Here is a 52561-nt window from a genome sequence, read left to right on the forward strand (position 1 = left end):
CCGCGGCCGCCGACGCCCCGCCGAGCAGTGCCACTACCCCGACGACCGCGACGAACGGTGTGCGGACACTCCGGCGCCGTGGCCGGACCGGCCGGGGCGCCTCGGCCGCGGCGAGCGATCCGGTCAGCCGCTGCCAGCCGGCGTCCACGTCCACGTCCGTCCCGAAGTCGAGGGCGGATCCGATCAGCAGAGCGTCGGCACCGGACGAGGCCATCCGGCTGCCGCATTCCGCACAGTCCTCGACGTGCAGACGGTCCACGTCGGCGACGCCGTCCGGCTCGTCGAGCAGCCGGCGCAGCACGCCGTCACCGGGATGACGCATGACGGTTCAACTCCTCACGAAGAGCGGATTCGGCGCGTCGCACGGTCGTGCCCACGCTGCCGGGGGAGAGATCGAGAGCGGCGGCCACCTCGGCGTAGCTCAGCCCGCTGTGCCGCAGCACCAGCGCCACAGCCTGTTTGCGGGGCAGGCGGGACAGCGCCGCGCGTACCCGCTGATGTTCTTCCTTGGCCACGACGGTGTCGGCGACGTCCGGCGCCACGGTGAGCCGGTCGGATGCCGCCTCCTCCCGGGAGACCCGCCGCCGCCCGGACCGCAGATGGTTCAGCGCGGTGTGCGCGGCCGCCACACACAGCCAGCCGAGCGCCTCACCGGCGGGGACATCGGTCCGCCCGAACGCCAGGAAGGCTTCCTGCGCCACGTCCTCGGCCTCGTCGCGGGAGCCGAGGACACGGGCCGCCACCCCGACCACCTTCGGGTAGGCCGCCCGGAATATGTGTTCCAGGTCGGATCGAACGGAGGCCGGCACGGCGTCCCCCCGTTCCTTCAACAGTTGCTTCACACCAGGTAAGCACCGCCGCTAAGCCGGATGTGACAACTTCCGGATCGCCTCGGTGACAGTGTCCGGATCGACGAGTTGATGCAGATGCCGGCCCGGGGTGTGTTCCACCGGCCAGCCGCAGTCGCGGGCGATCTGTTCATACGGCGGCCCGAACAGGAGGTACCCGCACGGCCGTTCGTCCCATCCGGGCGCCGCCGGGATCTCCTGCTGGTAGTACGACAGCGGCAGGCGCGGCTGCTCCGCCTCGACGATCCGCCGGGTCGCCGGATCGGGGAACATGGGGTCCACCTCGGCATCGCTGAACCAGCGCGTCCACTGCGGCAGGCGGCCGTCGGCCTCCACCAGGCCTTCAAGAAGACGCAGATTCTCGGGCGAGACCACCGCGGTCCTCCCACGGCGGGCCGGGACGGCGGCGTCGGCGAACACCAAGGCCTTGATCGTACGGTCCACGCGTTCCACCACGGCGGGGACGAACAGACCGGCATTGCTGTGTGCGACCAGAACCACCTCGGCGTCGTCCGGCAACCCGTTGATCGCCTCGGCGACGGTCTGCGCCACCGCCGGCCAGAACGGCGGGCCCGCGTCAGCCACGTGCAGCAGCGACGGCACGATCGAACCGGGCAGCCGGCGGGCGATCGGCGCCCAGGTCGCGGGGCCGACCGAGGGGCTGTGCATCAGAACGTGGGTCATCGCCATCGGCTCAGACTCGCTCAGGCGACCGGATCTCAGCGACCCCGTTCTGCTGACGGCCTACAGTGCGTGGGTGATCTTCGTGTCCCGGGACCGCTGCGCCAGCCCGTACAGCAGGATGGTCGTCCCCGTCCCGGGCGTCACGGTGCTCGAGTGGTTTCAGCGCGAGTGGCGCAACGTCGACGCCGAGGACACCATCGGCGGTGGCGCCTACGGCCTGTACACGCTCTTCGAAGCCGTGCAGGAGCACGACCTGCCCTGCCCGGCGACGCTCGAGGAACTGCATGCCACACTCGACGAGCACCTGTGGATCGAAGCCGACGACCCGCTCCGCCTCGACGAGCGCGGCCTGCGGGTACGCACCGACGACGACGAGGTCGACCTGGCCTACTACTTCCTCGAGGACTCGGCCGTCGCGCGGTGGCCGTCGCGTCTGGCGTACGTCGTCAACGAAACCTGGCCCCTGCCCGCCGACGCCGCCACGCACGGTCTCATCCCCGACGTGCCGGTCCGGGTCGCCGGGACGCCCGCGCCCGGCGACGATGCGGTCTTCCTGGTCCGCACCGGCTGGGAGCACACGGAGTCCGGCCACAACCTCGACCTGGAGGGCGCGATCGTCTTTCCCGGCGTGCTGCTTCCCGAACTGCCCGGCCACCTGCTGGCGGCCGGCGACGGCGTGGCCCGGACGTGGCCGGCGGACGCCCAGCTGCTGAGGTCCCTGGTCGTTCCCGGCGACGCCGATCCCGGCGCCGCGCTGCGCCGGTACATCTCACTGCGGGCCGGATACGGCCTGCGCGGCCCGGACGGCCGGTCGGCGCCGACCCGCGAGCAGGTCATCGCGTGGGCGGCGGAGGGCCCGGCTGACGCCTCCCGGGCCGACGTGAGCACGCACATCGGGCAGGCGGCCCGCTACCTCGACAGCTTCTTCGGCTACGACCAGATGCTCGTCTTCGACACCCGCTGGGCCGCCGCACACCCCGGCCTCGCCGAGTCCCTGCTGCGTTACGCCGCCCACTGGGACCCGTTCGAGTGAGGGCCCGCCGGCCGGATCAGTGCATGCCGCGGTAGGTGCCGGTCGCGTCGGTGGCGTCGGCGAACTCCTCGAGATCGAGGTTCCCGATGGTCAGGTTGGCGGAGACGTCGATGCGCAGCACCAGCGAGGTCAGGTCGTCGGGTTGCGGCAGCGGGAGCACACCGGATCCTAGGTCGCCGATGGCGTGTCCGCGAAGGCGAGCCCTCGCGCGGTGAGCGCGGCCTCCAGGATCCGGATCGCCCTCGGCCCGACACCGTGCATGGCGAGCAGCTCCCGACGGCTGCGAGCCGCCACCTGCGTGAGGGTGGTGATGCCGGCCTCGAGCATCGCGCTGTTGGCCGGCCGGCCGATCGGCGGAAGGTCACCGATCTGTGCGGGAACGTCACGGGTGCTCACCGGACCCACGATAGGCCCGTCCCGGCCGGAAACGGTCGACGGGCCCAAGGGCGCCGCACGACCAGCCGTCTGACCGGCGCGGGTCAGCGGGGCTGGACACCGCCGGTCAGATCGCTGATCCGGCCCAAGTGGTCGAAGGCGACCCGCATGTGCGAGCCGTCCGGGTGCCGGCCCAGCACGCCGCCGCCCTTGACGTCGTCCACGCGCCAGCCCTGCTGGCGCAGGAAGTTGACCACCACGGTGCGGTGGTCGACGGCGAAAGCCTGCAACACCTGGCCCAGCACGGTGAACGCCCTCTCCGGCGGCACCGCCCCCTGCACCTTCGACGGCAGGTTCTCCAGGTGGAAGAAGATCGCCCCGCCGTTGTAGGTGCCCCGGTAATAGGGACGCCCGGTGAGGCCGGAGGCGACCAGCGACAGCCGGTGCCCGTCGATGTGGTCCAGGCGCAGCGACGGCTCGTACAGCTCGCGGATGCCCTCGCCACGCCCGTGTTCGCGCAGCCAGCCGGCGAGCTGCAGCAGTGCCGGGTCGAGGTTGCTGGCACTGTTGGCCCACGCCCACAGCCATGTCCGGTCGGCGTGACTCTCCGTGCCCAGCAACTGGACGGGGTAGCGCAGGTCGTTGCCGAAGGTGACCAATCCGGCGTTCAGGTCGAGCTGCCAGGCACGGTCGCCGAGGAGGTCGGCGAGCGCCAGCTGGCGGGCCATGCCGGTGGCGACGTGCGTGGCGAACAGGTCTTCGAACGAGGACACGGACCGGGCCTTTCGATCAAGGTAGCCGGTGCAGTGTGACATGCCGTTGCGCCGGTGCCGGCCCCGCGGGTCGGCACCGGCGGCACCGGTTCCTAGGCGGTGGGGAACGGAGCGCGGTCCTGCGTGCAGCGCGTGCCCTTCGGCGGCACGTCGCCATCGATCAGGTAACGCGTGTACCAGCCGGTAACACACGCGCTGTAGTTGCTCGTGTGACCGAACCCGTCGAGGGTCAGCAACCGTGCGTTACCGAGCTGCCGGGTCATCCGGACCCCGAAGTCGTACCGCGTCGCCGGGTCGTACGTCGGGTTCACGACGAGCACGGTCTTGGCGGTACGGCGGTTCCACGGGCCGTCGTACGCCTCCTTGATGACCGGCCAGTTGGCGCAGCCGACCTCACTGAACGCCTCGGAGCGCCCGAACGTCGGGTGCGCCTTCTCGAACACCTTCGCGAAGGCCGGGTAGAGCGCCGGGTTGCGCGGCAGGGGAGCGTCCGCGCAGTTGACGGCGAAGAAGGCGTCATTGCTGGTGTACGAGTACGCGTCGCCGAGCCAGCCACGCGCCGGCGGCGCCTTCGGCAGTTCGACGGCAGCCGTCCGCAGCGCGGCCGGGTCGCCGAAGATCCCCTCGTGGAGAACCTCGAGGGTCTCCGCCGCGGCCGGGAAGTTCGCCACGTTGTAGAGGATCTGCCCGATGTAACCGGTCAGGTCGTCGATGGTGACCGTGCCCAGTCCGGGCACGTCGGCCGGGCCCTGCCGCAGCCGGTCCCGCAGCCGGTCGAACTTGCCGCGGGCGTCACCGGAGAACGCGCATGCCGCACCGGCCTTGTCGCACTCGGCCAGGAAGCCGGTGAGGGCGATCTCGAACCCGCCGGCCCGGTCGAACTTGTTGGCGAGCCGGTGGTTGGTGCGCTGATCCGGGTCGACGTTGCCGTCGATGATGACGGCCCGCACCTTGTTCGGGAACAGGTTCGCGTACGTCGCGCCGACCAGCGTCCCGTACGAATATCCGATGAAGTTGAGCTTCGCGTCGCCGGCGCCCTGTCGCAGCAGGTCGAGGTCCTTGACCACATTGAGCGTGCTCATGTGGGGCAGCAGCGGGCCCATGTTGCTCTTGCAGGCCTCGGTGTACTCCCAGTTGGCCCGCAGCGTCTCGGTGATCTCGGTCCTGCTGAGCGGCACGCCCTTCATCCGGGCGAACAGTGCCTCGGCCTCGGCGTCGGTGGCGAAGCACTGGACCGGGTCGCTGGCCCCGATGCCGCGGGGGTCGAAGCCGACCAGGTCGAAGCGGGCGAGCACCTCGGGTGACGCGATCCGGGCCGACGAGCGCACCATGCCCCGTCCGGCGCCGCCGGGGCCACCCGGGTTGACGAAGATGGTCCCGATCTTGGCGGCCGGGTTGTCGGCGGGTCGCCGGGACAGCGCGATGGTGGTGGTCGCGCCGCGTGGCTTGTCGTGGTCGAGCGGCACCTCGTAGGTCGCGCACTGGAAGCCCGCCAGGGCGGGCTCGGTGCAGGCGGACCAGGCGATTGCCGGTGCCGCCGCGACGGCTGCGGCCGGCACGGCGATCGCGGCGACGGTGAGGGTGAGAGCGGCGGCTGCCTGGGCGGCGAGTCGGCGCATGAGCGCTCCTTCCGGTGGGAAGCAGGGACTCGCGCATGCTCTCACGTATTCAGATGTATCGCTGCACCTCGGCCGGTGAGTTCAGGCCCGGCGCGGGCCGCGGGAGCCGGCGTCCCGATTCGTCCGAAGCGGACCGGCCGGAGGGATCGACGCTCGACACTCGAGGGCGACTCCGCACGTCGTGCGGAGACCACCGGATGGGGGAATCGTGACATGAACAGGATCAAGTCGGTGATCGTCGCCTTCGTGAGTGTGCTGGGACTGCTCGTCTCCGCCGCTCCCGCGGGGGCCGCAGCGAGCCCGGCGTCATCGGCCCCGGTGCCCGCCTGGGCGTGCACCTACGGCTACTCCTGCTACTACGACAGCGTCGACGGTGAGAACAAGTTGTTCACCGCCGGCCGGTGCGGTGAGCACGACCTGCGAGGCGGCAAATACCACAACCGCATCAACTCGGTCGCCAACTACGGCAACGGCACGGTCTGGTTGTACATCTGGCGCAACGCCGGCTACTGGGAGCTCTACGACTACGTCCTGGTCGGCGAGCTGTGGAACATCTACTCGAACGACATCGACCGCATCGTCATCGACTGCTGAACCTGCACCATGACGGGGGCCCGGCCGGACGGCGGGCCCCCGCAACCGTGACGGTGCGGGGATCGGGCTGTCCGTTGATCACCGAGGTCGAGTGTCATGGATATGCTCCGCCGATGACAATTCGGGGGACCGGTGCCGCTGTCGCGGCGCTGGTGAGTGGACTGGCGCTGGTCGCGGTGGCACCGTCGGCGGCGGCAGCGGTCACTGCGGACTATGCGATCCTGGCCGGCGATCAGAACAACGACAAGATCTACCGGTTGAATCCGGCGACATCGGCGTGGGACAGCTGGACCTGGGCGCCGACCGAGGCACTCGGCTTCACCAACCCCCTCCCCAAGGACCTCGAGTTCAACGGCGGCAACGACTTCCGGGTCCGCAACACCGCGGCCGGGCAGCGGCTCGTCGTGGCCGACGGGGGCGGGCTCGTGGCAGTAGTGACCTATCCGGGTGGTCAACGGGTGTGGTCGCACAAGGGGCCCCTCGCGGACAACCGGCACTCGGCCGAGTTGCTGCCGGACGGCAACGTCGCCGTGGCCGCGTCGACCGGCAACTACGTACGGATCTACTCCACCTCCACCGGGGCGACGGCGACCTTCGCCCTCGAACAGGCGCACGCGGTGCTCTGGGATCCGGGCATCCGGCGGTTGTGGGTGGCCGGCTCGCCGGGGCACCAGACCAGTGGCGCGTCTCAGGTGCTCAAGGCGCTCGAGGTGACCGGACCGGCCTCGGCACCGGGGCTGCGTGAGGACCCGGCCCGGACCCGGGTGATCAGCACCGGCAACGACGCGGTCCATGACGTGTCGGCCGACTACACCGACCCGGACAAGCTGTGGATCACCACCAACAACCGGGTGTACGCCTACAACAAGAGCACGAAGCAGCTCGCGAGCGCCGGCACCGGGGTCGACCGGAACGCGGTCAAGTCGATCAGCACGCAGCCGTCCGGCCAGATCGTCCAGACCCAGGCCGACTACTACAAGAATCCGGCCGGCCCCTGCCGCACGGTCAACAAGTGGTGCACCGAGACGGTGGACTTCTTCGGCCCGGCCAAGTCGGTCACGAAGTCCGGGGCACAGTTCTACAAGGCCCGGGTGGCCAGCCCGTACTACGGGGTCGAGGACACGCATCAGCGCGGCCGGGTGTTCGACACGTCTGCGGGGGCGGTCACCAGGGTCGACGCCAACGCCTCGATCGGGCGGATCGCTGCCGCGGCAGGCCCGGACAACCGGTTGCACGTGCTGACCCTCATTCCGGGCAGCGGGTTGTGGTCACGGACCCGTAGTGCCCCGCCGGGCGGGTGGGAGACGTCGGCGACCCCGATCGACGACAACGCGAAGATCACCGACATGGCGATCGCCGCCGATCCGGACGGTAAACTCCACGCCTTCACGCTGATCCCCGGCTCGGGTGTCTGGTACCGGACGCGACCTGCGGGCGGCAACTGGGCCGCGTCGTCGGTCCAGGTGGACGGCAGTGCCGACCTCGTGTCGCTTGCGGCGGCGGTCAACCCGGTGACCAGGCGGCTGCATCTGATGCTGGCCGGCACGAACGGCGTCCGCAGCCGTACCGCCACCACGACCGGGACGTGGAGCGGCACCGTCACACAGATCGACACGAACGCCAACATCACCGACGTGGCCGCCGCCGCCCTGCCGACCGGAGGTCTGCACCTGTTCACGGTCACCGCGTGGGGCACCGTCTATCACCGTTCCGGCACCGACAGCGGCTGGAACGGCTCGGCGTCGCCGGTCCCGGGCGGAGCCGAGAACCCGGCGATCGGGCAGGTGCGGGCGCTGGCCGTGGCCGGCTGGCCCGCGTCGCAGCTGGAACTGGTGACCCTGCGGTCCGGGCTCGGCCTGTGGCACCAGACGTGGACCGGCAGTTCGTGGCCGGCCCCGGTCCGCGGTGACGCGGATCCGGGGGTACTGCAGACGTATGCGGCCCGGCGCACCGACGGCACCCTGCACGTCGGCAAGATCGCCGAGATCTCCTGACGGTCCCCGCCGGGGCTCCGGCCTGCCCTCCTAGGACGCTTTAGGGGGTGTGCAGGCCGGAGCCCCGGCGGGAGAGGGTACGGCCGTCACGCGGTGGGCCAGATGACCGCCTCGGTGTACTCGGCCGGTACCGGGACGCCCGACAGCCGGCACAACTCGCGGATCGCCGCGGTGACACCGTCCGCGTCGCCTCGCACCTCGACGAACTCACCCCAGGTCAGGTCTACCACGAGGGTCACCCACCGCTCGCCGTCCGGAAGGTCGAGCACCTCGATGTGGACCTGGTAGATCTCGTCCCACGGGATCTCGTCCACATGGGTCGAGTGCGGTGACATCACCTTGCCGAACACCGACACGAACGGCTCGGTGACGCTGGTGATCGTGATTCCGGCCGCGGTGACCTCGATGCTCTGCACCGGCGCATCCTAACCGAGACAACCTATCTTCCTAGGATGCCGTACGCGTTGCGACTCAGCCGGACGAGAGCGTCGAGATCCGCCGGGGGACCGTCACGCCACCACGCCAGCCACACGTCGATCGGCGGAGCCTGGCGCAGCATCCGGTAGGCCACCCCGGGCCGCGGGTTCTGGTTGGCCGTGGCCTCGGACGTGATGCCCACGGCCTGCCCCGCCGCGATCAGCGTGAGCCACTCGTCGACGCTGTGGGTGGTCCGCACCGTGGCCGGGCCCGGTTCCGGATGCCACAGGTTCAGCGTCGTCGTCCCGGTCCGGGCGTCGATCGCCACCGGGTAGCGAACCAGGTCACGAAGGTGCAGGGTGCGGCGCCGGGCGAGCGGGTTGTCGGTGGCCACCGCCGCGCAACGGGCCTCGGTCCCGATCAGGGCCGTCTCGAAGCGCGGATCGTCCAGCGCGCGGCGCACCACCGCCACGTCGGCGGTGCCGTCGCTGAGGCCCGCCGTCGGTGTGTTGATGTGCATGAACACCAGGGGAGTGCCGGGATGCCCGGTCGCCCAGGCCCGCTGCACGCGGCGGGTGTGCTTGCCCAGCGCCGCCCACGCGTACCCGACCCGCAGCTCGCTGCGCTGCCGCTCAGCCTCGGCAACCCGCTGCAGGTGGGCGACCTCCTCGAGAACGCGGCGGGCCCCGGCCAGCACCTGCGTCCCGGTCGCGGTCAGCGTGCCGTGGCGGGTGGTCCGCTGGAGTACGCGCACGCCCAAGGCCTCCTCCAGCGCGGCCACCCCGCGTGACACCGCGGCCTGCGAGATGCCCAGCTCCCCGGCGGCGTCGGTGAACGTGCCGGTGTCGACGACGGCGACCAGGCACCGCAGGTGACGCAACTGCAGATCCATGCGCCCAGCGTATAAGTGCGCCGCCGCGCGTATTTCCCTGCGGCCACCGGGACGCCGAGACTCGTCACCATGACGGTGGAGGTCGAACAGCGCCCGGCGGCGGCACGACGCGGATCACGGATGGCCGGACTGGCGGTCATGATGGCCGGGGCGGCGAGCAACCAGACCGGCGCGGCCATCGGCGCGCACGCGTTCGACCTGATCGGGCCGTCCGGGGTGGTCGCGGTGCGCCAGTTCGTCGCCGCCTCGGTGCTGCTGCCCGCGGTACGTCCCGACCTGCGCCGCTTCACCCGGGCGCAGTGGTGGCCGACGATCCTGCTCGGCATCGTGTTCGTCGGCATGAACCTCAGCCTCTACACGGCGATCGACCGGATCGGTCTCGGCCTCGCGGTCACCCTGGAGTTCCTCGGCCCGCTCGCCGTCGCGCTGGCCGGCTCGCGCAGCCGGCTCGACGTGCTCTGTGCCGTCGCGGCCGCGTCCGGAGTGTACGTGCTGGTCCTGCCGTCGGGCAGCAGCGACTGGACCGGCATCGGCTGCGGGCTGCTCGCCGGCGGTTGCTGGGCCTCCTACATCCTGCTCAACCGGCTGCTCGGACAGCGGCTGCCCGGCCTGCAGGCGACCGCCGCGGCCACCACAATCGCCGCCGTTCTCACCCTGCCACTGCTCATCGCGCTCGTCGTGCAGGGCCGGTTGACGCCGCTCGCGTTGCTCTACGGCATCGCCGCCGGGCTGCTCGCCTCGGTCATCCCGTACGCCGGTGACCTGATCGCGCTGCGACGGGTGCCGGCCCACTTCTTCGGCGTCCTGATGAGTGTCCACCCCGTCTTCGCGGCCCTTGCCGGACTGGTCCTGCTCGAACAGGTGCTGGCCGTGCACGAATGGATCGGTATCGCCGTGGTGGTGGGCGCCAACATCCTGGCCGTCCGGCACAATGCGGGGCGTGGCTGAGCAACTGGTCCACTCGACGGCCAACGAGGTCACCGGCGGCGTGTGGCGGATCCCGTGGGGCGACGCGACGGCGATCCGCAAGGTGGTCGTGCCGCGCCGGGCCGGGGCGGCCGCGCACCTGGCCGCCAGCGACGAGCCGGGGCACTTCAACTACTGGCGGCGCGAGCCGCTCGCCTACGAGACCGGGTTCGCGGCATCGGCGTTCGCGGCCGGCGGCATCATGGTTCCGGAACCGTTGTCGATCGGGGCACTCGACGACGGCGGGATCGAGCTGGTGCTCGAGGACGTCGCCGGGACGGCCGGGATGTCCTTCAGCACGGATGAGCTCGGCGATTGCGCGTACAAAATCGGTCTTGGGCAGAGCGGATGGACCGGAGACCCGCCGCCGCTCGCCTGGCTGGCCCGGGATTTCCTGACCGATTACACACTGGCGCAGCCGGTTCCCGAAGACCTCCGCTGGGACCATCCGGCGGCCGAGGCCGCCTGGTCGCCGGCGTTGCGGGCCGGGCTGCGGCGGCTGTGGGACCGGCGGCACGAGCTTCTCGAGGCGTCGGCCGCGCTGCCGCGCACCCTCTGCCACCACGACGTCTGGCCGATGAATCTGATCGGTTCCGGTCGCGGGCCGGTTCTTCTCGATTGGGCGTACGCGGGCGCGGGCGCCGTGGGTGAGGACGCAGCGAATCTCGCGCTGGACACCTTCTGGGACGGTCACGCCGACGTGGCCCGCCTGCCGGCCGTCGTCGAAGCGGTGACCAGCGGATACGCGCGCGGGATGGCGCCGGTGCTGTCCCCTGACGAGGCCCGGCGCGCGATCATGGTGACCGGCGCCGCCAAATACTTCTGGCTGGCCCCGCGCATGCTGTCGATGGCGTGGGACGCCCCGCGCGGCCGGGGTTACGACACCCGCGACTGGCAGTCGATGTTCGGCGGCCGCGCCCCGATGTTCCAGCTGGTCCTGGACTGGTCCGAAGCCGTGTGAGCGCCCGGTAGGCGTCCCGCGGGTCAGTCGTCGAACGGCAGGACCATGTTGCCGCCGTCGAGGCCCGCGTACAGGCCGGGGTGGCGGGTCATCACGTCGACGCCGTACTCCAGGGCCAGCCACGCGGCGAGCGCGTGCGGGTAGCTGCCGGTGATCCGGTGCAGGCCGGCGACCATCCGCCAGTCCCGGGGATCGTCGACGACCACCTGTGCCGCCTCGTGGCCGAGCAGGATGTCGAGCCAGGGCAGCTCCTCCTCGGCGACCAGGGCGGCCGCTTCGACCAGGCAAGGCAGCGGGACGAGCGCGCAGCCGCCCTCGAGGTCGATCTCCGCCAGCAGTTCGCCGGGCGCCACGCTGCCGCGAGCGAAACCGGCGATGGCGGAGGTGTCGAGAACCAGGGCGGCGGGGCGCGGTTTGGGTTCGTCGGTCACGCGGCGCGGAGCCGGTCGAGCAGGGCGGCGCGGGCGGCCGGGTCGCGGCGGTCCCGGGCGTCGGCGAGCGACCGGCGGGCCCGGCCGAGGCCTTCGGCACTGACCGGCCGGCCGTGCTCGGCGAGGACGTCGGCGAACGCCTTGTCGTCGGTGTCGGGGCTGCTCATGGCCCCAGGGTACGACGCCGTGAGCCGGCCCGGCCAGCACGCACGCCCAACGGGTGGTCATTCCCGGTGATCAGAGCCAGTGATGTGATGATCGCTATGCGGCCCGAAGCGCTCCCGCCGGCGTCGCCGGGTCGGTCAGATACACGCGCCCGACGCCGCGCGATTGTCGAAGGCGCTGTTGAAGAGCGTGAAGAAGCCGACTCCGAACATGACGTGCCGGTCGCCCCGCCACCAGGTTCTGTCCCAGAGCGTGGTGACAGCCGCCGCGGTGATGTCCACCTGGGAGGTGCGGTCGTTACCGCCGGCGAACGTCGGCACCGGAATACCGTTCGGCAGGATGAATGTGACCGCACCCGCCGGCGAGTTGTCGAAGAGCACCGCGGAGTGGAGGATCGCGGGTTCCAACGGCAAACTCCGTTGTGCGCAAGGTCGAGAAGTTGCCTTGACGTGGGAGCGAGGCCGAGACGCTCGGAGAGCTCCATCAGGTCCTCGACGGCGCGCTGGTTGAGAACTTGCTGCCGGTCGATCACGCGTTGCGCATCGCGGGACTCCAGCTCCCGCGACCTGGTGACGATTTCTTCCGTCTCCGCGACCTTCGCGGCGAAGGGCCGGTCCCGGACCCACCCTTGGAAATCACTCTCCTTGCGGAAGCCGTGCACTTCCTGCAGCTTCTCGGCAACACTGATGGTGCAGGTGACCGGGCATGCGGCTAATTCTGCCCGCCGCTTGTCCTCGGATCCTTTCAATTCCTTGTCGCCGATGGAATACCTGATCTCCATCACGCTTTCCCCTCGCAGAAGTGCTACCGATGCGAGTTGACGGAATCTGCGATCTCACGGTGAATACCGGCTCGCTGCGCGTGCTGCGGCGCGCCGTACCGGACAGTGAGCGCTTTCCGCTTGCCCGGGTCAGTGTGCACCGCGGTCGATTTGATCCGTACCACAAATTCACGAACAGCAGGATTGTGCATCAAACTCCAAAGTGCCCGCCAATGTGACCGGACTCGATCAGTGCGGGCGATCTCTTTTCCGTCGCTCAGGCAAGCTCGCACAACGCCGACCGGTATTCCCGGTTGATGTTCAAGGGCAGTCGATGTCGTCGTAGGTCACGTATTTTCCGTACGTCCACCGCACCTCGAATCGCAGGCAGACGGTCGCGGACTCCTGGTCCTTGCCCATCAGCCCGCCCTGGGCGCCGGCGGTGAACCGGGCGTCCACCCAGCCCTGGAGTCTGTTCAACTCGACGCTGTAGAAGCCGTCGGAGCCGAGAACTGTTCCGCTGCTGCTCCTGATCGCCGACTGCAGCGCTGAGACGCCCGTCGTGCTGAACGCGCCGGGGCTCTCGTTCACCAGAGCGGCGTCGACGTCATGGGCGATGTCCGCCGCGGTCCGCTCGATGGCCTCCTCGGCGGCGTTTCCCGGTCCGATGTAGCCTCCGAGCAGCAACGTGAATGCGACCCAGACGGTGGCCACCACCGCCAGGACGGCGGTGACGGCGACTTTCACGATCTTCACGGTCGAAGTATGTCCACGCCCCGCAAACCCCCGGTGGCCGTACCGGCCCGGGATGCGGGAACGTGCCGGCCGGGCGATGATCGCGGGCGATGAAGAACCGTGTGGTGATCGTGACCGGCGCGGGCCGCCGCATCGCGATGGGAGCCGCCATAGCCCGCCGCCTCGTCGCCGACGGAGCCTCGATCCTGCTGCACTCGTGGTCGCCGGCCGACGCCGAACAACCATGGGGTGCCGACCCGGGCGGCCCGGAAGCGCTGGCCGGTGAACTGCGCGCCGCCGGTGGCCGGGTGGAGCAGGTCTCCGCCGATCTGGCTGATCCGTCCGCGCCCGCGGCGCTGTTCGATGCGGCGGTCGCGGCCTTCGGGCACGTCGACGCGCTGGTGGCCAATCACGCGCGCAGCAGTGCGTACACCTTGGAGGAGCTGACCGCGGCCGAGTTGGACCGGACGTGGGCCGTCAACACGCGTGCGACGCTGCTGCTGGCCAAGGAGTTCGCCGTCCGGCACGACGACACCCGGCCCGGGGGCCGGATCGTGGTGTTCACCTCCGGCCAGTACCACGACGCCATGCCGGGGGAGCTGCCGTACATCGCGTCCAAGGCCGCGCTGCACGAGCTGACCCGCTCCCTGGCCGTGCATCTGATCCACCGCGGGATCACCGTCAACTGCGTCAACCCGGGACCCAACGACACGGGGTACGCCGACCCGGTCACCCGTGAGGCGGTGGCCCGCCTGAATCCGGGCGGTCGGTGGAGCACGCCCGCCGACACGGCGAAGCTGGTGTCGTGGCTGCTCAGTGACGAGGCCGATGGGGTGACCGGGCAGACGATCGCCTCCGACGGCGGCTGGTCGTCCCGGTGATGTCCCGTCGAACCTCAGTCTTTGACCTATCTTCCTAGGATGTGATACGGGTGATGCGGTGCACCTCCGAAAACGGACTGGCGCCGACGCCAGATGAGCGATCCGCGTCACTCAGGCATTAGGACAGGAACTGTCCTGACTGCTCCCTAGCGTCTGCCGCATGACGAACAGCCCATCGGAGCTCCGCCCGTTCCGTATTGACATCCCGCAGTCGCAGCTCGACGACCTGAAGGCCCGCCTTGCCAACACCCGGTGGCCGGACGAGCTGCCCGGGGTCGGCTGGAGCCGCGGGGTTCCGGTCGGGTACCTGAAGGAAATCGCCGAATACTGGCGCACCGGCTACGACTGGCGCGCGCAGGAGGCGGCCCTCAACCGGTACTCGCAGCACCTGACCACCATCGACGGGCAGAACCTGCACCTGCTGCACGTGCGCTCGCCCGAACCGGATGCCACGCCGCTGCTCCTGCTGCACGGCTGGCCCGGGGGAGTGGTCGACTTCCTCGACGTCATCGGTCCACTGTCCGATCCGCGGAGCCACGGCGGTGACCCTGCCGACGCCTTCCATCTGGTGATTCCGTCGCTGCCGGGATTCGGGTTCTCCACCCCGCTGAACGGGCCGGGAATGAACTCGGCCCGGGTGGCCGGGATCCTCGCGGAGCTGATGGGCCGGCTCGGGTACGACCGGTACGGCGTACAGGGCTACGACTGGGGTGCGTGGATCGGCGCCGAAGTGGGCCGGCAGGACCCGGAGCGGGTCGTCGGTGTCCACCTCACCGCGCTTGTCACCTTCCCGGTCGGAGCCGAGGGCGAGATGGACGGCCTCAGCGATGCCGAACAGCGGCGCTGGCAGCGGATGCTGAACTTCAACGACGGCTATCTGCAGTGCAACAGCAAACGCCCGCAGACGGTGGGGTACGCCCTGACCGACTCCCCGGCCGGCCAGCTCGCGTGGATCGTCGAGAAGTTCAAGGAGCTCACCGATCCGGAGGAGGGGCTGCCGGAGGACAGCATCGACCGCGACCGCATCCTCACCGACGTGTCGATCTACTGGCTGACAGGCACCGCTGTCTCGTCCGCCCAGATCTACTACGAGGAGTTCTCCGCGACCGCCGCGGCCGGGGGTGACGGGGAGGACGCCGGGCAGGACCGGACAGCCGGTCGCCGGTCGGCGGTGCCCACCGGAGTCCTCGTGTCCGCTCACGACACCACGGTCCGGCGGTGGGCCGAGCGTGACCACCACATCGTGCACTGGACGGAACTCGGCAAGGGCGGGCACTTCCTGGCGATGGAAGCGCCCGAGCTGCTGGTCGGCGACGTCCGGACGTTCTTCCGGAAATCGTGGTGACGGGGATTCACCTCGGTCCGGCGGGACGGTAGCGGGCGAGGGCCCGGTCGATCCGGTCCGCGGCGTGCGAAATCGTCCGAACTTCGCCGCGGCCGGATATCGACGGCTGAGAATCGGTGCACACCCAGTCACGCGAACGGGGAGACACCATGCGAATCCGATCTCTGATCCGTCCGGCCGCGGCCGTGGGCCTCGCCTCGGCCACCGTGCTCGCCCTGATGCCGTCGCCGGCCTCGGCCGACCCGGCCACCCGGCAGCCGGGCTGCCGCAGCACTGCGAAGGCCCTCAACGGTGCCGATGACAACGGGCACTGGCCGAAGTTCAGTACCGCTGTCACCACGACGTCGTGTGCTGACATCAACGTCCGTCCCAACATCAACATCAGCGTGTCGACCTGCTTCCATCCGTCCAGCGGTGGCATCTCCTGCAACGCGTGGCGTGACATCCCGGCCGGTACCTGGGGCCTGGCCGCCACCGATGTCAGGGACTACACCCGGTTCCACCTCAACATCTATCCGCCGTACGCGACGGGCCTGGTCGCCTACTGACGTGATCGGTACGGGGGCGGTGGGTCCGGCAGTCGCCGGGCCCACCGGCTTTGTGTCAGTCCGGCCGGCGCTCGAACGTCATGATCCAGTTGGGTGGGTCCCAGGTGGTGCCGCCGTCGAAGGAGAAGTCCTGCTCCCAGCGCGCCGACACCGGGGTGATGCGCGACCACCGGTAGCGCACGAGTGCCGGCCGGCCGCCGATGGTGTCGGGGCCGACGAACACGCCCGTGCCGTCCTGGAAGCGGCCTTCGACGGGTGGGTCGAGCTTGCCGGGGCGGGTCGTCGAGGACCACCAGATGCGCCACAGGGCGGTCTCCGGTTCGTACAGGCGCAGGCTCATGCCCTCGAATTCGCGGCCGTCGGGCAGGTTCGCGGTGACGGTGTCGACGTTGCCGATGCCGCCGAGCACCGGGCGGGCCTCGCAGTCGCCGTGGAACTCGATCCAGTCGGTGCACGCCGGGTCCAGTGCGTCGACGAGTTTGCGGTGATGGACCGTCCAGCGCCCGAAGAGGAAGTCGAAGGCGGTCTGCCCGGTGGTCACGGTGGCGTTGTCGGTTGTCATGCGGGGACCGTACGGCGGGGGTGTGTCAGGACCTGTCAGGGTTGGCGGGCATGATCGGGGTCATGCCCGCCGGTCGTCTGCTGTCGATGCTTCTGCTGTTGCAGGCGCGTGGCCGCCTGTCCGCCCGGCAGCTTGCCGACGAGCTCGGAGTGTCGGTGCGGACGGCGTACCGTGATCTGGCCCGGTTGCAGGAGTCCGGGGTGCCGCTCTACGCCGAGGCCGGCCAGCACGGCGGGTATCAGCTGGTGGAGGGCTATCAGACGCGGCTGACCGGTCTGACCGGCGGCGAGGCGCGGGCGTTGTTCCTGGCGGGGCTGCCCGCTCCGGCGGCTGATCTGGGCCTGGCCGAGGAGGTCGCCGCGGCGCGTCTCAAGCTGCTGGCCACCCTGCCGGCTGGCCTGCGGGAGCAGGCGTCGCGTACCGCCGAGGTGTTTCATCTGGACGCACCCGGCTGGTACCGGGAGCCGGAGGCGCAGCCGCTGCTGACGCTGCTCATGGACGCGATCCTGACGCTGCGGGAGATCGAGGTGCGCTATGTGCGCTGGCGGGCGCCGCGGGAGATCGGACGGCGGCTTCGCCCGTACGGGCTGGTGCTCAAGTCAGGGACCTGGTATCTGGTGGCCGGCACCGCCGGTGGGCGGGTGGGCACCTATCGGGTCGCGCAGCTGCGGGAGGTCACCGTCACGGGGGAGCCGTTCGAGCGGCCGGCCGGGTTCGAGCTGGCGGCGCACTGGTCGGCCTACCTGGCCGGGTTCGAGGCGCGCCGGTTCACCGGTGAGGCGACGATCCGGATCTCGTCGCGGGGCCGGGACCGCCTGGTGGATCTGGCCGATCCGGCGGTGGTGCGTGCCGTCGAGCGCACCGCCGGCCGTGCGGGGCCGGACGGCTGGTGCGAGGCGACGATCCCGATCGAGAACGTCCGGCACGCCTGCCAGGAACTGCTGCGTTTCGGTGACGACGTGGAGGTGCTGGCTCCGGTCGCGTTGCGGGAGGCCGTGGCCGCGACGGTGCGGGCGCTGGCGGTCCGGTATCGCGACGGTGGCCCGCGGTGATCAGCTGACCGGGGCGGGGCCGTGCCGGTCGGCGAGTCCGGGCGGCAATGCGCGGGCCAGATCCACCATGGCCTGGACCCGGTTGAGGGCCTGGCCCGCGGTCGGTGTCGTGCGGCCGTCCCGCCACATGCCGATCAGGTCGTTGCCCTGTGTCCACCACGTCGTCAGCCGATGCCGGGCGACGACCGCACGCACCTGATCGCTGAGCAGGTCCCGGACGAACGGTGACTCCGGTGTGCCGTTCAGTGTGGCCGTGAGGATCCGGGCGTTCGGGTAGCGGGCCGGCAGGTGCACGACGGCGACGGTCTGGATGTCCTGGTTGATGTCCTCGGTGCTGAACACGGTGAAGGGGTGACCGTACCGGCCGGTGAGCACACCGAACGCTGTCATCGTGTACGCGGTGGTCCTGCCGAACGAGTCCTGCCAGCGGGTGGCGATGTCCCGGTCGCGGGGCCGGAACTGCCAGCCGCGGGCCTGCGCGAGTTGCGCCCGGTCGGCGACCGCTGCGATGAGGCGCGCGTGCCGGCGCCGGCCGCGGATCCACAGCACCACGGTGAGTGCGGCGATCGCGGCGCCCAGCACCATTGCCAGGCCGATCCAGAAGCCGGCGAAGCGGGAGCCGACCAGCAGGACCAGCAGCATGCCCACGGTTGCCTGGCCGTATCCGACGACGCTGAGTTCCACGCCGAAGGCGCTGTGCTCGTCGCTGCCGAGCACCCGGTCGAGCAGCCAGTGCAGCGGCGACAGGACGATGAACACCAGGCTGCCGGCGATGACGACGCCTGGGTTGCGGCCGTCGACCTCGGGCAGGATGTCTTTCAGCGGCATCGAGACCAGTGCGCCGGCGGCGAACGAAGCCACCACGACGAGGTAGCTGAGCCAGCCCTTTCCGGTCCACTGCAGAATCGCCATGCGCGCACGATACGTGGCCCCGGCGCCGACGGTGTGCCTTGATCGTGGCCTGCTGCGCTGGTTGGCTGGCTGCCATGAGGGAGCTCGCCGGCGTTCCGTGGCCGCCTCGGCCGATCCGTACCGCAAGACTCGTGCTGCGCGAGCCGGAGGCCAGGGACCGGCCGGTGTTCGTCGCGCTGCTGGCGTCGCCGGAGGTGCACTCCTACCTGGGCGGGCCACAGGATCGCGACGAACTCGAACAGGCGCTGCCGGAGGTGCCCGAACGGTGGCCCGGCAGTTTCGTCGTGGAACTCGACGGGGCGATGATCGGCCACGTTCTGCTTCGCCGGGTGACGGGGCATCGGTGTCCGGCCGCTCTGGGCAGTGCGGACCTGGGGTACCTGTTCCTGCCGCGGGCGTGGGGTCTCGGCTATGCCGCCGAGGCGTGCGTGGCGGCGCTCGACTGGTTCGACGGTGTCCTGACCGGCGAGCAGGTGGTGCTGACCACCCAGAGTGCCAATGCGGCGTCGATGCGGCTGGCGGGCAAGCTCGGCTTCTGCGAGGTGGAACGGGTCGAGGCGTGGGGCGCCGAACAGTGGCTGGGCATGCGGCACCCGCCGACCGCGATAACCCGACCGCACTATCATCCTAGGATGGCTTAGAGGTAGTGCGGCAAGCCGCACCAGATCACAACGGACGGCTTCGCCGACGGACACACAGGACTTGCGTGGACCGTTAAGGTGGGCGTCGTGACTGCCGGGTCGGCCTTGTGCCATTACCGAGTGGGGCACCCGGCTAGCGCGTGACCGCCGGGCGACCGCCACGGTCGCCTGCCGCCCGCGGCCCGCCAGTGTTCTGATCGCGCCACCGCACGCCGTCCCATCGGACGCCGCTGTGCGGGCCTTCTCGCGCATGCCGATCGCCCGTGCTGACGGGCGGGGCCGGCACATCCGGGCGCCTCGTCGTGCGTCCGTGGAGATCAGTCACTGGACTACCGAAAGTTGAGAATGCCGAACGATTTCAATGCTTCTGTCATCGCCGAGTTCCGTGCCGCCAACGGCCGGGTCGGCGGGATGTTCGAAGGGCAGCGGTTGTTGCTGCTCACCACGACCGGGGCCCGCAGCGGGCGCCCGCACACGGTGCCGCTGGGGTATCTGCCCGACGGTGAGCGGGTGCTGGTGATCGGTTCCGCCGGTGGGTCGCGGCGTCATCCGGCCTGGTATCACAATCTGCTGGCCGATCCGATGGTCACGGTCGAGGACGGGGTGTTCGTCTACCAGGCGGCCGCGGTCGTGTTGTCCGGCAGGGAACGTGACGACGCGTTCGCCCGTGCGGTGGAGCAGGATGCCGGATGGGCCGACTATGAGCGGCAGTCGGGGCGGTCGCTGCCGGTGGTGGCGCTGGAGGCCGTTCCGGTGCCGGGGCCGCCGCGGTCGGCCGCGGGGTCGCCGGGGGAGATGCTGCGGCTGGTGCATGACGCGTTCCGGCGGGAGCTGGCGCTGATCCGGGCCGAGGTGGCCGGGTCGGGGGCGGTGCTGGGGGCGCAGTTGCGGGTGAACTGCCTGAGTCTGTGTGCCGGGTTGCACGGTCATCACGTTCGTGAGGACCAGGGGATGTTCCCGGGTTTGGAGTATGCGTTTCCGCAGTTGGCTCCGGTGATCGAGCGGTTGCGTGCGGAGCATGTGGCGGTGGCGGTGCTGCTGGAGCGGTTGCGGTCGGTGGTGCAGGATCCGGCTGTGGAGCGGGAGGCGTTGATCGCGGAGGTCGACGCGTTGACCGGGGAGCTGGAGCGGCACCTGGATCACGAGGAGCAGGCGCTGATGCCGGCGCTGGACGGGACGTTGTAGGTGGTGCGGCGCCGTCTCTGTGGCCGGGGGCGGCGCCTCTGCACCGATCGCGGTCGGGTCAGCGGGTTGTTTCGGTGACGCGGCCGTAGACAGTGCTGCGGCCGGCGGGGCGGAAGCCGTGTGCTTGGTAGAAGTGGGCGGCGGGGCTGTCGCGGGCGGTGAGCAGGTACCAGTGGCGGATGTCGGGCAGCTGCTGGGCGAGGGCCTCGAGCAGCCGGGTGCCGATGCGCCGGCGTTGGTGGGTGGGGTCGACGCACATTTCCTGGAGGAAGAAGTGGTCGTCGGTTCCGTAGCGCTCGAGGTGTCCGAGGGCGAAGCCGGTGAGCTGGCCGTCGGGGGTGGTGGCGCGGACGCCGTGGGCGCGTGGGGTGTTGAGCATGTCGGTGAGGCGGCGGGCGGCGTCGGCTGGGTGCCAGGTTTCGTTCCAGGGTGGTTGGCTGAAGGTGCGGGCGAACAGGGTGGCGCAGGTGTCGAGGTCGCCGGCGGTGAGGGGGCTGATCATGTGAGGAGTTTAGTGAGGTGGGTGCTGTTGGGGTCGGTGCGGTAGTCGGCGAACGGTTCGCAGGGTTGGAAGCCGAATCGCTGGTAGAGGGTGCGGGCGGGGTGGAAGAAGTCGGCGGTGCCGGTTTCCAGGTAGAGGCGTTGGTAGCCGCGGTGGCGGGCCTGTTCGATGAGGTGGGTGAGCAGGGCGGCGGCGACGCCGCGGCGTTGGGCGCGGGTGGCCGTACGCATGGATTTGATTTCTGCGTGGTGAGGGTCGAGGTGTTTGAGGGCGGCGCAGCCGAGGAGATGGTCGCCGTCGTGGGCGGTCCACATGGTGATGTCGGGGTGGCGCAGGGCGTCGAGGTCGAGGGCGTGTTTGCTTTCGGGTGGGGTGATGGCGCGCATCTGGTCGACGTGTTCCTGGAGCAGGGCGATGATGTCGGGTCCGGTGAGGTCGTCGACGGTGATGCGGAGGGTCACGGTGATCACTGTACGGTCGTGGCATGAACGGCCGGGTGATCCTGCTCAATGGGGCGTCGAGTTCGGGTAAGAGCAGTGTGGGGCGGGCGTTGTTGCCGTTGCTGGCGGATCCGTGGTTCTTCTTCCCGGTGGACGGGTTGGGGGAGATGCGGTCGACGGTGCATACGCGGGTGCTCGACGATGTCGGGGTTTATGACATGTTGACGCGGACGCGGCGGGGTTATCACCGGGCGGTGGCGGGGCTGGCGTCGGCCGGCAATGACGTGATCATGGATTATCCGTTGAGTGAGCCGTGGCGGCTGGTGGATCTGCTGGAGACGTTGCGCGGGTTCGATGTGACGCTGGTCGAGGTGCGGTGTGCGCCGGAGGAGTTGGATCGGCGGGAGTTGGCGCGCGGGGATCGGCCGGTGGGTTTGGCGCGGTCGCAGGGGTTGGTGTATGCGGTCGGTGACCGTGATGTCGTGGTGGATACGACGCGGACGGGTCCGGTGGCGTGTGCGCGGGTGATTGTGGCGGCGCTGGGCTCGCTGGTGGGTCCGAAGGCGTTCGACCGGTTGCGGGTGTCAGGCGGTCGGCAGGTGAAGGGTCCAGCGGTGGTGGTGGGTGAGGTGGGCGACGGCCAGCGGTGAGACGGTGAGCTGGTGGGGGTGGCCGGCGGGTAGTTGCAGGGCGGTGGCGAGCAGGGCCCGGATGATGGCGGGGTGGGCGACGACGGTCTGGCTGTGGCCGGTCTGGCGTGGGGAGTGCAGCCATGCGGCGGTGCGGGCGGTGATTGTGGTGTGGGATTCGCCGTCGTGGGGGCGGGCGTGCGGGTCGGTGAGCCAGTGTTCGAGGGTGGCCTGGTCGATCTGGTCGAGGGTGAGGCCGGTCCAGGTGCCGTAGCCGGGGTCGCGGAGTGCGGGTTCCTCGGCGGTGTGGTGGGCGCCGAGGAGGGTGGCGGTCTGCCGGGCGGCGCGGGACGGTGCGACGGTCCACCGGGTGTGGGGGTATCGGTGGGGTTGCAGCAGGGGTGAGTCGCGCAGGTGTGCGGTGGCGTTGCGGGCGCCGTCGTCGAGGTCGTGGTCGCCGCCGAACACTGCCTTGCGCAGGGCTGGGGTGTGTCCGGCGGCGATCAGCCGCAGTCTGGTCACGCGGTGGTGACGGTTGCCGTCTGTGGTGTGCCGGTGCGGGTGGCGAGCCGGTTCAGCAGGGCGGCGAAGGTGATGCCGAGGACGGTCCAGAGGACGGTCTGGGTGCCGAGGGACGAGATGCGGAAGTCCCAGAGCAGGGTGGCCGGGAAGTCGTCGGGGACTTCGTGGAAGGCGGGTAGCAGGGTGTAGGCGATGGTGACGACGACGAGGAAGCCGGCGGTGCCGGCGGCGGCGCGGCGCCACTGGTGGGTCTGGGTGCGGGTGGCGAGGGTGCCGGCCCAGACGGCGACCAGGCCGAGGGCGACCGCGGCGAGGTAGCCGGCGGTGCGCTGGTTGATGGTGTCGGGGTCGCCGACGGCGGGTGGGTTGGGTGGGTATTTGAGGAAGGGGATGGCGACGATGCCGAGGTAGCCGGCGGCGGCGAGGCCGAGGGCGGCGTGGGTGTCGCTGCCGGTGCGCAGGTGGCGTCGCAGGAGGGTGTAGGCGGTGGCGAGGATGCCGCCGAGGGCCAGGCCGATGAGGGCGGTGGCCAGGGGCAGGCCGACGGCGCGCTGGATGTCGCGGTCGACGAGGGGTTCGCCGGCTGTCTGCGCTGCGGGGGTGGCGGCTTCTTCGATGGCGATGGCTGCCTCGACGTGGGGTTCACCGGCGAGGTAGGCGAAGCCGCCGGCGAGCAGGCCGGCGAAGAGGCCGGCCAGCAGGCCGCGGAGCAGGAGCTGGATGTAGCCGGGCGTGGCCTGGCTCAGTGGCACGGGACACCGAGCAGGTGGCGGCCGTCGTGCATGAGTTCGTGCAGGTACATGCCGGTCTGGGAGAGGGCGCCCTGGTCGAAGGCGACGAGGTAGGCCAGCAGCAGCATCATGCCGGTGAAGCCGGCGGCGGTGGCGAGGAGTTTCGCGGAGACCGCGGGCGTGGTGAGGGTCTGTGCCTTGGACATGGTGGAGTGAACCTCCTACGGGATGACGCGTCCCGATCGATGGGGCCTGCGGCGCGTGAGCGTCCTGACTCACCGGCCCTCTGGCTGAGGGCCCGTTCACAGTGGCGCGACCGCACCGGACTCTCACCGGTTTCCCTCACACACCGCAGAATTGGCTGGTTTCAACCTAACGGCCGGGGTGGGCGGGGCACAACTGGGCGGCGGTAGCATCCACGCCGGTCGTTGTGCTGCGGGGGGTGGCGTTTTCGTGCGGTTCGTGGCGGTTGTCGTGGCCGGTGTGCTGGGTGCGGTGGTGGTGCCGGCGGCACCGGTGCGGGCGGCGCCGTGTCTGGGTCCGGGCCGGGTGGCGGCGGGGGTGCCGGTGGAGTTGAAGGCGTACGCGCCGGCGCGGCTGGCGGGTCTGGCGACCGGGGCCGGGGTGCGGGTCGCGGTGATCGATTCCGGGGTGGACGCACGGAATCCGCAGTTGAAGGGCCGGGTGCTGGCGGGCCGGGATCTGTTGCACGGTGCGGCGGACGGGCGGCGGGACTGTGTGGGGCACGGTACGGCGGTGGCCGGGATCATCGCGGGGCTGGCGGATGCGCGGACCGGGGTGCAGGGGCTGGCGCCGGGGGCGACGATCATTCCGGTCCGGGTGAGTGAGGACACGGAGCTGGACGGCCGGACGCCGGGTGGTGGGCGGCAGTCGAGTGCGGCGGCGTTCGCGGAGGCGATCACGTGGGCGGCGGGTACGGCCCGCGCGGACGTGATCAACGTCTCGCTCGTGATGCCGTCGGCGGATCCGCAGGTGCGTGCCGCGATTGCCGGGGCGGTCGAGGACGGGGTGATCGTGGTGGCGGCGGCCGGTAACGGGGGTGCTGCCGGTGGTGTGGCGTACCCGGCCGGGTATCCGGGGGTGATCGGGGTGGGTGCGGTGCGGGCGGACGGTACCGTTGCCGACTATTCGCAGCCGGGACCGCATGTGGACATTGCGGCGTTCGGTGACGGGGTGACGGTGCTGGCGCCGTTGCGGGGGCACCGGGCGGTGCAGGGGACGAGTTTCGCGGCGCCGTTCGTGTCGGCGACGGTGGCGTTGCTGCGGGAGCGGTTTCCGCGGGACAGTGCGTCGCAGTTGACGCAGCGGTTGTTGCGGTCGGCTGATCCGGCGCCGGGTGGTGCGCGCAGCAGTCAGTACGGCGCGGGGGTGCTGAATCCGTATCGGGCGTTGTCGGAGGAGGCCGGGCCGGTGGTGGCCGGGGTGGCGCGGGTGCCGGCGGTGCCGGTGGCGGCCGGTGGTGGCGGTGACTGGGAGCGCGCCGGGGTGTTCGCGGCCGGTGGTGCGGGGCTGGCGCTGCTGGCGGGTCTGGTGGCGGCGGTGGTGGCGCGGGGCCGGCGGCGGGGATGGCAGGCCGCCCACGGTCATGATCAAATGCCGGGATGATGTGGGAGGTCATCACCGAGGCGATGGGCCGGCTGTACCCGCAGGCGCAGCCGTGGCACGTGTCGTATCCGGCGGAGGGGTTCGCGTTGCGGGCGGCGTCGGCGTACCCGGCGCACGGGCACTGGCATTTCGTGTCGTACGGGCTGGGTGAGCGCTGGGGTTTCGAGTTGACGTTCCGGGTGGCCCGCGGTGCGGAGCAGCAGCCTCCGCAGTGGCCGTTCCTGGTGCTCGACCGGGTGGCGGGAATGGCGGGGGCGGCGGCGGAGCCGTTCGAGGAGGGTCAGTGGGCGGATCTGGGTGCGCCGATCACCGGGTTCCCGGACACCGACGGCCCGCCGACGGGGCTGACGGTGCTGATTCTGGCCGCCGATCCGGAGCTGGGTGACCGGTTCCTGCAGCTGGTCGGGGTGACGGCGGCGGAGGCGGCGGCCGGTGACGTCGACAGTGACGATCCGTTGCTGGTCACCGACCCGGCCCGGGCTTGAGGGGCTTCGGTGCGCGTGCTGGTGTTCGGGGGCACCGGTGGTCTGGGCCGGGAGCTGGTGCGGCAGGTGCGGGCGGCGGGGCAGCCGGTGACGGCTGCCGGTAGCCGGGACGCCGACCTGCGTGATCGGGGTGCGGTGGCGGCGCTGGTGGAGCGGACCCGTCCCTCGGTGGTGATCAACGCCGGGTATCGGCAGGACGACTGGGCGGCGACCGCTGACGGTGCCGCTCATGTGGCGGTGGCCGCGGTTCGTGCGGGGGCGCGGCTGGTGCACGTGTCCAGCGACGCGGTGTTCTCCGGCGCGGACGGCAGTTTCGACGAGACGTGCCATCCGGTTCCGGCGACGATGTACGGGGCGGCGAAGGCGGCCGCCGAGACGGCGGTGCGGGCCGTCGATCCGGGGGCGGTCGTGGCGCGTACGTCGCTGATCGTCGGTGATGCGTCGACGGCGATCGTTGCTCGTGTGCATGCGCTGGCGGCGGGGACGGCCGACGGTGTGCTGTTCACCGATGACGTGCGGTGTCCGGTGGAGGTGCGGGATCTGGCGGCGGCGCTGCTGGAGCTGGCGGCGTCACGGTGTGCGGGGGTGTTTCACGTGGCGGGCGCCGACGCGGTCAGCCGGTACGAGCTGGGTCTGCTGATCGCGCGGCGCGACGGTCTGGATGCCGGCCGGCTGCGGGCCGGGTCGCGGGCGGCGGCCGGGATTGCCGGGGCGGGTGACGTCCGCCTGGACGGGGCGTTCACCCGGTCGCGGCTGGCGACCCGGCTGCGCGGTGCCCGCGAGTTCCTGCCGTCGGCCTGAGCCGTTGTCAGCCGGCGGGCGTGCTGCCGGTGCGCCATTGGGCCGGGGTGACGTGGTGTTCGGCGCGGAAGCGTTCGATGAAGTAGGAGGCGTCGGGGTAGCCGCAGCGGCGGGCGACCGCGGTGATCGGCAGGCCGGTCGCGGTGAGCAGGCGGCGGGCTTCCTGCAGGCGCCCACGGCCGTTCCACCGGTCTGAGCCCGGGTGCGTTCACCGGCGCCGGGTTCGTCACGGCCGCCGAGACGGGCCGTGGCCGGCGCCGGCGTCTCGGCACGTTCCTGTTCTTCCGCGCCACCACCTGAGACGGGGGCGCCCGGGGTCGTCAGCGCCGGTTACCGGTCCCGCGGTGCGATGCGGGCGAGGTGACCGTTCTCCAGTGCCACCCACACCGCGCCGTCCGGGCCGGCGGTCAGGCCGTGCGGCTCGCTGCCGGCCACCGGCAGGTCGTAGGTTTCGGCGTGCCCGGACACATCGATCGCGCCGACGCGGTTGCCGGCCCACTCGGTGAACCAGAGCCGGTCGTCGGGGCCGGAGACGATGGCGTGCGGGCGGCCGGCCCGGTCCGGCAACGGGAACTCGGTGATGTCGCCGTCCGCGGTGATCCGGCCGGCCTGTCCGGCGAGGATCTGCACGAACCACACCGCGCCGTCCGGGCCGGCGGTGATGCCGACCGGCCCGGCCTTCGGTGTCGGCAGCGCGAACACGGTGATCTTGTGGTCGGTGCGGATCCGGCCGATGGCGTTCGCCTGGTTCAGGGTGAACCACAGGCCGCCGTCGGTGCCCGCGGTGATCGCCGATGCGAACATGCCGGTGCCGGGCAGCGGGAACTCGGTGATCTCACCGGCGGGGGTGATCCGGCCGATCCGGTCGGCGGCCGACTCGGTGAACCACAGTGCCCCGTCCGGGCCGGCGGTGATGCCGAACGGGCCGGCCTGCGGTGTCGGCAGCGGGAACAGGGTGGCCTGCCCGGCCGTGGTGATCCGGCCGATCTGGTGCGAGCGGTAGCAGGTGAACCACAGTGCGCCGTCGGGGCCGGGCACGATGATCGTCGGTCCGGTACCGGCGCCCACGGCGAAGCCGGCCGGGGTGCCGCCGGGGGACAGCCGCCCGATGCGGCCACTGTGTACCAGCGTGTACCACAGCGCGCCGTCCGGGCCGGTCGTCACCGCGTACGGCCCGGAGCCGACCGGGTACTGCTCGATCGTGGCTGGCATGAAGTATTTTCCTCCCGTGTTGCCGGTACCGTTCACGACTGTAGAGGGATCACCGTGACCCGGTTCGACCGCCGCGACGGCGAGTATGTTCGCTGGCGTGGCCGTCTGCTGCGGGTGGCGTCGAACTCCGGTGACACCAGCGTGGTCACTCAACTCGGCCCGGGTGAGGCGGTTCCGGCCGGCTATCGCACGACCCGCAGCGCCGACTGGGTGGAGCCGGGCCTGATCGTCCCGGTCGCCGAGATCGAGGAACGGTTCGCGTTGAAGACGTGGTGCGAGTTCCGCGGCGAGCGGTGCGAGGTGACCGCCTGGTTCGGGCCGAACCTGCTGATGGTGACGGCGTTCGTCAGCGACGCGACGGCGGCGCGGCTGGGCATGTCGGCCACGTTCGAACGTGGTTACCACGCCCGTGAGGTCGACATCACCGAGGTGACGGGGTTGCGGCAGGAACGTACCGAGTTCACGCCGGCCGGCGACTGGCGGCGGTGATCCACGCCGCGTCGCGGTGGTAGAGGGCGACGTGGGCGTGCAGGTGTTCGTGGCCGTCGGCGGCGCGCGCGGCGGTGAACGCGGCCAGGTCGTGCAGCCGTTCGGCGGCCACGGTCAGGACGTCGTGGGGGCGGGGGCCGGGCCCGTAGGCGTGGCACAGCAGCCGCAGCCGGCGGGACCGTTCGGGTAGTCCGGTGTCGATGGTCTCGGTGTTGGCCGGGTCGGTCAGCGGCACCAGCCGGTAGGCGAGGTAGGCCAGGTCCCAGATCCGCGGGCCGGGGGAGGCAGTGTCCCAGTCGATCACCCCGGTCAGGTCGTGTCCGGTGAACACCATGTTGTACGGCGCGAAGTCGTTGTGGCAGATCACTTCGGCGGGTTCGTGCGCCGGTATCCGCCACACCGCGCCGGTGGTGTCGAAGCCGGCCGACGCGGCGTGCAGCCGGGCCAGCCGGCCGGCGGCCGCGACGAGGACGTCGTCGTGCCACACCCACGACGGCAGTTCGCCGTCCAGCACGGTGCCGGGCAGATAGGACACGTTGTCGCGGCCGGTGTCGTCGACGCCGAACGGCTCGGGCACGAAGTCGATGCCGTGTGCGCGCAGGTGGGCCAGCAGCCGCTGGATGGTGGGGGTCCACGGGCCGGCCGGGCGGCGCACCGTGTCGCCGGCGCGTACCGCTCCGCCCATGTTGCCCCCGGAAAGGATCTCCTCGGTCATTGATCCATTATGGCCGTCTCTGGCCGTTCGGCTGATTCGGCCGCGCCCGGAAGTGCCATCAATCAATATTGAAGGTCTCCTTAGTGAGCGTTATGGTGAGCACAGTGAACATTGACGGGGGCGGCACGAGATCAATCAACGGGGATAAAAGGGTCGCATTTATCAAGGGGTATTTGCTTCTGCAATGAAGGTCCCGGACTCGCTGTCGCAAGCAACGGATGCTTGAGACCGGTGAAGGGACAAATGCCATGCGTCTACGCCGCGCATTAGTCGCGTCATGCCTTTTATCCGCATCAATTCTGATCGTCACCGCCGGCCCCGGCGCGGCCGCCGGGCACACCCACGCCCACGAACACGGCGGCGCGCACTCGCACGAGGACGACGCCGAGCACCGCGCCCAGGACCTGGTCGGCGTCCCGCTGCACGAGATCGAGAAGACGACCGCCGCCAACGCCGCCCGCATCCAGCGCGAGACCGGCCGGCAGCCGGGAAAGGCACAGTTCAAGGTTCAGGCCGACGCCGACCCGGGCATCTCCGGGGCGTGGAGCGCGGTGCTGCCCACCGACGTCGTGCCGGTTTTCACCGCGGTTCTGCCCAACGGCAAGGTGCTCATCTGGGACTCGGTCGGCGACAAACCCACCGAAAGCTATCCCGACCACAGTTTCACCCGGGTGATGGTGTGGAATCCGGCCGGCAACACCTTCCGGCGCGTCGATCTGCAGGGCGCCAACCTGTTCTGCGCCGGATTCGCGCACCTGCCCAACGGCAACATCCTCATCGCCGGCGGAAACGCCAACGCCGCGATGGACGGCATCGTGCGCACCTATGTCTTCAACTGGCAGACCGAGACGTTCACCCGCGGCCAGGACATGGCCGGCGCCCGCTGGTATCCGTCGGTCGCCGAAACGGCCAACGGCGAGGAAGTGATCATCGGTGGCGGGCCGGCGACCGCCGAGGTGTATCAGGCCAACGGCACCATCCGCGCACTGACCGGATTCACCAGGTACGGCGCGCGGGTCTATCCGTTCCTGGTGTCCCGGCCGGACACCCAGCTCGCCCTGATCGGCCCGAACAACCCCGGCTACACGATCAACACCGCCGGCACCGCGGCGATCACCGGCACCGCCACCCGCGACGCCATCAACCGCGGCTACGGCAGCTTCGTCACCTACGACATCGGCAAGACGCTGGTCGTCGGCGGCGGCGCGCTCGCCGAGGACGGTGCCACCAACGTACCGACGAAGACCGCGGTCGTCGTCGACACCAACACCGGGCTCACCCCGGCTGTCGCGGCGACCGGTTCGATGTCGGCCGGGCGCCGCCAGCACAACGCCACCGTGCTGGCCGACGGGTCCGTACTGGTCACCGGCGGATACAACAGCGGTGCCGGCCTGGTCGACCTGAACAAGGCGGTCTACGCCGCCGAACGCTGGAACCCGGTCACCGGACAGTGGACCGCCCTGGCCGGCGCCGACCGGGCTCGCCAGTACCACTCCACGGCCGCGCTGCTACCCGACGGGCGGGTGCTCACCGGCGGCGGTGGCATCTGCAGCGACTGCCAGAAGGTCGGCTACCTGGAGAAGAACATCGAGTACTACAGCCCGCCGTACCTGTTCAAGAAAGACGGCAGCGGCCAGCTCGCCGACCGGCCGGTCATCGCCACGGCGCCTGCCACCGTCGGCGTCAACCTGCCGTTCACCATGACGAGCCCGCAGGCCGCGGACATCGTCAAGGTCGCCCTGATCTCCTACGCCGACGTCACCCACGGCGTCGACCAGGGCCAGCGTTACATCCCGCTGCGCTTCACCGTCTCCGGCACCACGCTCAACGTCACCGGGCCACCGACCGGCGGGGTCGCCCCGCCCGGCCACTACATGCTGGTGGTCACCGACGCCGCCGGGGTGCCGTCGATCGCCCGCAACGTGCAGGTCAACAAGGGCTGGATGCCGGTGATGAGCCCGATGAAGAACAGCACCGGCCGCTGCCTGGACCTGCCCGCCTCGAACCTGGCGCCACGCACCTACGTGCAGACCTACAACTGCAACAACTCCAAGGCCCAGGCCATCACCCGGCTGCTGTACGACTCCTCGATCCGGATCCTGGGCAACTGCCTGGACATCCCGAACCAGAGTTTCGTCAACGGCCAGCGGATCTGGATGTGGGGCTGCAACACCAGCGTGGCCCAGGACTGGGAGTACCGCGTCGACGGCACGATCCGCCCGATCCGCAACACCGCCCTGTGCCTGACCGCGGCGTCCAGCGCCAACAGCGCACAGGTCAGCATCGCCACCTGCGCGTCACCGCCGGCCGCGCTACAGAGGTGGACCTGGTAGCGGCGGCCGGGTGTGCCAGATCGCCATGGTCTGCACGGTGAAACCCAGTGACTCGTAGAGAGCCCGGCCGCCTCGGTCGCGACCAGTGTGAACTCGTGATCGGGGCGGGCCGCGATCGCCGCGGTCAGCACCGCCCGGCCCAGCCCTCGCAACCGGTGGCCGGGCAGGGTGGCCAGCCAGTACAGGCCGGTCGCGTGCCCGTCGTCGTAGGTGTAGGCCGCGGCGGCCGGCGCACCGCCGTGGTACGCCAGCCACACCCGCCAGCCGGGCAGGGCGAGAACCTCCGGGGGCAGGGCCTGACCGCGTACCCAGGGCTGAAGCTGGGGGAACGGGAACCCGTCGACCATGACGCGTTCCGCGTCGGCGAGCGTGTCCGGATCCTTCACCTCGATCACCGGCACCGCCGGCTGTTCCCGCGGCGCTCCCGGCGGCCGGTTCATCACCGGCATGCACATGCCGCGCGCCGACGGCCACAGCGGCGCGGCGTCCGGGCTGGTGAACACGTCCTCCACGACCACCGTGGCGTCCGGTGCCAGCGCCGCGATCGCGGCGATCGCCGGCTCGTCCGGCGGCTCGAGCAGGATCACCCGGGTCGACACCGGCCGGTCGACGCGCAGCAGGCGGGCGTCGAGGTGCGCCGCCGGGAACCGGGCGGTCCACATGGCCACCGCGTTACGCAGGTAGATCACGCCCGGCAGGCTAGCCGATCACCGGGCCGTCACGAGGGCGATGATCCGGTCGACATACCTGCCGCGCTCGGCGTCGGTGCCCGGCACCACCTGCGGGGCGGCGTGCGCCAGCTGCGCGTGCCCCAGATAGGCGCTGACGGCCAGCAACGCCCGGTGCTGGGCCTCCTCCGCCGGCAGGCCCAGACCGGCGAACAGTTCGGCGGTGTACGCCACGCGCCGTTGCGTCACCCGGGCCAGCACCGGCGCTACGTGCGGATGGTCGGCGGTGGCCAGCATCGCCAGCTCGATGGAGTCGGCGTCCGGGATGGTCGTTGACTCGATCACCACGGCGATCAGGGTCCGCAGTTTCGTCAGCGGGTCGGGCTGGGCCTCGACCATGGCGATCACCGCGTCGGTGTGTTCGGTCTCCCAGCGTTGCAGGGCCGCCTCGATGAGGGCGTCGCGGTTGGCGAAATGCCAGTAGAAGCTGCCCTTGGTGGCGCCGAGGCCGGCGGCCAGCGGTTCCACGGCCACCGCGGCGAGACCGCCCCGGCCGATCGCGGCGAGCGCCGCGGCGGTCCAGTCCTCGGCAGTGAGCCTGGTCGCTGTCTGCTTGCGGGTGCGGCGTTCAACCATCTCCATACGGTACGGTACGGAGAAACATACGCTACCGTATGGAGGGGTCATGGCCGTCATCGACAACATCCACGAACGGATCCTCGCCACCGGCATCGCCGAGGCCGGCGCACTGCTGGACCGGCTCGGCGCCCCCGGCGACCCGCTCTGGCCGTCACCCACCTGGATCCCGATGCGTTTCGACCGGCCCCTGGCCGTCGGCGCCGACGGCGGGCACGGACCGGTCCGCTACCACGTCACCGCCTACGAACCCGGCCGCCGCGTCGAGTTCACCTTCCACCCGCGCATCGGGCTGACCGGCACCCACACCGCCGAGATCCTGCCGCACGGCCCCGGCAGCTGCGTGCTGCGCCACCGGCTCGTCGCCACCTCCACCGGAAAGATGCGGCTGCTGTGGCCGGCCCTCGTGCGCGTCTGCCACGACACCGTCGTGGAACACCTGCTCGACAACGCCGAACACGCCGTCACCGGCACCGTCGCCCGCCCGGTGCGCTACCCGTGGCGCGCCCGGCTCGCCGTCGCGACCGAAAGCGTGCGGCTACGGGCCGTACCCGTACCGGAGAATGCCCGGCTGCTGAAGGCCGCACTGCCGCACCCCGACCTCGCCGACGCCTACGCCGTGCGCGTCCCCCCGGGAACCAGCCTCGACCCGCAGACCTGGGCCGACGCGATCTTCCGGAACCCGCCGCCCGCCGTGACCGCCCTGCTGCGGCTGCGCAACGCGCTCGTCGCGCCGTTCGGCATCGACCGCGGCGACGCCAGCGCCTTCGACACCGTCGCCCGCACCGACCGCGAACTGCTGCTCGGCACCGACGCCGGACACCTGGACTTCCGGGCCTCCATCCTGGTCGAACCCGACGACGACGGCACCACGATCACCCTGTCCACCCACGCCACCGCCCGCAACCGCAGCGGCCGCGGCTACCTGGCCGTCGTCGGGCTGTTCCACCCGCCGATCGTGCGGGCGATGGCGCGGCGCGCCGCACGGGCCGCCGTCGCCCCGCGCCCTCAGGCCTCCCGGAAGGTTTCCGCCACCCGCTGAAGCCGGTCCCGGTACCCGGACCACCAGGACGCGTCGCCCGGCGCCAGATTGTCGTTGTCGCGGCGCATCCCGGCGGCCCCGTCGATCAGTTCCCGCACGATGTCGGCGTGCCCGGCATGCCGGTGCGTCTCAGCGATCACATGCACCAAAATCTGATGCAACGACACCTCAGCCTCGGCCTCCGGCCACCACGGCACCCGGCCGGTCGCGTCCAGCTCCAGCGACTCGATCGTGGCGTCGGAGTGCCGCCACACCCGGCGGTAGAAGTCGACCACCCGGTCGCGTGACTCGTCGGCGGCCGCCCACAGATCGGCGTTGGGTTCGGCGTCGTCCTCCCAGCCCGGCAGCACATCAGCCGGCGGCCGCCCGAACGTGTCACCGAAATAGCCGGCCTCCACCAGCGCCAGATGCTTCACCAGACCCAGCAGGTTCGTGCCGGTCGGCGTCAGCGGGCGGCGCAGATCGTACTCACCGAGCCCGTCGAGTTTCCACAGCATCGCGTCCCGCGCGACCTGCAGATAGTGACGCAGGTCGGACTTCGGGTCGGTCACGGTCATACGGTCTTCCTCTCCGCCGAGGCCACCATCGGCCACGAGCGCCGCGTTCACCGGCGCGTGGCGATGGATCACCCTGCCATCCTCGCCGGTAACGGGAAAACCCGTTGCCGCGGGGGACCGGAATCGGACACGTTGTCCCGGTGAGCTCCGAACCGGACCCCGTACCGATGCCCGACCGGCGTCTCGTCGGCCCCGACGTGGTGCGGCGCCTGATCGCCACCCAGTTCCCGCAATGGGCCGCCCTGCCGGTACGGCCCGTACCCGTCAGCGGCTGGGACAACCAGACCTTCCGCCTCGGCGACACCATGTCCGTACGGCTGCCGACCGCCGCCGAATACGCCCTCGCCGTGGCCAAGGAACACCACTGGCTGCCGGTCATCGCCGAACAGGTGCCACTGCCCGTCCCCGTACCGCTCGCCCAGGGCGAACCCGCCGAAGGGTTCCGGTTCACCTGGTCGGTCTACGCATGGATCGACGGCACCCCGGCCCGCACCGCCGCCATCGGCGACCGCACCGCGTTCGCCGCCGACGTGGCCGGATTCCTCGTCGCGTTGCGGCAGGTCGACGCCACCGGCGGCCCCGCGCCGGGCCTGCACAACTGGTTCCGCGGCGGCCCCCTGAGCCGGTACGCCCCCGCCGCAAGGCAGGCCATCGGCACGCTCGGCGACCGGATCCCGCGCGAGCAGGTCACCGCGGTGCTGCAGGCCGCCCTCGAACCGACGTGGGACGGCCGGCCGGTCTGGTTCCACGGTGACATCGCCGACGGCAACCTGCTGGTCCGCGACGGCACCCTTGCCGCCGTCATCGACTTCGGCACCTGCGGCGTCGGCGACCCGGCCTGTGACCTGGCGATCGCCTGGACCATGCTGACCGGCGAGAGCCGCGCGGCGTTCCGCGACCGGCTCGGCGCCGACGCCGCAACGTGGGCCCGCGGCCGCGGCTGGGCACTGTGGAAGGCGCTGATCCTGCTCGCCGGCGCGGTCGGCGACGACGACCCGGCCGAGGCCGTCGAACAGAACCGGATCCTCGCGGAGATCCTCGGCGACCGGCAGGTGACAGGATCACCGTCGTGATCGGAAGAATCGAGTCCACCCGCAGCCGGTGACCGCGCCCGGAGCCCGGATCGACCGGGTCCTGGCCGCGCGGGAAGGCGCCGCCCTGGAATGCTGGACACCGGGATCCGGCACCCCGGCCTGGCAGATCCCCATCGACGGCACCGGTCACCAGATCGCCGTGGCGCCGCCGGGAAACATCGCACGCGTGCTGACGCAGCCACCGCGCAGCCACCACGGCCGGCGGCCGGCACCCGAACCGAGCGTCGTGCTGGAGGTCGACCTCGGCGACGGCACCGTCCGGTCGACCCGCCGGGCCGCGACTCCCGCGGTCATGACCTCCCGCACGGACGGGCAATGGGCACTGCGCGGCACCGAACACGGCCCGAATGCCTGGGCCGGTGAGGTCACCCTGATCCAGCCGGACCCGGCAACCGCCCGGGAACTGGGCCGCTACGACGCGATCGACCACTACTTCGACATCCGGTACGCCCCCGACCTGCTGTTCCTCAAAGGCCGGGGCGACAAGCCGTGGCTGCGCAAATGGGTCGTGGCCGTGGACACCCCGCACGGGCAGGTCCGCCCGCTGTTCCCGCTCGAGTGGGACACCGCCCGCGGCGGGCATCTGTCCGGCGGATGCGGCGCCTACCTGCACGACCGGGCCGGGCCGGCGCTCGTGCACACCGGCGCCGTCCACGACGGTCAGGGTCTGCTGCCCGGCAACGCGTACGTGATCCGCCGCACCTACCCGGCCGGGGAACCCCGGTGGGTGTTCACCGCCGGCCACCAGGCCACCGCCCTCGACGTGGACGCCGGTTTCGTTCACGTCGCGTTCGACTCCGGTGAACTGGTGACCCTGCGGGCCCTCGACGGCACCGTCCACTCCCGGCGGCAGCTCCGCGTCGGCGGGCACCCGGTCGTACCGTTGTCGCTGGCCCGCGCGGGTGTCGGCCGCCTTGCGATCGGCACCCTGGACGGGCGCGTCCTCGACTGCCGGCTCACCTGACCCGGCCGCTGCGGCACCCGGCAGCGCTTGCGGCAGCGCCGACTTCTCATCGGTCCTGCTGAAGGTTCGGCAGTCCGGAACCAGAAAAGGTCGAGTCGCGTTCGGCGGGGCGGGACGTTCAGCCTGACCGCTGAGTGGGCGAAGGCTCGCTGGGCTGGGCACCGAACAGTGCGTGCCGTGGTGCGGCGGCCTGACAGGCGGCTCAGCGGATGCCGACGGTTGCCGATCGGGAGTAGTGCGGCTGGCGGGGGCTGACCGTGCGAAGCGACGGCGACGAAGTGGCGGGGTTGCTTCTGTCGCGTGCGGAGGAGAAGCCATATGGGTACCTATGCCGGCGCCGTTCCGGTGGCGCCTGAGGTCCGGGGGCGGCGATCGTTGGCCGACCTCAGTGTCAGTGTCAAGATTTTGACGGCGGTGGGACTCGCGGCGCTGGTCGCGTTGCTGATCGGGGTGCTGGGACTGTCGGCGCTGGGTGAGGCCAGCGGGTCCGCGCAGTTGATCTACCGCAGCAACGTGGCCAGCATCCGGGCCATCGGAGTGGTGGACGGCGCGATGACCCAGGTGCGGGCGGACGCGGCGAATCAGGCTCTGTCGCAGGATGCCGCCGCCAGAACCCGGTTCACCGAAGCGGTCACCGCCGGTCTGCAGGAAGTCGAGGCGGGCCTGGCCGCCTACCGGCAGAGCAACCCGGCAGGTGACCCCGCCGTCATCGAAGATCTGGCGACGAAGTGGCAGGCCTACGCCGACCTGCTCGAGAACAAGCAGATACCGAACGGTAACAACAATGACCTCGCCGCGTGGGCCAATACCCGCGACACCGAGGTTCTGCCGCTCATCGAGGCCGTCAACAAGAACCTCGCCACCCTGACCGCGACCGAGGACGCCGACGCCGGCCGCAATGCCGCCGCAGCACAGTCGGCCTACGATTCCAGCCGGATCCAGTCGATCGTGCTGCTCGTGGTGGGGCTGCTGCTCGCGCTGGGGCTGGGCGTGCTCGTCGCCCGGTCGATCGTGCGGTCGTTGCAGAAGGTCAAGGCCGTGTGCGACGCGCTGGCCGGTAACGATCTGACCCGCAGCACCGGGCTGACCTCACGTGACGAGCCGGGGCAGATGGGCCGCGCCCTGGACACCGCGGTCACCGTGCTGCGCCAGGCGGTGACCACCATCGGCGGGTCCGCGGTGACGCTGGCCGGCGCCTCGGAGGAACTGTCCGCCGTCAGCACCCAGCTGCAGGCCGGCGCCGCGGACGCCGCGCAGCGGGCCACCACGGCGACGTCGGCGAGTGAAGAGGTCAACGCGGGCGTGCAGTCCATCGCCGCCGGCGCGGAGCAGATGAGCGCCTCGATCACCGAGATCGCCTCCAACGCCGGCAAGGCGGCCGAGGTGTCGCAGACCGGGATGGTGGTCGCCGAGCGCACCACCAGTCAGGTCGCCGCGCTCGGCGCGGCCAGCGTCGAGATCGGCGACGTGGTCCGGCTGATCACCACCATCGCGGAGCAGACCAACCTGCTGGCGCTGAACGCGACCATCGAGGCCGCCCGTGCGGGTGAACTGGGCAAGGGTTTCGCAGTGGTCGCCGGGGAGGTCAAGGATCTGGCGCAGCAGACCGCGAAGGCCACCGAGGAGATCACCGCCCGGATCGCCAACATCCAGACCTCCAGCGCGAGCGCGGCCACCGCCATCGGAGAGATCACCGACGTGATCCGGCAGATCGGCGATTACACCACCACCATCGCCTCCGCCGTGGAGGAACAGACGGCGACCACCGGGGAGATGAGTCGATCGGTGGCCGAGGCCGCGTCCAGCAGCGCCGATGTGGCCCGCACCGTGTCCGGGGTGGCCGAGGTCGCCAACGCCACCGCCGACGGTGCCAAGGCCACCCAGCAGGCCGCCGGCGACCTGACCCGCCTGGCCAGCGACCTGACAAGCCTGGTCGGCAGCTTCCGCCACTGACCGGCGCCGTCGCGCCGCCCGGCACGACGGATCAACCGCAGCGGACCTCGACGGACCGTGCGCACCCAGGAGGCGTCCATGCCCACCACCCCCGATGACAGCGCCAACGGAGCGTACGGGCTACGCCGGCCCACCATGGCCGACGCCCGCGAGGCCATGCAGCGGGTGCACCGCCACACCGCCCGTTCCGCCTGGGAACGACTGCTGCAGAGCGCGGGCCTGTCCGGCGACGAAACCAGCGACGAAGCCCTGCACCAGCTGCTCACCGCGATGGACGGGCTCGACCCGGTCAGCCGGCTCTGCGCCCAGGCCCTGCGGATCCGCCTGTCGTCGCACACCCATCTGTCCGCCGCGCACACCATCACCAGGAGCACCGCATGAACACCCTGACCCCCGACGAACTGTTCGACCGGCTCGGCGAACCCGCCCGCATCCACCAGATCGCCCGGTACGACGTCTTCGACACCACGCTGCAAGCCCGGCTGGACGCCGTCGCGGCCCGCACCGCCGGCCTGCTGCACGCACCGGTGTCCATGATCTCGGTGGTGCTCGACAGCTCCCAGTTCATCATCGGCCAGTACGGCGTACCCGGCTGGATCGGCGAGGTGCAGGGCACCCCGGCCGAATGGGCGCTGTGCACGCACACCGTGCTCGCCGGCGCGCCGTACTGCATCACCGACGGCACCGCCGACCCCGCGCACGCCGGCAACCCGGTGTTCGCCATCGCCCCGATCCGTAGTTACGCCGGGGTGCCGCTGAGCGACGACAGCGGCCACGTCCTGGGCGCCCACTGCGTCCTGGACGTCACGCCCCGCACCTTCACCGAAGCCGACATCGCCGTCCTGACCGCCGGCGCCGCCGAAACCATGCACATCCTGGCCGAGCACCGCATCGCACCCTGATCTGCCACTCACGGCTCAGCCGGAGCCGGCCTGCCCGGCACCCTGGCAGAAGGCGGCCGGTGCACCCTGGAGCCATCCTGCGGCGAGGGCGTACCGGTCACGCCCGGCCGTCCACCATGGCCGGGCGTGGCCGGGATCCGCTGACCGCCACAGCGGGAGGTACGCGTCGCCCGGTCCGGCCGGCCCGCGGTACGGTGCCACAGGTGACCGACCGCCCGCTGATCTTCCTGGATGTCGACGGGCCCTTGATCCCGTTCCGGGCCCGCCCCGGCACCCCGCCCGGACCGCCGCCGCCGGACCCGAGCGGGCATCCGCTGATCCACCGGCTCGACCCCGCCGACGGGCCGCGCCTGCAGGCTCTCGGCGGCGAACTGATCTGGGCCACCACCTGGATGGACACCGCCAACGAGTTGATCGCACCCCGGCTCGGGCTGCCCCGCCTGCCGGTCGTCGCGTTCCCCGACGACAACCGGACGAGCGGCAACGGCCCGCACTGGAAGACCCTCCCGATCATCGAACGGGCCGGTGGCCGCCCGTTCGTGTGGCTCGACGACGAACTGACCGACACCGACCGTGACTGGGTCGCCGACTACCACCCCGGGCCGGCCCTGCTGCACCGCGTCGACGCCCACCTCGGACTCACCGCGTCCGACTACCGTCAGGTCACCGCGTGGCTGCGGCTGTCAGCCCAGCCGTCAGTTCAGCCGTCAGCCGAGCTGACCGAGAACGACCGAACCCACCACGAATGACACCACCACCACGACGGTACGCACCGTCGCGCGCCGTGACGGACGGGTGGCGCCGCGCAGCAGTGCCGCACCCAGCGGCACGAACGCCACGACCAGGCCGGTGACCTGCACGGCCGACGCCCAGGTGCTGCCCTTGAGGACCCCGACCATCAGGCCCGACATCAGCGCCAGAGCGAACGCCGACGGCAGGCGCAGCGTGCCGGACAGGTGGCAGCCGGCCGCCAGCACGATCCAGCCCAGCAGCACCGCCACCGACAGGCTCGACACGACCCACTCCGGGTACCGGTAGTAGGCGCCGACAGCCTGTTCCGCCGTGCTCGTGCCGCCGCTGCCGGCCAGGGAGAAGGCGAACGTGTTGACGCCGTGGTGGAAGGTTCGGGCGAACAGTCCGAACATCACCAGGGAGCCGCCCCACACCGCCCAGACCGGCCGGGTGACCGCGACCCGTGCGGCGACCGCGACAACACCCGGCCACAGGACGATGGTGCCGGCCAGCAACAGCGCGTACGCCGTACCGATGAGTGCCGGTTGCCGCCGGTAGGCATCGAGCTGATCGGGAAAGAAGAACGGCACGCCGAGCCGCAGCAGGGCGCCGGCCAGCAGCAGCACCGGCCCGGCGATCAGGGAAGCGCCGCCCAGCCACGGGCCGGGAAAAGTGTGAGTACGTTCGGCAGTCGCTGTGGTCATGCCGGGGACTCTGCCGCCGCCGGCCGGTGCGCCGCATCAGGCCACGGAACGCTCCTGCAGCGCCCGTCCGATACCGGGGGATGACGGCCTCCGGTCTGATGGCGGCAGAGGCCCGGCTCGATATGCTCGGCCCGTGATCGCAACGCGGGAGTTCGCCGCCGACGCGGCCGCGGCCGTGGTCGTTCTCGCGGTCTGCGGCGTCGCGGCGCAGGAGACCGGCCGGCCGGCGTGGTGGCAGTGGGCCCTGGTGTGCGCCGTCGCCGGGAGTGTCGCGGTGCGCCGCCGGTGGGCGTTGCCCGCGGCGGTGGTGACCTTCGCCGCGTCCGGTGCCGTCCTGACGTTCAGTGTGATCCCGCCCTACGCCGCACCGGGGCTGTGCGCCGCCGTGGCCCTCACCCAGTTCCCGGTGGCGGTCGGCCTGCCGTTGTCCCGGTCGGTCCCGGAGCTCGCCGCCGCCGTCGCCGGTGCTGCGGCGCTCGGTCTGCTGTGGCCGGCGGCCCCGCTGGTGGCGGTGCCGGCCGTCGCCGTCCCCTGGCTGGCCGGACGGCTGGTCCGGCACCGCCGCGACCTCGCCGAGCAGGTGTTCCAGGAGCGGGCCGCCCGCGCCGTGGCCGAGGAACGGCTGCGCATCGCCCGCGACGTGCACGACACGGTCGCCCACAGCCTCAGCATGATCGCGATGAAGGCCAGCGTCGCCCGGCACGTCGCCGGCGTGCGGCCGGAGGAGAGCGGCACCGCGCTGGAGGTCATCGAGACGGCCAGCCGGGAGGCGCTCGTGGAGATGCGCCGCACGGTCGGCCTGCTCCGCGGCGGCGACGATCATGATTTGCGGGCCCTCACCGGCCGGGCCGAGCAGTCCGGTATCCGGGTGGAGTCCAGCATCCACGGCGAGGACAATCTGCCGTCCGGCGTACGTGCCATCGTGTTCCGCGTCGTTCAGGAGGCACTGACCAACGTGATCCGGCACGCGGCAGCGAGCCGCTGCACCGTCGCCGTCGACGCGTCGGCGGACTCGGTCACGGTCCGGGTCGCCGACGACGGCACCGGCACCGTGCCGCCGGAAGGTGCCGGGCACGGTCTGCGCGGGATGCGGGAACGCGTCACCGGCCACGGCGGCACCCTGCGCGCCGGCCCGTACGACGGCGGCGGGTTCGTGGTCACGGCGACGATCCCGTACCGGCCGTGACCGGCCCCGTCCGGGTCCTCGTCGCCGATGACCAGACGCTGCTGCGCGACAGTTTCCGGGTCCTGCTCGACGCCACCCCGGGCTTCGCCGTGGTCGGTGAGGCCGGCACCGGCCGGGAAACGGTCCGCCTGGCGCTGGACCGGCGGCCGCACGTGGTGCTGATGGACGTCAGCATGCCCGACATGACCGGTATCGAGGCCACCGCCGAGATCTGCCGGCAGACCAGCGACGTCCGGGTGCTGATCCTGACCACGTTCGACCTCGACGAGTACGTGTATGCGGCGCTGCGTGCCGGCGCCAGCGGCTTCCTGCTCAAGGACGCCACCGCCGCCGACCTGGTCGCCGCGATCCGGGTCGTCGCCGCCGGCGACGCGCTGCTCGCCCCGAGCGTCACCCGGCGGCTGATCGCCGCGTTCGGCGCCCAGCCCCGACCGTCGCACGTGTTCCACCGCACGCTCGCCGGAGTGACCGACCGGGAACGCGAAATTCTCACCCTGATCGCCCGTGGACTGTCGAACACCGACATCGCCGGGCACCTGACGCTCAGCCTCGCCACCGTCAAATCGCACGTGGGTCGGCTGCTCACCAAGCTCCACGCCCGCGACCGGGCCCAGCTCGTCGTCGTCGCCTACGAGACCGGCCTGGTCACCGCCGCGAACTAGCCTCCGGAACGGGGGCGGGGGCCCCGTCGAGGATCCGGTCGTGCTCGTCGACATGCAGATCGCCGCGAAAGTCGACATCCACAAAACAGTGCTGCGGTACGAGACGCTCCGCCCGCAGCGGCCGGTGAGCGAACGTGCGGAACCAGACGAGCCACCACACTGCGGGTGGGTGAAGACACGGCTGACCTTCGACGAGAGATCCGTTACCCCGTGCCTTCCTACACCGCCCTCGCCCCGACCATTCACCGCCAGCGTCTCGTGGTCGAGGGCTATCCGACGTTCGTGATCACCGATCGGCACATCAAGCAGTACCTGGCCGAACTTTCCGACGTCACGGCGATGACCACACTGATCGAACCGGTGACCCACATCAGCGACCTGTACGGGTGGGCCGGCTGGATCCACTGGGAGACCTCCGGGACGCATTTCTACTCCTGGGAACAGCCCCTGTCGTTCTTCAGCGTCGACATCTACACGTGCAAGGCGTTCGACCCGGCCGACGTGGTGGCGTTCACCCGGCGGTTCTTCCAGGCCACCGAAATCGTGGCCAAGGAGTTCTGACGATGACGGTGGGATATCGCCTGTCGCCGCGGGACACGGCCGCAGCCTGCCGGTCCTTCCTGACCGGGCCACGACCGCAGCCGCTGCGCCCCGGCCGGCCGGGCCTTTTCCTCACCGTCATCGCCGGTCCCGGCCACCCGCTGGCCGACGTCGGCAGAGCCGTCGAACGAGCCGTGTTCGAACCGGCGTTCGGCAACGACGCCGACGTGATGGCCGCCGAGTACGGCCCGTACGAGAACCGCAGCCTGTTCTTCGTCGTCCTGGACCGGCGCACCGGCCGCCCCGCCGGAGCCACCCGGGTGATCGCCGGCGTCGGCGCCGAAGTGAAGACGATCGCCGACGCGCCGGCGTACATCGGCTGCAGCGTCGACGAGATCGTCGACACGCACGGCATGCGCGACGCGCTGATCTGGGACTTCGCGACCGTGGCCGTGCTGCCGCAGTATCGGGGCACCCGGTCGTCGCTGACCGTGAGTTCGCTGCTGTACCGGACGTTCGCGGTCGCGGCCGGCCACGCCGGTGCCGAACATGCGGTGGTGATGCTCGACGTCCGTGCCTACCGGAACATGACACTCATAGGGCCGCGGCTGACCCCGCTGGCCGGGTCGTCACCGTTCGCCTATCTCGGGTCGGCCGACACCCGGGCGTTGTACGCCCACATCCCCGACTTCGTTCCCGACCTGACCCGGCAGGCCGCCGCGCTGCGCGGGCCGGGCAACGGCTATGCCGGGCAGATTCCCGGTCGTGGCTGGCGCAGGCCGCTGGCCCGGCTGGTCGCCGCGCGGGTGTCCCACCGGATCGCCACCCGGCTACGGCCTGGATCAGAACATCGCCTACGCCCCCTGACCGGTCCGGGGCTTGATACGGGTGAGAACGCCATCACGTTGATCGATACGGCCGGTGTGCCGGCTGTTCAGCTCAGTTCAGCCGCGGCGGTAGCGGGCGTCGAACAGGCAGTAGAGGCCGTAGCAGGCCAGCCCGCCGGCGGCGAGGAGAAGCAGGACGGTGCCGTGGGTCTGCGCGGCGAGGGTGGTGAGCGCGGCGTCGAGCCCGACGGCCTTTTTCGGGCTGTAGGTCGCCGCCATGCTGACGATCAGCAGACCGATGATGCCGTAGGTGACGCCGACGGCGGGGTAGCCGGCCTGTCCGAGCCGGACAGCGACCTTGCGTGCGGTGGGGCCGGCGGTGGACAGGTCGAGATCAGCGAGGAACTTCTTGCGCACTCCGCGGTACACCTGCACGCCCCCGAACGCGATCAGGGCCACCCCGGCCGCCCCCACCAGCAACTGGCCGAACGGCAGCGCTAGGACCCGCGCCGTGAACGCTTCCTGCTGGGCGTCCGAGCCCGCGCCGGCCCCGGCCGCCAGCTTCCCGGCGCTGACGGCCAGCACGGCGAACACCACCGCGGTGGCGGCGCTCTCGATCCGCTTACGGATTCGTTTGGCCCGCGGTCGGACCCACCGCAGACCCACCGTCGCCTCACCTAGCCGCCACACCACGAGCATCGCCAACCCCACCGCGACCGCCCAGAGCAGCGCCCGGCCGCCGGACTGGGCCGCGAAGGTCGCCAACGCGCCCCCCTTGTCGGCCTTGGCGCCGCCCGCGCCGAACGCGATCCGCACCGCCAGGTAGGCGATCGTGAAGTGCACCAGGCCATACGCGGCGAGGCCACCACGACCCAGGAGCTGGACGTGCCTGTGGTGGGTCGTCTCCCGGACGACGTCTCCGGCGTCCTGACCGAGCTGGCGTGCGGTGCTCATCGCGAGCTCATCGCCGGCGCCGGCCCGGGTCCGGCGCCGGCGTTCGCCGCCCCCAGTGCCCCGGTGGGTCGCCGGCCGGTGCGCAGAGTCGTCAAGCTTCGCAGCAGCAGCCGCGAGATCTGCATCTGCGACACCCGGCAGGCCGGGCCGCACTGTCGTGGGCGGACGGATCAGCTCAGCGTCAGCGGGCGCAACCCCAGTTCGGTCAGCCGCCCGATGTCGGCCGCGGTGACCGGGGCGCGGCCGGTGACCCGGCGCAGCAGCGTCACCGGATCCCAGCCCAGCGCGCTCATCGCCGACTCCCGCCGCAGGCCGAACAGCAGTTGCTGCAGCAGCTCAGCGGCGGGTGCGGTCAGCCACGCCGGGCGGGCGACGGCGTCGGCGACGTCGAGTCCGTGGACGGCCACCTCGACGACGCGGGTGGTGAGGAAGTCGGTGAGCAGCATCGCGTCGCCGTGCCGGGTCCGGACCAGACGACCCGCTGGTTCGGCGGCGGCCGCGGCCAGGGCGGCGCCGACGGTGGTGGCGAACTCGACGGCGAGCTGACGGCCGTCACCGGTGCCGGCGCGGGACTGCGCGCTGCGTACCCGATCGGTGTTGGCAGTGGGGTTGAATCGCTCGTCGGCACGGTAGTAGCCGGTGGCGGTGGTGTCGGCCGTGACCGGTGCCGCGTCGGCGATCATGTCGGTGGTGCGGCTGACCACGAGAATGACGTGACCCACCAGGTCGCGGACCTGCCACGGTGCGCAGCGGGTCGGCCGCCGCCAGTCGGCCGGGCTCAGGTCGTGCAGCGCCGCGGCGAACGCGTCGGCTTCCGATCGCAGCGCCCGGGCGGGAAGGTTCACCGCTGGTTGCCGGAGCGGCGGCTGGCGCGGCGGGCACCGAGGACGAAGGCCGGATCGCGGTCCAGGTTGTGCCGGTCGCGGTCGTAGCGACGGGTGGTACGCGGGTCGGCGTGACCCATGGCGTCCTGCACGTCTTCGAGGGCGATGCCGGCCTCGCGGGCACCGGTGGCGAAGGCGTGCCGCAGCGAGTGCGGGGACAGCCGGTCGGCCGAGGCGATGCCGGCGATCCGGGCGAGCCGGCGCAGCGTCATGAAGATGTTCGGCTCGGCGAGACGGCCGTCGCCGCCGGCTCCGGTGGTGGCGAAGATCGGGCCGCTGAGCCGGTCCGCGGTGGTCCCGGCGGCAGCCGCGCGGGCCGCCAGGTACTCGTCGAGGGCCTGCAGGCTGTGCGGGGTCAACGGCCGTTCCCGGTGCACACCGCCCTTGCCGACGAACCGCAGCGTACGGTGCCCGGCGTTGTTGCTGAGGTCGCCGAGGTCACGGTCGAGGGCTTCGCTGATGCGCAGGCCCAGGTCGGCGAGCAGGCGCAGCAGGGCCCGGTCGCGCAGGGCGGCCAGGTAGCGGGCCTGGCCGGTGGGGGTGCGCCCGGCCGCCGCGGCCCGGGCGCCGGCCTGGGCGTCGGCGGCGGCGAGCAGCGCGTCGACCTCGTCGAGGGTGAGCCCGGCGGTGGTCGAGGTGTGCCGGTTGACCGGCGGGCGTTTCACGGCGGCGACCGGGTTGCGGGTGACACCGCCGTCGGTGTTGGCGACCAGATGGGTGTACCAGCTGGAGATCGACGCGAGGGCGCGGGCCACGGTGCTGGCCGCCGCCGGTGTGCCACCGGTGCCGGCGCCGCGCCAGACCTTGAACTGGGCCAGGTCGGTGGGGCGGGCGGTGAGCGGGTCGAGGCGTTCGCGGTTACACCAGTCGAGGAAGGCGCCGAGGTCCCGGGCGTGGGCGATCTCGGTGTGTACGGACTCCGCCTCCAGCAACCAGGAGACCGTCAGTCGGCGCGGGCTGTAGCGGCTGCCGTCGTCGGGGGGCAGCGCGGGCAGGCCGGCGACCAGAGTGGCGATCCGGGTAACCCGCGCGGCCAGGGGAGCGGCGTCCACCGTCGTGACCGCGGTCCGCGTCGCGGGAAGTCCCGGTAAGACGGTGTCCTGAGTCGGTGTACCGGACAACGGATCAAGGCCCCCTGATCTGAGGATCGACGGACAAGCGGTCATATTCACCCTATCCGCAGGGGTGAGCGGCTGATCCGGGCAGCCGGCTCGTGCTGAGTGCCGTTGCAGTACTCAAGCCGCGGCCGAACTCCGCTTGCGGGCGTACATGCGCTGGTCCGCCTGAGCCAGTAGAGCCGTCAGGTCGGTGCCGGCGGTGGCGGTGGCCACGCCCACCGTGACGCCGGTGATGATTTCATGACCGGCCCAGACGATCGGTTCCGCAACGACCCGCTCAATCCGGCTGCGCAAGATTTGCGCCTCCGCTTCGTCCCGGCCGGCACAGACGATGGCGAACTCGTCACCGCCGAGCCGCGCCACCGTCTCGCCCTGACGTACGCAGTCCTGCAGCCGCAGCGCCACCACGCGCAGCACCTCGTCACCGGCATGGTGGCCGAAGGTGTCGTTGACCGGTTTGAAGCCGTTCAGGTCGCAGTAGAGCAGCGTGACCGGCGCGGCCGACGGCTCGACCAGCGCCGCCTCCAACGCCGCCATCAAGGTGCGCCGGTTGGGCAGGCCGGTCAGGTCGTCGTGGGCGGCGAGCCGGGCCAGCGTGCGCTGATCCGCAGCTCGCTGCGCCACGAGCATCCCGATTCGCAGTACCACGAGCGGAACGACGACGAGGGTGCCGACGATGATCAGCACACCGTCAGCCGTTCCGCCGAGCAGCTGCGGCACGCTGCCGGCAAGCGGCACGACGGTCAGCACCGCGCCGAGCGCGGTGAGCTTGCGGAGTGACAGCGTCGGCTCCCGGAAGCGCTCCGGCACAAGTAGCCGGTCCGAAGAAGGATGCAGGACGGCGGCGCCCAGGCTGAGGTAGCAGATGATCCAGACCAGGGTGATCCAGCCGGCCCGGTCGCCGGTCGCGGGGTCCGTGGTGCGCACCGAGGCGATGAAGGCGGTCAGTGCCGCGAGCTGGGCGATGTAGAGCGCACGCAACGGGAACCTGGCCGCCCGGGTCCGGGTGGAGATGTGCATGAGTGCTCCGACGTATGCCAGCAGCGCGATGACCTCCACCAGGAAGACGATTCCGCCGGCCGGTGCGTCGCCGCGCAGCACCACCGGGCGTAGCAGGATCTCCCAGACCGGGCCGGCTCCCGCGATGCCGATCAGGGTGGCGTCGATGATGCCGCCGCGGTCGTTGGGCGCGTGCCGGGAAACGATCATGATACCGGTGCCGAGAAGGCATACGTACGTCAGCGCGACGAACACCACGCTCAGGGAGTCGCCGTTGCTGGCATGGCCGATGTGCAGTGGCAGACGGCGGATCATCTCCACCGCCATCAGCCCCATCCCGGCGGCCACCGTGATGCCGAACCGACGATCCCGCTGCCAGCGGCGGACGCCGATCAGCGCAGCCGCCATGGCCAGCCCGGCTGCCGCAGCCTGGGCGACCGTCTGCGTGCGGGGGGTGCCAACGAGGAACAGAATGATCGTTCCCACGCCGGCGATCAGGTACAGCACGGGGACACGCCACCGCGCCGCCGCTGATTCGTCCATGCCACCTCCCCGCCGTCGGCGAGCTCATCGGCGGCGCCAACGAGGGGGTGAGGGTTTCACAGCTGTCGTCTGCCAGAAGACTTGAGTCGTGATCATGTCCCTGATCTGGGATACCTCAGAGCCTGGACCACGGGCAAGATCACGGCGCTCTGACAGCTCGGCTGCACCCCATGAGCTCATGATCTGGCAGCGGTTACCTGGCCAGGACCGCATCCCGATGTGGCATCAGCCTCAAGGCGTCAGCGACCGAGTACGAGGTATGCGAAACCGAAGATGCCGCGGTAGACGCTGACGTACTCGCGTAGCCGGACATCGAGTTCGTCCCGGAGGCCGGCCGCTTGCGGATCCTCGGGACAGCGCAGCAACCACGCCTGCCGGCCGGCAAGCCATGTTGACTCGAAGTCGTCCCATTCCCGCTGGTCGGCAACGCTCATGTGCAGGACTCGCCAGCCCAGCGATCGGGCATGCTCGATGAGATCGGGGAGCGGCATGATTCCCGGGCCGATGATCTCGGTCGCCTCTGTTGTGGGCGGACGCTCCCAGAACCCGTCACCGAACAGCAGACGGCCGCCTGGCCGGACGAGGGTGGCGAGCGACTCGAGAGCTGCGGATGTGCCTCCTAACGCGTGCGAAGCCCCGATACACAAGACCCGGTCCGCAGGTTCCCGCCACGCCGACGCTTCCTGCTTCAGAAACGTCACCTGCTTGTCGAGTGCCCGATCGGCGGCGAGCGTACGGCCGCGCGCCAAGGCTGCGTCATCGGTGTCTACGCCGGTACCCGTTGCCGAGCCGGTGGCATCGGCGCTGACTGCCTGCAGCAACAGTTCGCCCCAGCCGCATCCGAGGTCCACCACACGGGCGCCGGCGGTAATGCCGAGCCGCTGGAGAAGAAGGTCGGCGTGGGTCTGTGACAGCGGCGTGTTCCAGCGCATCCCCGCGTAGCGCGCCGAGGTGAGATCGTCGTCTGTAGACATCGCGCCAGTGTGCCAGGCCTTGATTCGCGCTACACCGCATTTACTCCTGGTCCAGGTGCCCTCAACTGGTATGTAAAGGCGTGCCTTCCGCCTCCGGCGCGGTCCTGGCCGACAGCATCCGCCGGGTCGGGTCCTATCCACCCTTCAGCCGGATGCCTCTGCCTCAACTTGGCCGGCAGAAACCCCAGAGTGCCTCAGCTCTTCTGGCAGCGTCTCACATCAACTGACAGCTGACGCCCGGGTGCCGCTCAGCCGTGAACCAGCCGTCGATCACCCTCTGAAACGAACTCATAGGATAACAGTAATTATCCTATGAGTAAGCCGGGCGCTGCCCAGAGCCTTCATGCGTGCTTTATCGGATTGCTGTTATCGATAATCCAGTAATTACCCGGGCGGGGGCGTACGGAACATCGCGGGATCTGCTGAGCGACAGGTCATGTCGAGAAGGCACCCGCGGATCCCGCGGTGGGAGTTCCGCGGCCACGGTTCCGCTGCTGGATGATCGGGGCGTGGAGAATGGCCATGGTGGCCGGCCGTTACGGGATCAGCCCGTCCGAGGCATCGCACTATCTGCAGGTGACGTCTCTGCCGGACCCGACCGATGCGCACCTGCGCCGGTGGAACAGCCCGTTCTGTGGCATTGCCCCTGGCCAGGAGCCGCCATATCGCTGGGCCGTGGTCACCCGCCCGGTCGCGGACCTTTTCCACGAACCTGCTGCGAGGTAGCCGCCGATGCCAACAGACGCTGTGAACGACGTGACCCTCGGGCCCGGAAGCCTGGCCGGCAACGGCGTTTACGCCGCGCGTGACTTCGCCGCGGGGGAGGTCGTGGTGTCGTACCGGCTCCAGCCGCTGGACGAGGCCGCTTACCTGGCCCTGCCCGCGGGTGAGGAGCTGTTCGTGCACAGCTATGGAGGTCGCCGCTATCTCTATCCGCCGCCGGCGCGCTTCGTGAACCACTCCGACGATCCGTCCTGCTGTCAGGACTTCGAACGCGGGTGTGACATCGCGTTGCGGCCCATCGCGCGGGGCGAGCCGGTCACCATCGACGCCACCGAGGAGACCGCCCGCGAACTGGACACCTTCCTCGACGCCTACCTGCACGCACTCCGGGAGAGGTCGGGCCGGCTCCTTGCCGCCCTGATCGATCGGGATGCCGTTCTCTGGATGGCGGGGCGCGCGGTCCGCGGCCGGGACGCCTTCGTCACCGCGGTTGCCGAGGCGGGACCGGTGTCGTTGTCGGAGGTCGAATGGTTCGTCGGCACCGGGCGCTGGGAGGCGCTGTGCTCTGCCGACGCGCGGACCGCGAAGGGTCGGCGGCATCAGTCCCTGCTTCTCAAGGTGATCAGGGGCAATTGGCAGATCGTCTACCACCACGCCGGGTGAGCGAGGCCGGCGATCTCCGCCTGTCCGGCCCGGGACGGTGGCCCCGGACCGGACAGGCGGATGCGTCAGCCGGCGTGGGCCACGGCGACGTCGAGGATCCAGGTGACGCCGAACCGGTCGGTCAGCATCCCGAAGCCCGGTGCCCACGGCGACGGCCCGAACTTCTCGATGATCTCGGCGCCGTCGGCGAGCCTGTCCCACAGCGCGCTGACCTGGTCGGCGGTCTCGCCGCGGACGGAGACGAAGAACCGCTCACCGGTCAGGGTCATGCCGTGCTCGCGGGTGGTGGCGGTGGCCGGTACGGCGGCGGGTGCCTGGCTGGGGACGTCGTACGCCATGATGCTGAACCCGTTGTCCGCCGTGACCTGCCCGAAGACGACCTTGTCGGCGTCGGGCAGGTCCTTCGGCATGCCGAAGTCGCCGTACGCCACGACGGTGAGGTGGCCGCCGAAGACCGACCGGTAGAACTCCAGCGCCGCCCGGGCGTCGCCGCGGAAGTTGAGGTGAGTGCTGGTGGTGACAGTCATGCGGGACTCCTTGTTGACGTGCTCGATCGGTGCGGGTTCCAGATTCGCAGCGGTAGGTGACAGGGTGTGGCACCTACCGCGGGCAGAATCGGGTTCATGCCGAAGACGTCCGCACGACTGCTGGCTCTGCTGTCGTTGCTGCAGACCCGCCGGGACTGGTCCGGCACCGTGCTGGCCGAACGTCTGGACATCAGCCTGCGCACCGTGCGGCGCGACGTCGAGCGGCTGCGTGAGCTCGGCTATCCCATCGCCGCGGTCAAGGGGCCGGAGGGCGGCTACCGGCTGCGAGCCGGTACCGAACTGCCTCCGCTGTTGTTCGACGACGACCAGGCCGTCGCTCTCACTGTCGCTCTGCAGATCGCCGCTACCACGCCGGGCAGCGGCCTCGCCGAGTCCGCCGAACGGGCGCTGAACACCGTCCGGCAGGTGATGCCTTCCCGGCTGCGCCACCGCGTCGACGCGCTCGACGTCACCGTCGTCGAGCGGCCCGCCACCAGGCCCGCCGGACCGGTCGACGGCGACGTGCTGCTGGCCGTCAGCGCTGCCGTACGCGACCGCGAGATCCTGCGCTTCGACTACGGATCCGGTGAGGGGTCCGGCGGCATGAGGCCCGCCCGCCGCGCCGAACCGCATCACGTGTTCACCTGGGACGGGCGCTGGTATCTGCTCGCGTGGGACCTCGACCGGGACGCCTGGCGTACCTTCCGGGTCGACCGGATGAGCCTGCGCACACCCAACGGGCCACGCTTCACCCGTCGCGAGGTGCCGGGCGGGGACGTCGCCGCGTACGTCACCGGGGTCTTCCGGGGTGCCGATGACGCCTCCGGGAAGTGGCCCTGCCAGGGCACGGTGCTGCTGGACCTGCCGGCCGGCACGGTGGCCCGTCACACCCGGGAGGGACTCGTCGAGCAGATCAGCGCCGGCCGTTGCCGGCTCACCCTCGGATCCTGGTCATGGCCGGGTCTCGCCGCCGCCTTCGCGCGCTACGACGCCGACATCGAGGTCGTCGGCCCGGACGAACTCGCCGAGGCCTTCGCGCATCTGGCCCGGCGGTTCGCCCGGACCGCGGCCGGCCGCATCGGTGCACAGGCCGGCGCGGGTGACGCCGGCGCCCGCCCCGCGGGGCCGGTCAGGCCTCCGGGGTGACCAGGGTTCCGGCGCTGGCCAGGATCACCAGCATGGTCAGGACGGCGGCCAGGGCCACGGCGAAGCGGCGTGCCTTGCCGGCCTTGCGGCGACCCGGCAGCAGTGCCGCCACCAGCGCGGCGATCAGGCCGCCGATGCCCAGCGGCAACAGCACCACGGCGTTGCCGGTGTGCAGCGGCAGGATGTCCGAGGCGTCGTAGAGGGCCAGGATGAGGGCGGGCACCCCGAACATGACGCCGCCGACGGCCGCGACCATGTTGAACGTCTCCTGTGCCTGCGCCTCGCGGGTGACGGCGATCGTCGAGGCGGCGTTGAGCAGGCTGTGCAGCAGCGGGGCCTCGGCGCACGCCTCGGTCTCCATGGCCCGGCACTGGCGTACCCCGGCGTCCAGAACGGCGAACCAGGCAGCGCGTCTGGCGCGCCGGGCACCGGGCCGGGCCGGCAGTGCCGGGTCCTGCAGGCGGCGCTGGGCGTGGTAGGCGGCCGGGTTGGTGATCCAGGCGCCCATGCCGCCGCGAGCCGCCTCGCGGGCCTCGTCGGCGACCCGGCCGATCACGGTGGACAGTTCGACGACGTCGGCGAGGATGGCTTCCAGCCGGTGGGTGCTGCCGCGCAGGCTGGAGCCGACCAGGTGCTCCATGCAGTACCGGAACGACCGCAGTGCGCGGATCCCGTCGCGGGACTTCTCGGCGTGCGCTTTGGCGA

At 71.1% G+C, this 52561-nt stretch carries 62 protein-coding genes, 1 pseudogene and 1 riboswitch (2 of these 64 running past the window's edge); of the genes and pseudogenes, 29 read left to right on the forward strand and 34 right to left on the reverse strand.

Annotated elements, in window-relative coordinates; translation table 11 throughout:
* The 3 genes in view from AB0G04_RS10580 to AB0G04_RS10590 are tightly spaced (at most 18 nt apart) and all read right to left on the reverse strand, a layout consistent with a single transcriptional unit that may run on beyond the window.
* Positions 1 to 322, reverse strand: the 5' end (the start) of a protein-coding gene (locus AB0G04_RS10580; RefSeq protein WP_360979903.1) for a hypothetical protein. The gene continues 743 nt to the left of window position 1, outside the view; only the first 322 of its 1065 coding nucleotides appear in the window; its start codon is at positions 320 to 322; the stop codon falls past the left edge of the window.
* Positions 306 to 842, reverse strand: coding sequence for a sigma-70 family RNA polymerase sigma factor (locus tag AB0G04_RS10585; RefSeq protein WP_360979906.1), 537 nt, complete (start codon positions 840 to 842; stop codon positions 306 to 308). Before AB0G04_RS10585 ends, AB0G04_RS10580 begins: the two co-directional genes overlap by 17 nt.
* Positions 843 to 860: 18 nt before the next feature.
* On the reverse strand, positions 861 to 1538 hold the full coding sequence (locus AB0G04_RS10590; protein WP_360979909.1) for an alpha/beta hydrolase: 678 nt from the start codon (positions 1536 to 1538) through the stop codon (positions 861 to 863).
* 67 nt (positions 1539 to 1605) lie between these two features.
* Here AB0G04_RS10590 and AB0G04_RS10595 point away from each other — a divergent pair, with 67 nt between their 5' ends.
* Positions 1606 to 2565, forward strand: coding sequence for a hypothetical protein (locus AB0G04_RS10595; RefSeq protein ID WP_360979912.1), 960 nt, complete (start codon positions 1606 to 1608; stop codon positions 2563 to 2565).
* Positions 2566 to 2581: 16 nt separating this feature from the next.
* Here the strand turns inward: AB0G04_RS10595 and AB0G04_RS10600 are convergent, their stop codons facing one another.
* From AB0G04_RS10600 to AB0G04_RS10615, 4 genes are all read right to left on the reverse strand, one after another.
* Positions 2582 to 2725: a hypothetical protein gene (locus AB0G04_RS10600; RefSeq protein ID WP_360979915.1), complete on the reverse strand. Its 144-nt coding sequence runs from the start codon at positions 2723 to 2725 to the stop codon at positions 2582 to 2584.
* A gap of 8 nt (positions 2726 to 2733) precedes the next feature.
* Entirely contained in the window at positions 2734 to 2961 is a 228-nt protein-coding gene (locus tag AB0G04_RS10605) for a DNA-binding protein (protein WP_360979918.1), read from the reverse strand.
* Positions 2962 to 3044: 83 nt separating this feature from the next.
* The gene (locus tag AB0G04_RS10610; protein ID WP_360979921.1) at positions 3045 to 3713 is read right to left on the reverse strand and encodes a DUF6882 domain-containing protein; all 669 of its coding nucleotides are present in this window, start codon (positions 3711 to 3713) and stop codon (positions 3045 to 3047) included.
* 92 nt (positions 3714 to 3805) lie between these two features.
* Positions 3806 to 5332 carry an alpha/beta hydrolase gene (locus tag AB0G04_RS10615; RefSeq protein WP_360979924.1) on the reverse strand — a complete coding sequence of 509 codons (1527 nt, stop codon included), beginning with the start codon at positions 5330 to 5332 and terminating at the stop codon, positions 3806 to 3808.
* Positions 5333 to 5545: 213 nt separating this feature from the next.
* On the opposite strand from AB0G04_RS10615, the gene AB0G04_RS10620 reads away from it, so the two are divergent.
* Both AB0G04_RS10620 and AB0G04_RS10625 read left to right on the forward strand, forming a co-directional pair.
* Positions 5546 to 5926, forward strand: a complete 381-nt coding sequence (locus tag AB0G04_RS10620) for a hypothetical protein (RefSeq protein WP_360979927.1) — start codon at positions 5546 to 5548, stop codon at positions 5924 to 5926.
* Positions 5927 to 6039: 113 nt separating this feature from the next.
* Entirely contained in the window at positions 6040 to 7920 is a 1881-nt protein-coding gene (locus tag AB0G04_RS10625) for a DUF6528 family protein (RefSeq protein WP_360979930.1), read from the forward strand.
* Positions 7921 to 8006: 86 nt separating this feature from the next.
* On the opposite strand, the gene AB0G04_RS10630 is transcribed toward AB0G04_RS10625, so the two are convergent.
* Both AB0G04_RS10630 and AB0G04_RS10635 read right to left on the reverse strand, forming a co-directional pair.
* A complete protein-coding gene (locus AB0G04_RS10630; protein WP_360979933.1) occupies positions 8007 to 8336 on the reverse strand; it encodes a hypothetical protein in 330 nt (109 codons plus the stop codon).
* 23 nt (positions 8337 to 8359) lie between these two features.
* Positions 8360 to 9229: a LysR family transcriptional regulator gene (locus tag AB0G04_RS10635; RefSeq protein ID WP_360979936.1), complete on the reverse strand. Its 870-nt coding sequence runs from the start codon at positions 9227 to 9229 to the stop codon at positions 8360 to 8362.
* A gap of 69 nt (positions 9230 to 9298) precedes the next feature.
* On the opposite strand from AB0G04_RS10635, the gene AB0G04_RS10640 reads away from it, so the two are divergent.
* Positions 9299 to 10177, forward strand: coding sequence for an EamA family transporter (locus AB0G04_RS10640; protein WP_360979939.1), 879 nt, complete (start codon positions 9299 to 9301; stop codon positions 10175 to 10177).
* Positions 10170 to 11156, forward strand: coding sequence for a phosphotransferase (locus AB0G04_RS10645; protein ID WP_360979942.1), 987 nt, complete (start codon positions 10170 to 10172; stop codon positions 11154 to 11156). The genes AB0G04_RS10640 and AB0G04_RS10645 overlap by 8 nt, the downstream gene beginning before the upstream one ends.
* A gap of 23 nt (positions 11157 to 11179) precedes the next feature.
* Here AB0G04_RS10645 and AB0G04_RS10650 read toward each other — a convergent pair whose 3' ends face one another.
* The 4 genes from AB0G04_RS10650 to AB0G04_RS10665 all read right to left on the reverse strand — a co-directional run bounded on the left by AB0G04_RS10650 (position 11180) and on the right by AB0G04_RS10665 (position 13268).
* Positions 11180 to 11587 carry a hypothetical protein gene (locus tag AB0G04_RS10650; RefSeq protein WP_360979945.1) on the reverse strand — a complete coding sequence of 136 codons (408 nt, stop codon included), beginning with the start codon at positions 11585 to 11587 and terminating at the stop codon, positions 11180 to 11182.
* Positions 11584 to 11754, reverse strand: coding sequence for a hypothetical protein (locus tag AB0G04_RS10655; RefSeq protein ID WP_360979948.1), 171 nt, complete (start codon positions 11752 to 11754; stop codon positions 11584 to 11586). The genes AB0G04_RS10650 and AB0G04_RS10655 overlap by 4 nt, the downstream gene beginning before the upstream one ends.
* A 135-nt stretch (positions 11755 to 11889) precedes the next feature.
* Positions 11890 to 12159: a hypothetical protein gene (locus tag AB0G04_RS10660; protein ID WP_360979951.1), complete on the reverse strand. Its 270-nt coding sequence runs from the start codon at positions 12157 to 12159 to the stop codon at positions 11890 to 11892.
* 674 nt (positions 12160 to 12833) lie between these two features.
* Positions 12834 to 13268, reverse strand: a complete 435-nt coding sequence (locus tag AB0G04_RS10665; protein ID WP_360979954.1) for a hypothetical protein — start codon at positions 13266 to 13268, stop codon at positions 12834 to 12836.
* 89 nt (positions 13269 to 13357) lie between these two features.
* On the opposite strand from AB0G04_RS10665, the gene AB0G04_RS10670 reads away from it, so the two are divergent.
* From AB0G04_RS10670 to AB0G04_RS10680, 3 genes are all read left to right on the forward strand, one after another.
* Positions 13358 to 14128, forward strand: coding sequence for an SDR family oxidoreductase (locus AB0G04_RS10670; RefSeq protein ID WP_360979957.1), 771 nt, complete (start codon positions 13358 to 13360; stop codon positions 14126 to 14128).
* Positions 14129 to 14288: 160 nt separating this feature from the next.
* Positions 14289 to 15473 (forward strand): epoxide hydrolase family protein, encoded by a 1185-nt coding sequence (locus tag AB0G04_RS10675; protein ID WP_360979960.1) that lies wholly within the window; start codon positions 14289 to 14291, stop codon positions 15471 to 15473.
* 149 nt (positions 15474 to 15622) lie between these two features.
* Positions 15623 to 16021, forward strand: a complete 399-nt coding sequence (locus AB0G04_RS10680) for a hypothetical protein (RefSeq protein WP_360979963.1) — start codon at positions 15623 to 15625, stop codon at positions 16019 to 16021.
* 55 nt (positions 16022 to 16076) lie between these two features.
* Here AB0G04_RS10680 and AB0G04_RS10685 read toward each other — a convergent pair whose 3' ends face one another.
* On the reverse strand, positions 16077 to 16583 hold the full coding sequence (locus AB0G04_RS10685; protein WP_360979966.1) for a hypothetical protein: 507 nt from the start codon (positions 16581 to 16583) through the stop codon (positions 16077 to 16079).
* A gap of 62 nt (positions 16584 to 16645) precedes the next feature.
* Between AB0G04_RS10685 and AB0G04_RS10690 the strand changes: the two genes are divergently transcribed.
* Positions 16646 to 17635: a YafY family protein gene (locus tag AB0G04_RS10690; RefSeq protein ID WP_360979969.1), complete on the forward strand. Its 990-nt coding sequence runs from the start codon at positions 16646 to 16648 to the stop codon at positions 17633 to 17635.
* On the opposite strand, the gene AB0G04_RS10695 is transcribed toward AB0G04_RS10690, so the two are convergent.
* On the reverse strand, positions 17636 to 18547 hold the full coding sequence (locus AB0G04_RS10695; RefSeq protein WP_360979972.1) for a hypothetical protein: 912 nt from the start codon (positions 18545 to 18547) through the stop codon (positions 17636 to 17638).
* Between the two features lie 74 nt (positions 18548 to 18621).
* Here AB0G04_RS10695 and AB0G04_RS10700 point away from each other — a divergent pair, with 74 nt between their 5' ends.
* Both AB0G04_RS10700 and AB0G04_RS10705 read left to right on the forward strand, forming a co-directional pair.
* A complete protein-coding gene (locus AB0G04_RS10700) occupies positions 18622 to 19188 on the forward strand; it encodes a GNAT family N-acetyltransferase (RefSeq protein ID WP_360979975.1) in 567 nt (188 codons plus the stop codon).
* 345 nt (positions 19189 to 19533) lie between these two features.
* Positions 19534 to 20373 (forward strand): nitroreductase/quinone reductase family protein, encoded by an 840-nt coding sequence (locus AB0G04_RS10705; RefSeq protein WP_360979978.1) that lies wholly within the window; start codon positions 19534 to 19536, stop codon positions 20371 to 20373.
* A gap of 58 nt (positions 20374 to 20431) precedes the next feature.
* On the opposite strand, the gene AB0G04_RS10710 is transcribed toward AB0G04_RS10705, so the two are convergent.
* On the reverse strand, positions 20432 to 20875 hold the full coding sequence (locus AB0G04_RS10710) for a GNAT family N-acetyltransferase (RefSeq protein WP_360979981.1): 444 nt from the start codon (positions 20873 to 20875) through the stop codon (positions 20432 to 20434).
* Complete coding sequence (locus AB0G04_RS10715; protein ID WP_360979984.1) at positions 20872 to 21336, reverse strand: GNAT family N-acetyltransferase; 465 nt, start codon at positions 21334 to 21336, stop codon at positions 20872 to 20874. Before AB0G04_RS10715 ends, AB0G04_RS10710 begins: the two co-directional genes overlap by 4 nt.
* A gap of 23 nt (positions 21337 to 21359) precedes the next feature.
* Between AB0G04_RS10715 and AB0G04_RS10720 the strand changes: the two genes are divergently transcribed.
* Positions 21360 to 21965: an AAA family ATPase gene (locus tag AB0G04_RS10720; RefSeq protein WP_360979987.1), complete on the forward strand. Its 606-nt coding sequence runs from the start codon at positions 21360 to 21362 to the stop codon at positions 21963 to 21965.
* Here the strand turns inward: AB0G04_RS10720 and AB0G04_RS10725 are convergent.
* Genes AB0G04_RS10725 through AB0G04_RS10735 form a run of 3 tightly spaced genes read right to left on the reverse strand, consistent with a single transcriptional unit; the run spans position 21900 to position 23403 of the window.
* Complete coding sequence (locus AB0G04_RS10725) at positions 21900 to 22466, reverse strand: histidine phosphatase family protein (protein ID WP_360979990.1); 567 nt, start codon at positions 22464 to 22466, stop codon at positions 21900 to 21902. The genes AB0G04_RS10720 and AB0G04_RS10725 overlap by 66 nt on opposite strands.
* Positions 22463 to 23218 carry a CbtA family protein gene (locus AB0G04_RS10730; RefSeq protein ID WP_360979993.1) on the reverse strand — a complete coding sequence of 252 codons (756 nt, stop codon included), beginning with the start codon at positions 23216 to 23218 and terminating at the stop codon, positions 22463 to 22465. Before AB0G04_RS10730 ends, AB0G04_RS10725 begins: the two co-directional genes overlap by 4 nt.
* On the reverse strand, positions 23209 to 23403 hold the full coding sequence (locus tag AB0G04_RS10735; RefSeq protein ID WP_360979996.1) for a CbtB domain-containing protein: 195 nt from the start codon (positions 23401 to 23403) through the stop codon (positions 23209 to 23211). The genes AB0G04_RS10730 and AB0G04_RS10735 overlap by 10 nt, the downstream gene beginning before the upstream one ends.
* A gap of 8 nt (positions 23404 to 23411) precedes the next feature.
* A riboswitch (adenosylcobalamin (AdoCbl) riboswitch) is annotated at positions 23412 to 23565 on the reverse strand.
* A gap of 94 nt (positions 23566 to 23659) precedes the next feature.
* Here AB0G04_RS10735 and AB0G04_RS10740 point away from each other — a divergent pair.
* The 3 genes from AB0G04_RS10740 to AB0G04_RS10750 are packed head-to-tail and all read left to right on the forward strand — an operon-like array spanning position 23660 to position 26109.
* Positions 23660 to 24823 (forward strand): S8 family serine peptidase, encoded by a 1164-nt coding sequence (locus AB0G04_RS10740; protein WP_360979999.1) that lies wholly within the window; start codon positions 23660 to 23662, stop codon positions 24821 to 24823.
* Positions 24820 to 25308 carry a suppressor of fused domain protein gene (locus AB0G04_RS10745; RefSeq protein WP_360980002.1) on the forward strand — a complete coding sequence of 163 codons (489 nt, stop codon included), beginning with the start codon at positions 24820 to 24822 and terminating at the stop codon, positions 25306 to 25308. Before AB0G04_RS10740 ends, AB0G04_RS10745 begins: the two co-directional genes overlap by 4 nt.
* 9 nt (positions 25309 to 25317) lie before the next feature.
* Positions 25318 to 26109 (forward strand): sugar nucleotide-binding protein, encoded by a 792-nt coding sequence (locus AB0G04_RS10750; RefSeq protein WP_360980005.1) that lies wholly within the window; start codon positions 25318 to 25320, stop codon positions 26107 to 26109.
* A gap of 7 nt (positions 26110 to 26116) precedes the next feature.
* Here AB0G04_RS10750 and AB0G04_RS10755 read toward each other — a convergent pair whose 3' ends face one another.
* Positions 26117 to 26278, reverse strand: a complete 162-nt coding sequence (locus AB0G04_RS10755) for a helix-turn-helix domain-containing protein (protein WP_360980766.1) — start codon at positions 26276 to 26278, stop codon at positions 26117 to 26119.
* Positions 26279 to 26439: 161 nt separating this feature from the next.
* A complete protein-coding gene (locus AB0G04_RS10760; RefSeq protein ID WP_360980008.1) occupies positions 26440 to 27321 on the reverse strand; it encodes a virginiamycin B lyase in 882 nt (293 codons plus the stop codon).
* 54 nt (positions 27322 to 27375) lie between these two features.
* On the opposite strand from AB0G04_RS10760, the gene AB0G04_RS10765 reads away from it, so the two are divergent.
* Positions 27376 to 27810 (forward strand): hypothetical protein, encoded by a 435-nt coding sequence (locus tag AB0G04_RS10765; RefSeq protein WP_360980011.1) that lies wholly within the window; start codon positions 27376 to 27378, stop codon positions 27808 to 27810.
* Here the strand turns inward: AB0G04_RS10765 and AB0G04_RS10770 are convergent.
* Positions 27782 to 28525 carry an aminoglycoside phosphotransferase family protein gene (locus AB0G04_RS10770; RefSeq protein WP_360980014.1) on the reverse strand — a complete coding sequence of 248 codons (744 nt, stop codon included), beginning with the start codon at positions 28523 to 28525 and terminating at the stop codon, positions 27782 to 27784. The two genes, AB0G04_RS10765 and AB0G04_RS10770, sit on opposite strands and share 29 nt — an antisense overlap.
* A 248-nt stretch (positions 28526 to 28773) precedes the next feature.
* On the opposite strand from AB0G04_RS10770, the gene AB0G04_RS10775 reads away from it, so the two are divergent.
* Positions 28774 to 30858: a galactose oxidase-like domain-containing protein gene (locus AB0G04_RS10775; RefSeq protein WP_360980017.1), complete on the forward strand. Its 2085-nt coding sequence runs from the start codon at positions 28774 to 28776 to the stop codon at positions 30856 to 30858.
* A gap of 116 nt (positions 30859 to 30974) precedes the next feature.
* On the opposite strand, the pseudogene AB0G04_RS10780 reads toward AB0G04_RS10775, so the two are convergent.
* Together AB0G04_RS10780 and AB0G04_RS10785 are read right to left on the reverse strand one after the other, a co-directional pair.
* Positions 30975 to 31520 (reverse strand): annotated as a pseudogene (locus tag AB0G04_RS10780) (GNAT family N-acetyltransferase); the annotation flags it as partial.
* Between the two features lie 45 nt (positions 31521 to 31565).
* Complete coding sequence (locus tag AB0G04_RS10785) at positions 31566 to 32162, reverse strand: TetR/AcrR family transcriptional regulator (RefSeq protein WP_360980020.1); 597 nt, start codon at positions 32160 to 32162, stop codon at positions 31566 to 31568.
* Between the two features lie 49 nt (positions 32163 to 32211).
* Between AB0G04_RS10785 and AB0G04_RS10790 the strand changes: the two genes are divergently transcribed.
* Positions 32212 to 33204 (forward strand): DUF2867 domain-containing protein, encoded by a 993-nt coding sequence (locus tag AB0G04_RS10790; RefSeq protein WP_360980023.1) that lies wholly within the window; start codon positions 32212 to 32214, stop codon positions 33202 to 33204.
* On the opposite strand, the gene AB0G04_RS10795 is transcribed toward AB0G04_RS10790, so the two are convergent.
* The gene (locus tag AB0G04_RS10795) at positions 33171 to 33761 is read right to left on the reverse strand and encodes a DinB family protein (RefSeq protein ID WP_360980026.1); all 591 of its coding nucleotides are present in this window, start codon (positions 33759 to 33761) and stop codon (positions 33171 to 33173) included. The two genes, AB0G04_RS10790 and AB0G04_RS10795, sit on opposite strands and share 34 nt — an antisense overlap.
* Before the next feature lie 140 nt (positions 33762 to 33901).
* On the opposite strand from AB0G04_RS10795, the gene AB0G04_RS10800 reads away from it, so the two are divergent.
* The 6 genes from AB0G04_RS10800 (at position 33902) to AB0G04_RS10825 (ending at position 39423) form a co-directional block, all read left to right on the forward strand.
* A complete protein-coding gene (locus AB0G04_RS10800; RefSeq protein ID WP_360980029.1) occupies positions 33902 to 34834 on the forward strand; it encodes an aminoglycoside phosphotransferase family protein in 933 nt (310 codons plus the stop codon).
* A gap of 28 nt (positions 34835 to 34862) precedes the next feature.
* A complete protein-coding gene (locus tag AB0G04_RS10805) occupies positions 34863 to 35819 on the forward strand; it encodes a hypothetical protein (protein WP_360980032.1) in 957 nt (318 codons plus the stop codon).
* Between the two features lie 318 nt (positions 35820 to 36137).
* Positions 36138 to 37772, forward strand: a complete 1635-nt coding sequence (locus AB0G04_RS10810; protein WP_360980035.1) for a methyl-accepting chemotaxis protein — start codon at positions 36138 to 36140, stop codon at positions 37770 to 37772.
* Positions 37773 to 37850: 78 nt separating this feature from the next.
* The gene (locus AB0G04_RS10815) at positions 37851 to 38153 is read left to right on the forward strand and encodes a hypothetical protein (RefSeq protein ID WP_360980038.1); all 303 of its coding nucleotides are present in this window, start codon (positions 37851 to 37853) and stop codon (positions 38151 to 38153) included.
* Complete coding sequence (locus AB0G04_RS10820) at positions 38150 to 38674, forward strand: GAF domain-containing protein (protein ID WP_360980041.1); 525 nt, start codon at positions 38150 to 38152, stop codon at positions 38672 to 38674. Before AB0G04_RS10815 ends, AB0G04_RS10820 begins: the two co-directional genes overlap by 4 nt.
* Before the next feature lie 203 nt (positions 38675 to 38877).
* Positions 38878 to 39423: a hypothetical protein gene (locus AB0G04_RS10825; protein ID WP_360980044.1), complete on the forward strand. Its 546-nt coding sequence runs from the start codon at positions 38878 to 38880 to the stop codon at positions 39421 to 39423.
* Here the strand turns inward: AB0G04_RS10825 and AB0G04_RS10830 are convergent.
* On the reverse strand, positions 39382 to 40110 hold the full coding sequence (locus tag AB0G04_RS10830) for a hypothetical protein (protein WP_360980047.1): 729 nt from the start codon (positions 40108 to 40110) through the stop codon (positions 39382 to 39384). The genes AB0G04_RS10825 and AB0G04_RS10830 overlap by 42 nt on opposite strands.
* Positions 40111 to 40243: 133 nt before the next feature.
* Here AB0G04_RS10830 and AB0G04_RS10835 point away from each other — a divergent pair, with 133 nt between their 5' ends.
* The 3 genes from AB0G04_RS10835 to AB0G04_RS10845 all read left to right on the forward strand — a co-directional run bounded on the left by AB0G04_RS10835 (position 40244) and on the right by AB0G04_RS10845 (position 42519).
* Positions 40244 to 41296: a sensor histidine kinase gene (locus tag AB0G04_RS10835; RefSeq protein ID WP_360980050.1), complete on the forward strand. Its 1053-nt coding sequence runs from the start codon at positions 40244 to 40246 to the stop codon at positions 41294 to 41296.
* Positions 41293 to 41958, forward strand: a complete 666-nt coding sequence (locus AB0G04_RS10840) for a response regulator transcription factor (RefSeq protein WP_360980053.1) — start codon at positions 41293 to 41295, stop codon at positions 41956 to 41958. The genes AB0G04_RS10835 and AB0G04_RS10840 overlap by 4 nt, the downstream gene beginning before the upstream one ends.
* 210 nt (positions 41959 to 42168) lie before the next feature.
* A complete protein-coding gene (locus AB0G04_RS10845; protein WP_360980057.1) occupies positions 42169 to 42519 on the forward strand; it encodes an S-adenosylmethionine decarboxylase in 351 nt (116 codons plus the stop codon).
* A 923-nt stretch (positions 42520 to 43442) separates the two neighbouring features.
* Here the strand turns inward: AB0G04_RS10845 and AB0G04_RS10850 are convergent.
* The 5 genes from AB0G04_RS10850 to AB0G04_RS10870 form a co-directional block, all read right to left on the reverse strand.
* Positions 43443 to 44279: a DUF1206 domain-containing protein gene (locus AB0G04_RS10850; RefSeq protein WP_360980060.1), complete on the reverse strand. Its 837-nt coding sequence runs from the start codon at positions 44277 to 44279 to the stop codon at positions 43443 to 43445.
* A gap of 170 nt (positions 44280 to 44449) precedes the next feature.
* A complete protein-coding gene (locus AB0G04_RS10855) occupies positions 44450 to 45124 on the reverse strand; it encodes a maleylpyruvate isomerase family mycothiol-dependent enzyme (RefSeq protein ID WP_360980063.1) in 675 nt (224 codons plus the stop codon).
* Positions 45121 to 46215 (reverse strand): tyrosine-type recombinase/integrase, encoded by a 1095-nt coding sequence (locus AB0G04_RS10860; protein WP_360980066.1) that lies wholly within the window; start codon positions 46213 to 46215, stop codon positions 45121 to 45123. Before AB0G04_RS10860 ends, AB0G04_RS10855 begins: the two co-directional genes overlap by 4 nt.
* Before the next feature lie 183 nt (positions 46216 to 46398).
* Positions 46399 to 47823: a GGDEF domain-containing protein gene (locus AB0G04_RS10865; RefSeq protein WP_360980069.1), complete on the reverse strand. Its 1425-nt coding sequence runs from the start codon at positions 47821 to 47823 to the stop codon at positions 46399 to 46401.
* Between the two features lie 239 nt (positions 47824 to 48062).
* The gene (locus AB0G04_RS10870) at positions 48063 to 48797 is read right to left on the reverse strand and encodes a methyltransferase domain-containing protein (protein WP_360980072.1); all 735 of its coding nucleotides are present in this window, start codon (positions 48795 to 48797) and stop codon (positions 48063 to 48065) included.
* A 732-nt stretch (positions 48798 to 49529) separates the two neighbouring features.
* On the opposite strand from AB0G04_RS10870, the gene AB0G04_RS10875 reads away from it, so the two are divergent.
* Positions 49530 to 50183 (forward strand): SET domain-containing protein-lysine N-methyltransferase, encoded by a 654-nt coding sequence (locus AB0G04_RS10875; RefSeq protein WP_360980075.1) that lies wholly within the window; start codon positions 49530 to 49532, stop codon positions 50181 to 50183.
* Positions 50184 to 50248: 65 nt separating this feature from the next.
* Here the strand turns inward: AB0G04_RS10875 and AB0G04_RS10880 are convergent, their stop codons facing one another.
* The gene (locus AB0G04_RS10880) at positions 50249 to 50710 is read right to left on the reverse strand and encodes a VOC family protein (protein ID WP_360980078.1); all 462 of its coding nucleotides are present in this window, start codon (positions 50708 to 50710) and stop codon (positions 50249 to 50251) included.
* 96 nt (positions 50711 to 50806) lie between these two features.
* Between AB0G04_RS10880 and AB0G04_RS10885 the strand changes: the two genes are divergently transcribed.
* Entirely contained in the window at positions 50807 to 51856 is a 1050-nt protein-coding gene (locus AB0G04_RS10885) for a YafY family protein (RefSeq protein WP_360980081.1), read from the forward strand.
* Here AB0G04_RS10885 and AB0G04_RS10890 read toward each other — a convergent pair.
* Positions 51840 to 52561: the 3' portion of a hypothetical protein gene (locus AB0G04_RS10890; RefSeq protein ID WP_360980084.1), read on the reverse strand. 421 nt of this gene lie beyond the right edge of the window; 722 of the gene's 1143 nt are visible here — the last part of the coding sequence; the start codon falls outside the window, past its right edge; it ends in the stop codon at positions 51840 to 51842. The two genes, AB0G04_RS10885 and AB0G04_RS10890, sit on opposite strands and share 17 nt — an antisense overlap.

The organism is Actinoplanes sp. NPDC023801 (assembly GCF_040639655.1).
In the GTDB taxonomy this organism is placed as follows: Bacteria; Actinomycetota; Actinomycetes; order Mycobacteriales; family Micromonosporaceae; genus Actinoplanes.

What these genes read in the sequence shown, in the direction of transcription:
- AB0G04_RS10670 (WP_360979957.1), top strand. Translation starts at nt 13,358, where the DNA reads ATGAAGAACCGTGTGGTGATCGTGACCGGCGCGGGCCGCCGCATCGCG.
- AB0G04_RS10705 (WP_360979978.1), top strand. Translation starts at nt 19,534, where the DNA reads ATGCCGAACGATTTCAATGCTTCTGTCATCGCCGAGTTCCGTGCCGCC.
- AB0G04_RS10770 (WP_360980014.1), bottom strand. Translation starts at nt 28,525, where the DNA reads ATGACCGAGGAGATCCTTTCCGGGGGCAACATGGGCGGAGCGGTACGC.
- AB0G04_RS10865 (WP_360980069.1), bottom strand. Translation starts at nt 47,823, where the DNA reads ATGGACGAATCAGCGGCGGCGCGGTGGCGTGTCCCCGTGCTGTACCTG.
- AB0G04_RS10870 (WP_360980072.1), bottom strand. Translation starts at nt 48,797, where the DNA reads ATGTCTACAGACGACGATCTCACCTCGGCGCGCTACGCGGGGATGCGC.
- AB0G04_RS10850 (WP_360980060.1), bottom strand. Translation starts at nt 44,279, where the DNA reads ATGAGCACCGCACGCCAGCTCGGTCAGGACGCCGGAGACGTCGTCCGG.
- AB0G04_RS10675 (WP_360979960.1), top strand. Translation starts at nt 14,289, where the DNA reads ATGACGAACAGCCCATCGGAGCTCCGCCCGTTCCGTATTGACATCCCG.
- AB0G04_RS10635 (WP_360979936.1), bottom strand. Translation starts at nt 9,229, where the DNA reads ATGGATCTGCAGTTGCGTCACCTGCGGTGCCTGGTCGCCGTCGTCGAC.
- AB0G04_RS10885 (WP_360980081.1), top strand. Translation starts at nt 50,807, where the DNA reads ATGCCGAAGACGTCCGCACGACTGCTGGCTCTGCTGTCGTTGCTGCAG.
- AB0G04_RS10785 (WP_360980020.1), bottom strand. Translation starts at nt 32,162, where the DNA reads ATGGTTGAACGCCGCACCCGCAAGCAGACAGCGACCAGGCTCACTGCC.
- AB0G04_RS10820 (WP_360980041.1), top strand. Translation starts at nt 38,150, where the DNA reads ATGAACACCCTGACCCCCGACGAACTGTTCGACCGGCTCGGCGAACCC.
- AB0G04_RS10615 (WP_360979924.1), bottom strand. Translation starts at nt 5,332, where the DNA reads ATGCGCCGACTCGCCGCCCAGGCAGCCGCCGCTCTCACCCTCACCGTC.
- AB0G04_RS10745 (WP_360980002.1), top strand. Translation starts at nt 24,820, where the DNA reads ATGATGTGGGAGGTCATCACCGAGGCGATGGGCCGGCTGTACCCGCAG.
- AB0G04_RS10620 (WP_360979927.1), top strand. Translation starts at nt 5,546, where the DNA reads ATGAACAGGATCAAGTCGGTGATCGTCGCCTTCGTGAGTGTGCTGGGA.
- AB0G04_RS10695 (WP_360979972.1), bottom strand. Translation starts at nt 18,547, where the DNA reads ATGGCGATTCTGCAGTGGACCGGAAAGGGCTGGCTCAGCTACCTCGTC.
- AB0G04_RS10775 (WP_360980017.1), top strand. Translation starts at nt 28,774, where the DNA reads ATGCGTCTACGCCGCGCATTAGTCGCGTCATGCCTTTTATCCGCATCA.
- AB0G04_RS10685 (WP_360979966.1), bottom strand. Translation starts at nt 16,583, where the DNA reads ATGACAACCGACAACGCCACCGTGACCACCGGGCAGACCGCCTTCGAC.
- AB0G04_RS10700 (WP_360979975.1), top strand. Translation starts at nt 18,622, where the DNA reads ATGAGGGAGCTCGCCGGCGTTCCGTGGCCGCCTCGGCCGATCCGTACC.
- AB0G04_RS10810 (WP_360980035.1), top strand. Translation starts at nt 36,138, where the DNA reads ATGGGTACCTATGCCGGCGCCGTTCCGGTGGCGCCTGAGGTCCGGGGG.
- AB0G04_RS10795 (WP_360980026.1), bottom strand. Translation starts at nt 33,761, where the DNA reads ATGACCGTGACCGACCCGAAGTCCGACCTGCGTCACTATCTGCAGGTC.
- AB0G04_RS10875 (WP_360980075.1), top strand. Translation starts at nt 49,530, where the DNA reads ATGCCAACAGACGCTGTGAACGACGTGACCCTCGGGCCCGGAAGCCTG.
- AB0G04_RS10735 (WP_360979996.1), bottom strand. Translation starts at nt 23,403, where the DNA reads ATGTCCAAGGCACAGACCCTCACCACGCCCGCGGTCTCCGCGAAACTC.
- AB0G04_RS10720 (WP_360979987.1), top strand. Translation starts at nt 21,360, where the DNA reads ATGAACGGCCGGGTGATCCTGCTCAATGGGGCGTCGAGTTCGGGTAAG.
- AB0G04_RS10640 (WP_360979939.1), top strand. Translation starts at nt 9,299, where the DNA reads ATGACGGTGGAGGTCGAACAGCGCCCGGCGGCGGCACGACGCGGATCA.
- AB0G04_RS10710 (WP_360979981.1), bottom strand. Translation starts at nt 20,875, where the DNA reads ATGATCAGCCCCCTCACCGCCGGCGACCTCGACACCTGCGCCACCCTG.
- AB0G04_RS10815 (WP_360980038.1), top strand. Translation starts at nt 37,851, where the DNA reads ATGCCCACCACCCCCGATGACAGCGCCAACGGAGCGTACGGGCTACGC.
- AB0G04_RS10830 (WP_360980047.1), bottom strand. Translation starts at nt 40,110, where the DNA reads ATGACCACAGCGACTGCCGAACGTACTCACACTTTTCCCGGCCCGTGG.
- AB0G04_RS10625 (WP_360979930.1), top strand. Translation starts at nt 6,040, where the DNA reads ATGACAATTCGGGGGACCGGTGCCGCTGTCGCGGCGCTGGTGAGTGGA.
- AB0G04_RS10655 (WP_360979948.1), bottom strand. Translation starts at nt 11,754, where the DNA reads ATGAGCAGCCCCGACACCGACGACAAGGCGTTCGCCGACGTCCTCGCC.
- AB0G04_RS10760 (WP_360980008.1), bottom strand. Translation starts at nt 27,321, where the DNA reads ATGCCAGCCACGATCGAGCAGTACCCGGTCGGCTCCGGGCCGTACGCG.
- AB0G04_RS10880 (WP_360980078.1), bottom strand. Translation starts at nt 50,710, where the DNA reads ATGACTGTCACCACCAGCACTCACCTCAACTTCCGCGGCGACGCCCGG.
- AB0G04_RS10790 (WP_360980023.1), top strand. Translation starts at nt 32,212, where the DNA reads ATGGCCGTCATCGACAACATCCACGAACGGATCCTCGCCACCGGCATC.
- AB0G04_RS10680 (WP_360979963.1), top strand. Translation starts at nt 15,623, where the DNA reads ATGCGAATCCGATCTCTGATCCGTCCGGCCGCGGCCGTGGGCCTCGCC.
- AB0G04_RS10690 (WP_360979969.1), top strand. Translation starts at nt 16,646, where the DNA reads ATGCCCGCCGGTCGTCTGCTGTCGATGCTTCTGCTGTTGCAGGCGCGT.
- AB0G04_RS10590 (WP_360979909.1), bottom strand. Translation starts at nt 1,538, where the DNA reads ATGGCGATGACCCACGTTCTGATGCACAGCCCCTCGGTCGGCCCCGCG.